Source organism: Variovorax sp. P4_B10, assembly GCF_056402375.1.
Genome location: NZ_JBFUHN010000051.1, coordinates 1 through 50,279 on the forward strand (window position 1 = coordinate 1; position 50,279 = coordinate 50,279).

Annotated in this window: 33 protein-coding genes; 8 read left to right on the plus strand and 25 right to left on the minus strand. The window is 65.9% G+C overall.

Going from position 1 to position 50,279, the window contains the following annotated elements; all coding sequences use genetic code 11:
• Nucleotides 1-43 precede the first annotated feature (43 nt).
• The gene (gene ilvB, locus AC1DXX_RS22010) at nucleotides 44-1,825 is read right to left on the minus strand and encodes a biosynthetic-type acetolactate synthase large subunit (protein ID WP_478136338.1); all 1,782 of its coding nucleotides are present in this window, start codon (nucleotides 1,823-1,825) and stop codon (nucleotides 44-46) included.
• A gap of 122 nt (nucleotides 1,826-1,947) precedes the next feature.
• On the opposite strand from ilvB, the gene AC1DXX_RS22015 reads away from it, so the two are divergent.
• Nucleotides 1,948-2,385 (plus strand): Lrp/AsnC family transcriptional regulator, encoded by a 438-nt coding sequence (locus tag AC1DXX_RS22015; protein ID WP_013542184.1) that lies wholly within the window; start codon nucleotides 1,948-1,950, stop codon nucleotides 2,383-2,385.
• Between the two features lie 38 nt (nucleotides 2,386-2,423).
• On the opposite strand, the gene AC1DXX_RS22020 is transcribed toward AC1DXX_RS22015, so the two are convergent.
• From AC1DXX_RS22020 to AC1DXX_RS22100, 17 genes are all read right to left on the minus strand, one after another.
• Nucleotides 2,424-2,960, minus strand: coding sequence for a nuclear transport factor 2 family protein (locus tag AC1DXX_RS22020; protein WP_478136339.1), 537 nt, complete (start codon nucleotides 2,958-2,960; stop codon nucleotides 2,424-2,426).
• A complete protein-coding gene (locus tag AC1DXX_RS22025; protein ID WP_478136340.1) occupies nucleotides 2,957-6,637 on the minus strand; it encodes a hydantoinase B/oxoprolinase family protein in 3,681 nt (1,226 codons plus the stop codon). The genes AC1DXX_RS22020 and AC1DXX_RS22025 overlap by 4 nt, the downstream gene beginning before the upstream one ends.
• Nucleotides 6,638-6,671: 34 nt before the next feature.
• Complete coding sequence (locus AC1DXX_RS22030) at nucleotides 6,672-7,964, minus strand: MFS transporter (RefSeq protein ID WP_478136341.1); 1,293 nt, start codon at nucleotides 7,962-7,964, stop codon at nucleotides 6,672-6,674.
• Nucleotides 7,965-8,004: 40 nt separating this feature from the next.
• Nucleotides 8,005-8,820, minus strand: coding sequence for a putative hydro-lyase (locus tag AC1DXX_RS22035; protein WP_478136342.1), 816 nt, complete (start codon nucleotides 8,818-8,820; stop codon nucleotides 8,005-8,007).
• A 91-nt stretch (nucleotides 8,821-8,911) separates the two neighbouring features.
• Nucleotides 8,912-9,817: a LysR family transcriptional regulator gene (locus tag AC1DXX_RS22040; protein ID WP_478136343.1), complete on the minus strand. Its 906-nt coding sequence runs from the start codon at nucleotides 9,815-9,817 to the stop codon at nucleotides 8,912-8,914.
• The gene (locus tag AC1DXX_RS22045; RefSeq protein ID WP_478136370.1) at nucleotides 9,798-9,995 is read right to left on the minus strand and encodes a hypothetical protein; all 198 of its coding nucleotides are present in this window, start codon (nucleotides 9,993-9,995) and stop codon (nucleotides 9,798-9,800) included. The genes AC1DXX_RS22040 and AC1DXX_RS22045 overlap by 20 nt, the downstream gene beginning before the upstream one ends.
• A gap of 20 nt (nucleotides 9,996-10,015) precedes the next feature.
• Entirely contained in the window at nucleotides 10,016-10,594 is a 579-nt protein-coding gene (locus AC1DXX_RS22050) for a hypothetical protein (protein ID WP_478136344.1), read from the minus strand.
• A gap of 184 nt (nucleotides 10,595-10,778) precedes the next feature.
• Entirely contained in the window at nucleotides 10,779-11,513 is a 735-nt protein-coding gene (locus AC1DXX_RS22055; RefSeq protein WP_478136345.1) for a Crp/Fnr family transcriptional regulator, read from the minus strand.
• Nucleotides 11,510-12,088: an OmpA family protein gene (locus AC1DXX_RS22060; RefSeq protein WP_478136346.1), complete on the minus strand. Its 579-nt coding sequence runs from the start codon at nucleotides 12,086-12,088 to the stop codon at nucleotides 11,510-11,512. The genes AC1DXX_RS22055 and AC1DXX_RS22060 overlap by 4 nt, the downstream gene beginning before the upstream one ends.
• 38 nt (nucleotides 12,089-12,126) lie before the next feature.
• Entirely contained in the window at nucleotides 12,127-16,470 is a 4,344-nt protein-coding gene (locus AC1DXX_RS22065; protein WP_478136347.1) for an autotransporter outer membrane beta-barrel domain-containing protein, read from the minus strand.
• A 219-nt stretch (nucleotides 16,471-16,689) separates the two neighbouring features.
• A complete protein-coding gene (locus tag AC1DXX_RS22070; RefSeq protein WP_478136348.1) occupies nucleotides 16,690-17,601 on the minus strand; it encodes a winged helix-turn-helix domain-containing protein in 912 nt (303 codons plus the stop codon).
• Between the two features lie 2 nt (nucleotides 17,602-17,603).
• Nucleotides 17,604-24,827 carry a prealbumin-like fold domain-containing protein gene (locus AC1DXX_RS22075; protein ID WP_478136349.1) on the minus strand — a complete coding sequence of 2,408 codons (7,224 nt, stop codon included), beginning with the start codon at nucleotides 24,825-24,827 and terminating at the stop codon, nucleotides 17,604-17,606.
• Between the two features lie 2 nt (nucleotides 24,828-24,829).
• Nucleotides 24,830-32,068 (minus strand): hypothetical protein, encoded by a 7,239-nt coding sequence (locus AC1DXX_RS22080; RefSeq protein WP_478136350.1) that lies wholly within the window; start codon nucleotides 32,066-32,068, stop codon nucleotides 24,830-24,832.
• Between the two features lie 203 nt (nucleotides 32,069-32,271).
• Nucleotides 32,272-35,178, minus strand: a complete 2,907-nt coding sequence (locus tag AC1DXX_RS22085) for a hypothetical protein (protein ID WP_478136352.1) — start codon at nucleotides 35,176-35,178, stop codon at nucleotides 32,272-32,274.
• A gap of 141 nt (nucleotides 35,179-35,319) precedes the next feature.
• A complete protein-coding gene (locus tag AC1DXX_RS22090; RefSeq protein WP_478136353.1) occupies nucleotides 35,320-35,904 on the minus strand; it encodes a hypothetical protein in 585 nt (194 codons plus the stop codon).
• 461 nt (nucleotides 35,905-36,365) lie between these two features.
• Complete coding sequence (locus AC1DXX_RS22095) at nucleotides 36,366-37,256, minus strand: LysR family transcriptional regulator (RefSeq protein WP_478136354.1); 891 nt, start codon at nucleotides 37,254-37,256, stop codon at nucleotides 36,366-36,368.
• Nucleotides 37,244-37,444: a hypothetical protein gene (locus AC1DXX_RS22100; protein ID WP_478136355.1), complete on the minus strand. Its 201-nt coding sequence runs from the start codon at nucleotides 37,442-37,444 to the stop codon at nucleotides 37,244-37,246. The genes AC1DXX_RS22095 and AC1DXX_RS22100 overlap by 13 nt, the downstream gene beginning before the upstream one ends.
• 995 nt (nucleotides 37,445-38,439) lie before the next feature.
• On the opposite strand from AC1DXX_RS22100, the gene AC1DXX_RS22105 reads away from it, so the two are divergent.
• Nucleotides 38,440-39,444: a LysR family transcriptional regulator gene (locus AC1DXX_RS22105; protein WP_478136356.1), complete on the plus strand. Its 1,005-nt coding sequence runs from the start codon at nucleotides 38,440-38,442 to the stop codon at nucleotides 39,442-39,444.
• Here the strand turns inward: AC1DXX_RS22105 and AC1DXX_RS22110 are convergent.
• Together AC1DXX_RS22110 and AC1DXX_RS22115 are read right to left on the minus strand one after the other, a co-directional pair.
• Nucleotides 39,416-40,393, minus strand: coding sequence for a Bug family tripartite tricarboxylate transporter substrate binding protein (locus AC1DXX_RS22110; protein WP_478136357.1), 978 nt, complete (start codon nucleotides 40,391-40,393; stop codon nucleotides 39,416-39,418). The two genes, AC1DXX_RS22105 and AC1DXX_RS22110, sit on opposite strands and share 29 nt — an antisense overlap.
• An 84-nt stretch (nucleotides 40,394-40,477) precedes the next feature.
• Nucleotides 40,478-41,431, minus strand: a complete 954-nt coding sequence (locus AC1DXX_RS22115) for a 2-hydroxyacid dehydrogenase (protein ID WP_478136358.1) — start codon at nucleotides 41,429-41,431, stop codon at nucleotides 40,478-40,480.
• Nucleotides 41,432-41,575: 144 nt separating this feature from the next.
• Here AC1DXX_RS22115 and AC1DXX_RS22120 point away from each other — a divergent pair, with 144 nt between their 5' ends.
• The 4 genes from AC1DXX_RS22120 (at nucleotide 41,576) to AC1DXX_RS22135 (ending at nucleotide 44,425) form a co-directional block, all read left to right on the plus strand.
• Nucleotides 41,576-42,736 carry a citrate synthase gene (locus AC1DXX_RS22120; protein WP_478136359.1) on the plus strand — a complete coding sequence of 387 codons (1,161 nt, stop codon included), beginning with the start codon at nucleotides 41,576-41,578 and terminating at the stop codon, nucleotides 42,734-42,736.
• A gap of 113 nt (nucleotides 42,737-42,849) precedes the next feature.
• A complete protein-coding gene (locus AC1DXX_RS22125; protein ID WP_478136360.1) occupies nucleotides 42,850-43,296 on the plus strand; it encodes an SRPBCC family protein in 447 nt (148 codons plus the stop codon).
• A 46-nt stretch (nucleotides 43,297-43,342) separates the two neighbouring features.
• Nucleotides 43,343-43,762 (plus strand): hypothetical protein, encoded by a 420-nt coding sequence (locus AC1DXX_RS22130; RefSeq protein ID WP_478136361.1) that lies wholly within the window; start codon nucleotides 43,343-43,345, stop codon nucleotides 43,760-43,762.
• Nucleotides 43,763-43,843: 81 nt separating this feature from the next.
• On the plus strand, nucleotides 43,844-44,425 hold the full coding sequence (locus AC1DXX_RS22135) for a dihydrofolate reductase family protein (RefSeq protein ID WP_478136362.1): 582 nt from the start codon (nucleotides 43,844-43,846) through the stop codon (nucleotides 44,423-44,425).
• Here the strand turns inward: AC1DXX_RS22135 and AC1DXX_RS22140 are convergent.
• A complete protein-coding gene (locus AC1DXX_RS22140; protein WP_478136363.1) occupies nucleotides 44,413-44,871 on the minus strand; it encodes a hypothetical protein in 459 nt (152 codons plus the stop codon). The genes AC1DXX_RS22135 and AC1DXX_RS22140 overlap by 13 nt on opposite strands.
• Nucleotides 44,872-45,639: 768 nt before the next feature.
• Here AC1DXX_RS22140 and tuf point away from each other — a divergent pair.
• Nucleotides 45,640-46,836, plus strand: a complete 1,197-nt coding sequence (gene tuf, locus AC1DXX_RS22145) for an elongation factor Tu (RefSeq protein ID WP_478136364.1) — start codon at nucleotides 45,640-45,642, stop codon at nucleotides 46,834-46,836.
• A gap of 291 nt (nucleotides 46,837-47,127) precedes the next feature.
• Entirely contained in the window at nucleotides 47,128-47,454 is a 327-nt protein-coding gene (locus tag AC1DXX_RS22150; RefSeq protein WP_478136365.1) for an NIPSNAP family protein, read from the plus strand.
• 103 nt (nucleotides 47,455-47,557) lie between these two features.
• On the opposite strand, the gene AC1DXX_RS22155 is transcribed toward AC1DXX_RS22150, so the two are convergent.
• From AC1DXX_RS22155 to argC, 4 genes are all read right to left on the minus strand, one after another.
• On the minus strand, nucleotides 47,558-47,992 hold the full coding sequence (locus AC1DXX_RS22155) for a VOC family protein (RefSeq protein WP_478136366.1): 435 nt from the start codon (nucleotides 47,990-47,992) through the stop codon (nucleotides 47,558-47,560).
• Between the two features lie 198 nt (nucleotides 47,993-48,190).
• A complete protein-coding gene (locus AC1DXX_RS22160) occupies nucleotides 48,191-48,943 on the minus strand; it encodes an immunity protein Imm33 domain-containing protein (protein ID WP_478136367.1) in 753 nt (250 codons plus the stop codon).
• Between the two features lie 141 nt (nucleotides 48,944-49,084).
• Nucleotides 49,085-49,357: a hypothetical protein gene (locus tag AC1DXX_RS22165; protein WP_478136368.1), complete on the minus strand. Its 273-nt coding sequence runs from the start codon at nucleotides 49,355-49,357 to the stop codon at nucleotides 49,085-49,087.
• 83 nt (nucleotides 49,358-49,440) lie between these two features.
• Nucleotides 49,441-50,279: N-acetyl-gamma-glutamyl-phosphate reductase (gene argC, locus AC1DXX_RS22170; protein WP_478136369.1), on the minus strand; the 839-nt coding region annotated here is incomplete at its 5' end.

Sequence of the window (50,279 nt, forward strand, 5' to 3'; positions counted from 1 at the left end):
GCCCTCACCCTAGCCCTCTCCCAGAGGGAGAGGGGACAACACCTCACGCTTCCTCGTACCACCGGTCCTTCGCCAGCATCACGCGGTGGTGCCCATGCCCCGACGGCATCATCGGAAAGCAGTTCTCCTGCGCCGCCACCTGCACGTCGAGAAAGAACGGCCCGTCGCTCGCCAGGCACTCGGCCAGTGCGGCTTCGAGTTCGGCGGGGTCCGACACGCGGCGCGCGCCCCAGCCGAAAGCCTTGGCCAGCGCCACGAAATCGGGCAGCGCCTCGTTCCAGCTGTGGCTCAGCCGGTTGCCGTGGTTGAGCTCCTGCCACTGCCGCACCATGCCCATGTAGCCGTTGTTGCACAGCACCAGCTTCACCGGCGTGCGGTGCTGCATGGCGGTGGAAAGCTCCTGGATGTTCATCAGCACCGAGGCATCCCCGCTCACGCAGACGGTGAGCGCATGGGGGTGCCCGATCTGCGCGCCGATGGCCGCCGGCAGGCCGTAGCCCATGGTGCCGGCGCCGCCCGAGGTGAGCCAGCGGCGCGGGCTGTCGAAGCGCAGGTACTGCGCGGCCCACATCTGGTGCTGCCCCACGTCGGTCGACACGATGGCATCGCGGCCCGCGATGGCCCGCTGCAGCGACGACATCAGCTGCTGCGGCAGGATCGCGTCGCCGCGCGGCTCGAAGCGGAGGCACTCTTCGGCGCGCCAGCGTTCGATGCGCTCCCACCACGGCGCGAGCCGCTCGGGTGCGAAGCCTTCAGCCGGCAGCAACGCCAGCACTGCAGCGAGGATCGCTGCGCAGTCCCCCACCATCGGCACATCCACCTGCACGATCTTGTTGATGCTCGCGGGGTCGATGTCGATGTGGATCTTGCGGGCGTGCGGGCAGAACTCGTCGAGCTTGCCGGTCACGCGGTCGTCGAAGCGCGCGCCGACGCACACCACCAGGTCGGCCTCGTGCATCGCGAGATTGGCTTCCAGCATGCCGTGCATGCCCAGCATGCCGACGAACTTCGGGTCCGATGCGGGGAAGGCGCCGAGCCCCATCAGCGTGAGCGTGCAAGGCGCGTGAAGCCGGTGCACCAGCTGCGTGAAGGCCTCGCAGGCAGCCGGCCCCGAGTTGATCAACCCGCCGCCGCCATAGAGCACGGGCCGGCGCGCCGTCGAGAGCAGATCGGCCGCGCGTTGCAGCATGGCCTTCGGCGGCAGCGCCGCCCTGCCCGTGCGCAATGCGCGCAGCGGCTTCGTCGGAGCACCGTGGCCCAGGCGCATGAGCTGGATGTCCTTCGGCACATCGAGCAGCACCGGCCCCGGCCGCCCCGACGCGGCGATCTCCAGCGCACGGCGCACCAGCGAGGGCACATCGTCCGCCGCGCGCACCTGCTGGTTCCACTTGGTCACCGGGCGCGACATGCCCAGCGCATCGCTCTCCTGGAAAGCCTGGGTGCCGATCACGGCCGTTGCAACCTGCCCGCTGATGCACAGCACCGGCACCGAATCGCTCATCGCGTCGAGCAGCCCGGTGATGGTGTTGCCCACGCCCGGCCCCGAGGTGACCAGCACCACGCCGACACGGCCCGTGCTGCGCGCATAGCCCTCGGCCGCATGCACCGCGGCCTGCTCGTGCCGCACCAGCACATGGCGCAGCCGCGGCTCGCCGTGCAGCGCGTCGTAGAGCGGCAGCGCGGCGCCGCCGGGGTAGCCGAAGATCGTGTCGACGCCGCACTCGACCAGCGTGTCGAGCAGGGCCTCCGCGCCGTTGCGCACACGGGGTGCGGCTTCGGGATGGAGGGACAGGGAAGACGTGAGGGGTAGGTCGAGCAATCGCATGCCGTCAATTCTTCCGGTTCTGATGCAGAATTTGCTTCTTTCTTTTGGCTCTTTTGACCTGATTCATGAAAACCCATCGGAAAACAGCAACAAATGAAGAAGGATCTTTCGACAAGACCGACATGGCGATCCTCCGCGTGCTGCTGCTCGACTCGCGCAAGACGCTGCAGGAGATCGGCAACGAGGTCGGCCTGTCGCCCACCAGCTGCTGGACACGCATCAAGAAGCTCGAAGCCCAGGGCGTGATCAAGCGCTACACCGTCGACGTCGACCCGGCCAAGCTCGGCTATCACGACTCGGTGATCGTTCAGGTGACGCTCGAGAGCCACACCGACGAAACGCTCTACGACTTCGGCCGCGTGCTCGCGACCATTCCGGAGATCCAGGAGGCCTACCTGGTGTCGGGCGACTACGACTACTACATCCGCATCGCGGTGCGCGACACGCGCGACTACGAGCGTCTGCTGCGCGAAAAGCTCTACAAGATTCCCGGCATCCGGCACAGCAAATCGCACTTCGTGCTGCGCGTGCTGAAGGAAACGAGCGTGCCCGTGATCTGACGGCGTCGGAATCTGGCCAGGTGTTTTATCGGTCGATATCAAGCAAAGTAGTCGATGACCGTTCGAAGCGCCTCGATAGCGGGTGCGCCGGCCATCAGTTCGGGCGCCGCGCACCAGGGAGCGGACAGGTTCGAAAACCAGGCCATCAAGGGCACGAGCTGTTCGGGCGCAAGGCTGTGCATCTGTTCGATGGTGATCGTGAGCTGCCTTGCCAACCGCGGGGGCGCGGACTCGAAGACCCAGTCGTAGCGGCCGCAGCCGATGCGCACGGCACGGCTGTCCTTCTCGGACATGCCGACCAACCATTGGCAGCTGTACTGCGACGCATCTTCCGAGGGAGGCGCGCCGATGCAGAGGGTGTGCACGTTCTCGAAGGACCGGGAGAACTGGCGCACCAGCACTTCCGTGATCGCTTCGATGCCGTGCGCCGACGGCGGGAACGAGATCGTCCCGGCCTTGACGACCATCTCCAGACGCGCATCGGACGCAAAAGCCTGCCGCATGAGATGCGGCCGGTTGTGGTCCTTCGCGTGAAGGTAGGCGGTGACGGTGTTCTGGATGCGAGACATGTTCATTCGACGGATGCCGTGGCGGGCGTTTCCGGCGCCGCGCCATAGCCCCCGCCTCCCGGCGTCTCGATCACGAAGACATCGCCCACGGCCATCTCGATCTGCGCGCTGTGGCTCAGTGCTTCAATGCGTCCGTCGGCGCGCTCGACGTGGTTGACACCGACCGCGCCCGGCTGGCCGCCGGCCATGCCGAAGGCGCCGTGGGTGCGTCCATTGCTCAGGATCGAGGCGGTCATCGGTTGCAGGAAGCGGATCTTGCGCACACCGCCATCGCCGCCGCGCCAGCGCCCGGCGCCGCCGGACTGCGTCCGGATCTCGTAGCTGTCCAGGCGCACCGGGTAGCGGAATTCCAGCACCTCGGGGTCGGTCAGGCGCGAGTTCGTCATGTGCGTCTGCACGACGCTGGTGCCATCGAAGCCGGGACCGGCACCGGAGCCGCCCGAAATGGTTTCGTAGTACTGGTACTGCGCGTTGCCGAAGGTGAAGTTGTTCATCGTGCACTGGCTGGCCGCCATCACGCCCAGCGCACCGTACAGCGCATTGGTCACGCAGCTCGACGTTTCCACGTTGCCGGCCACCACGGCGGCTGGCGGCGTGGGGTTGAGCATGCAGCCTTCGGGAACGACCACGCGAATGGGCTTCAGGCAGCCGGCATTGAGCGGAATGTCGTCGTCCACCAGGGTGCGGAATACATAGAGCACGGCAGCCATGGTGATCGACCTGGGTGCGTTGAAGTTGTTGAGCAACTGAGCGCTGGTGCCGGTGAAGTCGACGGTGGCACTGCGCGCGGCGGTGTCCACGCGCACCCGTACGCAGATGCGTGCGCCGTTGTCGAGCGGGAGCTGGAACTCGCCATCGGACAGCGCCGTGATCACGCGGCGCACCGACTCCTCGGCGTTGTCCTGGACATGCTGCATGTAGGCGGCCACGGTGGATCGGCCGTATTGCGCAACCATGGCCTTGAGCTCCTGTGCGCCCTTTTCGTTGGCGGCGATCTGCGCGCGCAGGTCGGCCAGGTTCTGCTCGATGTTGCGCGAGGGATATTCGCCACTGGCCAGCAACGCACGAAACTCGGTTTCGCGCAGCCGGCCGCGCTCGACCAATTTGAAGTTGTCGATCAGCACGCCTTCGTCGGTGATGGTGGTGGAAAACGGCGGCATCGAGCCTGGCGTGATTCCGCCGATGTCCGCATGGTGACCACGCGAGGCGACATAGAACGAGGGTCCGTCGTCGTCGCTTTCAAGGTAGACGGGCGTGACGACGGTGATGTCCGGCAGATGCGTGCCGCCGTGGTACGGATCGTTGAGCACGAAGACGTCGCCGGTGTTCATGTCCGGATTGCCTTCGACCACGGTCTTGATCGACTCGCTCATCGAGCCCAGGTGCACCGGCATGTGCGGCGCGTTGGCGATCAGGTTGCCGCTCGCATCGAACAAGGCGCACGAGAAGTCGAGCCGCTCCTTGATGTTGACCGAGTACGCGGTGTTCTGGAGCCGAAGGCCCATCTGTTCGGCGATGTTCATGAACAGGTTGTTGAAGACTTCCAGCATGACCGGGTCGGCCTCTGTCCCGACCGCATGCGCCGCCACCCGCGGCGCGACACGTTTCATTTCGACGCCGCTGGCCGTGATCCGCGCCTGCCAGCCCGGCTCGACCACGGTGGTTGCGTTCTTCTCGGCCAGGATCGCGGGGCCGTCGATGCGCGCGCCCGGCATCAGCGAGTCACCCACATGAAGTGCCGCCTGGCGCCAACCGGCCGGTTGTTCGTCGGCGGCGCAGTACATGGGAACATGGCTTGCCGGCGTGGGCCGATGGTCCTCGGCCGGCTCGGCGCTCTGGCCCGTCGCCGTGCGCTCGCCCGCACTCGCCGCCTCGACCGAGACAGCTTCGATGACCAGGGCGCGATCCGGCATCAGGAAGGCGAAGCGCTGGCGGTAGGCTTGCTCGAATTCGTCGCGGATCGCGGCAATCGCCACGTTGGCGCTGAGGCCCGGTGGCAGCAGGCAGGGCAACGCGGTGTCCGTTCCCGCGTAGCGGACCTGCAAGCGGGAGTGGCTTTCGATATCGGCGCCTTCGACGCCCTGAGCCATCAACTCGTCCCCCGCTTCGGCACATAAGCGTTCTGCGATCCGGGTTGCGGCCGCCAGCCCCGCAGCATCGAGTTCGCGCTCCACCGCCGCTTCGCGCATCGCGATCTGGTCGGCCAGCCCCATCCCGTAGGCAGACAGGACACCGGCAAAGGAATGCGCGTAGACCGTGCGCATGCCCAGCGCATCGGCCACCAGGCACGCATGCTGGCCGCCGGCGCCGCCGAAGCATTGCAGCGTGTACCGGGTGACGTCGTAGCCGCGTGCCACCGAGATGCGCTTGATGGCGTTGGCCATGCTCGCCACCGCAATCTGCAAGGCGCCGCCGGCCACGTCCTCGGCGCTCACGGCGCGACCTGTCGCATCGCTCATCTCCTGCGCCACGGCGCCAAAGCGCTGCTTCACCGCGTCACGGTCCAGCGCCTCGTCGGCGGCCGGCCCGAATACCTTGGGAAACCAGTCGGGCTGGATCTTGCCCAGCAGCACATTGGCATCGGTGGTGGTCAACGGTCCGCCGCGCCGGTAGCTGGCCGGCCCCGGATTGGCACCGGCCGACTCGGGGCCGACGCGCAGGCGCGCACCATCGAAACGAACCAGCGACCCACCGCCCGCCGCGACCGTGTGGATGCTCATCATCGGCGCCCGCATGCGCACGCCCGCGACCTGGGTTTCGAAGGCCCGCTCGAATTCCCCTGCGTAGTGCGACACATCGGTCGACGTACCGCCCATGTCGAACCCGATGACCTTGTCATGTCCGGCCTGCACCGCCGTACGCACCATCCCCACGATGCCGCCGGCCGGCCCGGAAAGAATGGCGTCCTTGCCGTGGAAGCGATGCGCTTGCGTGAGACCACCGGAGCTCTGCATGAAGAACAGGGAAACGCCCGGCATCTGGGCCGCCACCTGGTCGACGTAGCGGCGCAGGATGGGCGAGAGATAGGCATCGACCACCGTGGTGTCGCCGCGGGGTATCAGCTTCATCAGCGGGCTGGTCTTGTGGGACACCGAGACCTGGGTGAAGCCGATCGCTCTTGCCAATTGCTCGGCCGCGATCTCRTGTCCTGCATGACGGTAGCCGTGCATGAAGACGATCGCGCAGCCACGAATACCGTCGTTGAAGGCCGCCTTCAACGAAGCCCGAAGGGCTGTCTCGTCCAGCGGCCGCACGACCTCGCCTTGTGCGCCGACGCGCTCGTCGGCTTCGATCACGCGCTCGTAGAGCAACTCCGGGAGCACGATGCGGCGATCGAAAAGGCGTGGACGCGCCTGGGTGGCAATGCGCAGCGCGTCGCGGAAGCCCCGCGTGGTGACCAGCACCGTGCGATCGCCCTTTCGCTCTAGCAAGGCATTGGTCGCAACGGTGGTCCCCATCTTGACGCACTCGACCCGATCGGGGGTGATCAGCTCACCGGGCTTCAGCCCCAGCAGCCGGCGGATGCCTTCGACGGCTGCATCCTTGTAGTGCTCCGGGTTTTCCGACAGCAGCTTGAGCGTGTGCAAGCCGCCATCGGGCGCGCGGCCCACCAGGTCGGTGAAGGTACCTCCGCGGTCGATCCAGAATTGCCAGCGGGACGGGAGTGGGGAATGCGTGGTCATGAAAGAGAGAAAAGAAACAGGGATGGGAGTCGGGTCAGTTCTGGCGCAAATCGCGTCCGCGCGTCTCGGGCAGGCACAGGGCAACCAGCACCACCATGGCGTAGGCCACCGCCGCGCACACACCGATCGCGGTGCCGAGCGAAAGATGCAGCCGGTCGCTCAGCACGCCGACCAACGCAGGAAAGGTGGCGCCGATGCCGCGTCCGAAGTTGTAGCAAAAGCCCTGCCCCGAACCGCGCAGCTCATTGGGGAACAGCTCCGCCAGGAAGGCCCCCGCGCCGCTGAAGATGCCCGACATGAAGAAGCCGAGCGGGAAGCCGAGCACCAGCATCAGGCCATCGGTGATGGGCAGCAGCGTGTAGGCATAGACCAGCGAACCGGCACCGATCGCGAACAGGATGAAGGCACGGCGGCGGCCCAGACGGTCCGACAGGTAGGCGCCGCACAGGTAGCCGATGAAGGCCCCGACGATGAACATGAACTGGTAGCCACCCGAACCGAGCACGGTGAGGTGGCGCTCGTTCTTCAGGAAGGTCGGCAGCCACACGCCGATGGCGTAGTAGCCACCCTGCATGCCGGTGAACAGCAGGCTCGCGAGCACCGTGGTGCCCAGGATGCCGGGCTTGAAGATCGCGAGGAAGTTGCCGTTGCGTTCGCCACGCACCACCGCGGCGCGGCTCTGCACGTAGATTTCCGGATCGCGGATCGAGCGGCGGATGAAGACGATCAGCAGCGCCGGCAGCAGGCCCAGCAGGAACATGGCGCGCCACGAGATCTCCGGCGGCAGGAAGGAGAACAGTGCCAGCGACACCAGCACCGCCGCGCCCCATCCGACGGCCCAGCTGCTCTGCACCAGCCCCACCGCCTTGCCGCGGTAGGCCGGCCGGATCATCTCGGCAATGAGCACCGAGCCCACCGCCCATTCGCCACCGAAGCCCAGGCCCTGCAGCGTGCGGGCGATCAGCAGTTCCTCGGGCGTGCGCGAGAGGCCGCAGGCAAAGGTGAAGATCGCGAACACCAGGATCGTGAGCTGCAGGATGCGCACGCGGCCATAGATGTCGGCCAGGATGCCGGCCGCCCAGCCGCCGATGGCCGAGGCCACGAGCGTGGCGGTGCCGATCAGCCCCACCTCGGTCTTGCTCATGCCCCAGAGCGACAGGAGGATCGGCGTGACGAGCGGCAGCGTGTAGTAGTCGAAGGCATCGACCGCATAGCCGCTGAACGATGCGGCGAGCGTGCGCTTCTCGTTGGGGTTGAGGGTGCGCAGCCAGTTCTCGTCGGCGGGCGCAGCGCCGGCCGCATAGGTGGGGTCGGAGGTGTTTTTCATGAGAGACGTCTCCTGGAGGTGAGTCGGTGGGCAACAGCGGTCAGAACGCGGCAAGGCGGTGATGCAGCAGGTCTGTGACCAGCATTGCGCCCGGTGCGTGGGTGATGGCAAACGGCAGCTTCGCGGCAGCCAGCGCGGCCTGCGGCGTGACGCCGCAAGCCCAGAACACGGGCAGCTCATCGGGCATGACCTCGACGGCATCGCCGTAGTCGGGATCGGCCAACGAACGAATGCCGATCAGGGCCGGGTCGCCGATATGCACGGGTGCGCCGTGCACGGCAGGAAAGCGCGAAGAGATCTGCACCGCGCGGATGGCATCGGCCGCGCGCAGCGGTCGCATGCTCACCACCATCGGCCCGTGAAAGGCGCCGGCCGGCGTGGTTGCGATCGATGTGCGGAACATCGCGACGTTGCGCCCCTGCGTGACGTGGCGCAGCGCGATGCCCTCGGCCAGCAACGCATGCTCGAAGGTGAAGGAACAGCCGATCACGAAGCTCACCATGTCGTCGCGCCAGATGTCGCGCACGTCGGTGGGTTCGTCCGTCAGCTCGCCGTCGCGCCAGACGCGATAGCGCGGCAGATCGGTGCGGATGTCGAGGTCTGCGCCGAGCGCGGGTAAACCCGGATCACCCACTTCCGAAACGCCAAGCAGCGGACATGGCTTGGGGTTGGCCTGGCAAAAGCGCAGGAAGTCGCTGGCGTACGCCTGCGGCAGGACCACCAGGTTGCCCTGTGCATGGGCGCCGGCGAGGCCGCTGGTGTGGGTGTTCAGCGCGCCGCTGCGAGCGGCTCGGCGAACGCTCTGCGCACTGCTCGATTCATCGGGTTTTCCCTGGGTCGCATCAGGAGTCGGCATTTGACGTTGGTGATGCGCAATGCATCGCTGTGTTGTGAAGCGACGGATTGTGGGAATCCGTGCTCACGAGCGCCAACGCAAATTTTCTTTCTCAAGTCATCGATTTTTTCGATGAACCCGTGCGGTGCGAGGCATGCACCACGGCGGAGCTGAGCGCGGCCTCCGGCAGCGGAGTGGAAGGGTCGTCGCGGTAGCTCGCATAGATGGGCAGAGGCTCCAGCACTTCGTCGCAGGGCAGCACGCGCAGCGGCAGCCGCCGGGCCAGCGGTTCCACCACGGCGCGCGGCAGCGTGGCCACGCCGAAACCGGCCTCCACCAGCTGGGCCATGGCCGAGATCGACGAGATGGCGTGCACGCGCGGCGGGGGGCTGCCGGCCTCGCGGAACAGCTCGAGCAGCGCCACGTGCGGCTGCGAACCCCGCTGAAAGGTCAGCAGGTCGAGGCTGAGCAGGTCCGCCAGGCGGTAGCGCCTGCGCAAGTGCAGCTCCTTGTGGCCGACGAAGCACATGGGCATCGGCGTCACGGCCCGCGTGCGCACGCCGTCGCCGGCAGCGGGCAACGCGGCGAACACCAGGTCCTGCTTGCCGCGCTGCAGCTGGTCGACCAGCACCGGCGTGGTTTCGACCGTGAGTTCCAGTTCGAAGTCCGGGTAGGTGGCCTGCATGTGCTTGAGCCATCCCGTGAGCCAGCTGTGCACGACCGACTCGATGGCGCCGACGCGCAGCACCGTCTCGCGCGCCGCGCCCGAGCCCATCTCGGCCTTGATGTGCATCTGCATTTCCAGCAGCTTCTGCGCAAGGGCGTGGAAACGCTGCCCCGCCACCGTGAGACGAAACTGCTTGTCCCGGCGGTCGAGCAGCAGCACGCCGAGTTCGCGCTCGAGCGCGGCGATGCGGCTGGACAGGGCCGACTGGGTGACGTGCAGTTTCTCGGCGGCGCGCGTGACGCTCTTGAGCGCCACGGCCCAGTGAAAAGCCTCAACGAAGCGAAGATTCATGGCCGAATTCTGCCCCCTGGACAGAGTTCCTGATTTGAATCTCAACGGTTTCCGTCTTGACGATCCGGACCTCGGCCTGAACGATGCCCGATGTCGGAAAGCGCTGGATCGTCGAGCGCAGCTTTGCGTGGCTGGAGAAGAACAGGCGGTTATGGAAGAACTGCGAGCGATTGCTCAACTTGCGTTGTCGGCGCGCTATCAACGCTGGACGGCGTTCGGTAGCCGCGGTCGGCGAGGCTTAGCCACCCGATTGGATGGACCCGAAGTGGGCGCGGGCCAAAAAGGAACGACTTGGGCACGCAGGCATTCCTGCAGGGCCTCTTCACTGGAAAGCTCTCGCACCTGGGCGTTCTTCAAGAACTCGCGCTTCAACTGCTCCAGCGCCGCAGTGCCGTAAACGATCTGGCGGCACTCTTTAGTCCCCCCAACTTCGCTTTCGCGCCTGAACGGAAAACCCTTGCGGGCTTCTCTACTGGGGGAGCCTGCATTGGCAGCATGAGCGAGAGGTGCCCATGCGCCCAACAATTTGCTCCGGACTGATTGATGCGTGGTCATGAAGATTGGGACTGAAAAATGGTTAACAGGGTCCTGATGTTGCGAATGAACGATTTGTTCGCAAGGCGCGCAGACATCTTGGTGATCAATGTAGCGAGCGGCATCCTTCTTCAAAACCACCACATGACAGTTCTTGAGAATTGGTGTGAGCGATATGTGGAAAAGTGCGCAAGCTGGAGCGGCTGCGAGCGATTTCTCAACACCAGCCTGCAATTCATCCATCTCGCATTCATGGCTCTTTGCTTGGAAGATCGTAAACACGTTCCAGGAGCGTGTTTACGATCTCCGTTGCTGGCGAAAATGGCTGGGTGAAGAGAAAGAAATACGCCTGCGATTCACAACACCTGCCTGCAATTAATCCATCTCGCATTCATGGCTCTTTTGCTTGGGAGATCGTAAGCACGTTCTAAGGGCTGTCTGTCAGCCTTCTCAGCGCATCCAGATCGAGGACTGTGATCGCGTTGTAGTTCAAGCTGATCGCACCATGTGCCACCAGCACGCCGAGCGCCTGGTTGACTGTCTGCCTGGTGACCTGCAGGAGGGCCGCAAGATCCTTCTGTGTCAAGCGCAGGCGCAGGTTGATTCCCTTTCCGTCATTGCCTCCGTACAGCACCGCCAGACGTTCGATCGTCGCGACCAGCCGCTGCTGAAACGAGCCGACGCCCTGGCTGAGCAACGAATCGAGCACGACCCTGTGCTGTTTCATCAGCATTTTTGCCATTCCCTTCCAAAGGACAGGCTCGTCGTCGAGGATTTTTTGAACCAGCAGGGTTGGCATCCGGACGACCGTGACGTCGTTCAGCGCACAGAAGTCGTAGATGATGCGACTCTCCTCCTCTTCCTCACCCCCTTCCGGGTCAATGGTCCGGGTGAACCCGGCCACATAGCCGGGCCCGAGGAGTGCCACAGGGGTCCGACGTCCTCCAGGTGGAATGTGACCGACAAACAGATGTCCCGACACGATCACGAACGTCTCAGGCGTTCCCTGCTCGATCGACACCATCTCGCCTCTGGCGTACCTGCCGAGGCGCGCGTTGGCGAGAAGCTTGCTCATCGACGAGGCGGGCCACCGTGCGAAGCCCTGCGTGAGGCGCAGCGTGCCCTCCACCAACGCTGCGTCCTCAAAATTCGCTCTGATCACTTCCCCTCTGCCTGCCCCAGGATGTCCACCACCACGCGGCGGTCCGGCTGCAGACAGGCGACCAGGCGCGGCGTGCGCTGCGTGCCCTGGCAATCGCGCGTCACGGGCTCGCGCTCGCCCATCGAGCGCACTTCCATGGGCGCGCGTACGCCGGCTGCCCTCAGGTAGTCGCGCACGGTGTTGGCACGTTGCAGCGCCAGGCGGTCGTTGTAGGCGCCGTCTCCGAGCCGGTCCGTATGCCCCGTGATCGTCAGGCTTTGCACCTGCATCTCCTGGCTGCGCAATGCGCGGGCCAGCGCGTCGAGCTCGCCGCGGCCCTGGGGCAGCATGTCTGCCGCACTCGAGCGATCGAAGATGAAGAGCGTGTCGGCGCTGAGATTCACGCGCCGTGTCGTCGCTTGTGCGGATTCCGGAACGGGGGTGGGGGTTGGCGTCACGACGGGCGTGAGCGCGCAGTTCTGCCCCTGGCACCAGTTGTAGCGCTCGTCATGCAGGCTGCCGCAGCCTGCGAGCACGAGGGTGGCGAGGGCCGCGGCGCCGAGCGCGAGCGGCTTCGGTGTGTTCTTCGTTTGCATGTGTTGTTTCCTTGACGTTGCCATTGGTTGCGCTGCGCTCACCACGCCACCCGCACACCGAGTTGCCCCGAGACACCCTCGCGGTGGGTGCCGCTGAGCGAGCGCTGGTACTGCACGCCGCCATAGAGGTAGGCGGTCTTGCTCAGCGGCAGTTGCGCTCCCACGCCCAGTTCGGCCCAGGTCTGCTTGGCCCACGCCTCGCTCACTGCGGTGCTGCCGATGGTCACGGCCTTCGGATCCTTGAATTCGTGCAGCAGATTGGCCGTCACGTAGAAGGTGTTGGTGCGCGTGAGCGTGTCGCCGCGCTCGGCCTTGTCGTTCCAGGCCAGCCGCCCGCCCAGGCGACCGCGCAGGCTCTGGCTGGTAAAGGCGTCCACCGAGGACACGTTGTCCGCAAAGCCGCGATAGCGCGTGACCTGGTAGCTCAGCTGCGCCTGCGGCTCGATCAGCCACTGGCTGTCGCCGATCTGCCAGGGGCGCCCCACTTCGACGCTCAGCCCCGCGCCGGCGCCCTTTTGCGTGCCCTCGCCGCCGTATTTGTCGGTGTACTTGTTCTGCACCGCATGCAGCTGGCCGACCAGGTCGAGGTAGCTGCCGTTGTCGGCGTAGCGCGTGTGGTACGCGCCCAGGGTCGCCATCTGGCCCTTCATCTTTCCGGTGTCGTAGCCCATGCCCGCTTCGCCGCGGCGGCGGTCGCTGAAGTTGGTGCTGGTGCGCCCGTATCCCACGCTGATGCCGGTGTGGCTGCGCGACTTGTCGCCGGCGTCACCGCTGTAGGTGACCGCCAGATCCTTGCCGAGCTGGACATACTGCATTTCCTGCTCGAAGCCGAACTGGCGCTTGCCGTCCACATCGAGGCGTTGCGCGTGCAGGCGCATCCACACCTGGTCGCCGGGCGCCTTGGCGTCGCAGCCGCAGTAGTCCCACTTGAGCGTCTGCTGCTCGCCCACCCGCTTGTGCAGGCTGCCCAGCAGGCCCAGGCCCAGTTCGGTTGTGGCCATCTGGCCCATCACGTAGCCAGGGACCGCGGGGCGGAACACCTCGGGTGCTGGCACCGGCGTCGGCGCCGGGCTCGCCCCGGGGACCGCGGTCGGGATCGGCGTGGGGTTGTAGACGCTGCTCAGGTAGAAGCTGTTGGCATCCCCATCCGTGCGCCCGCCGCGGTGCAAACCGTATTCGTAGGCGCCGGCCTGCACCGGCGCGGCCAGCGTGAAGTTGCCCTCCGACGAGGTGCCGGTGACCTGGACCACCTGGATGCCGTTGACGGTGGCGGCGCCGGCGCCGCCGGCGTTGGCCACGAGCACGCGGGTGGTGCCGCTGGTGTTGCCGTTGACGACCAGCTTGTCGGTAGCGCTGGCGTCGCTGCCCAGGGCCGTGTTCAGCCGCACGAGGCCGTTGGTGCCGGCGTAGTTGCCGTTGACCGTGAGCACATTGCCGGGCACGCCCAAGGGACTGCGCAGGTCGATCAGGCCGGCGTTGTGCACATCGCCGGTGATGGCGAAAGTGCTCGCGCCCATCAGCACGCTGCTGGTCGGCTGGATGAACAGACCCATCGGGGCACCGCTGCCATCGACGCCGGCGCCGACGACCAGCGGGGCGCCAGCGAGGGTGAGGCGGGTGTTGTCGAGCGTGATGCTTTCCCAGTTGACCAGCTGGGCGCCGCCGGCCGTCGCGGTCACGCCCTGCAGGGTCAGCTTGTCGACCCATCCGTCGGCCGCCGAAACATCGTCGCCGCCGTCCAGGAGGGTGCTGCCGTTGTAGCTGGCGGCGGACACGAGTGCCGTGTCGGAGCCGTTCTGTCCGCGGAAGCCGCCCGACAGGGTACCGCCCGACCAGGTGAAGTTGTCGTTGCCGTCGCCAGCGCTGGCAACGCGGTCGTCGCCGTAGATGGTGCCGTTGAAGCTGCCGCCGGTGAGCGTCAGGCTGTCGTTGCCCAAGCCGAGGATCGCATCGCCAGTCACGGTGCCGGCGGTGGTGACGACGGCATTGCCGCCGAGCGTGTCGGTGCCGGTATTGGCGGCATCGCCGTCGCGGATGGCGATGCCCGAGGCGGACCCGTTCACCGTTGCCGCCGCGCCGATGTTGACGGTCCCGCCGGCCGCCGCCAGGGTGTGGATGGCTGCGCCAGCGCCGCTGCCGCCGGTCACGCTGCCGCCCGTGGCGTCGACCTGGTAGTTGCCCGCAGCCGCTTTAGCCTGCAAGCCGTCGGCATTCGCGCCCGTCGCCGTCACGGTGCCCGCATTCATCTGAACCGCAGCCAGGCCAAGGCCGGCGTTGGAGCTGACGATGCCCGAGGCAGAGGTGCCCGATGTGCTGACCGTTCCGCCGTTCATGATCGCCGTCGCCGTCGAGCTGCTGGCAACAGTTCCGACGCTCGCCGAAATACCAACCGCATCCTGGCCAACCGTTGTGACCGTCCCTGTGTTCAACGCCGTTGCATTGCCCACAGCGCCCTGATCGACTGCTGCCTGCATGCCTTGGGCTGCGATACCAGTGGTGGATATCGTTCCTTGATTCACGGCCGTGGCGTCACCTGCACCATAAAGCACGCGGGCTGCCGTGCCAGTCGCGAACTGCCCCTTGGTAGCGATGGCCCCCTGGTTGGTGGCCATCGCATCCCCATAGCCCATGACGTCCGCAAAAACGCCAATGCCATAGGGAGACCCATTCGTCGCGACGGTTCCTGCGGCCTGGAGCGTCGCAATCGCAGTGCCGTGCTTCGACGGATCACTGTTGTCGATGTGCGCGCCGATGYCGGTGGCGTAGGGGCCGTTCGTCGTGACGGCGCCGCTCGACGTGGCCGTCGCGGTGCCGCTGCCGGTGGTCAGCGCATAGACCCCGTAGCCAAACGTGCCGCCTGTCGTGATGGTTCCGGTGTTGCCCGCGGTGGCGTTGCCGCCCGCAGCCAATGCGTAAACGCCGAAGTTGCCATCGATACCCGAGGCACCGGTCGTCAGCACGGTTCCGTTGTTGATCGCCGTTGCATTGCCGGTTCCCATGGCATGGGCAAGGATCCCCTTGGCGCCATCGGTACCGCTGGTCTGGATGGTAGTGCCCGCCGAGGAACTGGCGACGGCATTGCCAGCCCCCGCTGTGCCGGCATAGAGCCCGTAGCCGTAGCTGCCCGCCGTGCTGATGCTGCCGTTCAGCAGCGTGGCAGTGGCCGTGCCATTGCCTTCGTTGCGTGCGTATATACCGGCTGCGCCAGTCTGCTGCGTGGTGACCGTCGAAGTTGCGGCATCCATGGTTGCCGTTGCCGCGGCCGTGCTGGCCGGGTTCAGGACGGCGGCCCAGATTCCGTAGCCGTTGCTGCCCTGTGTTGCGATACTGCCGCCCGTCATCGACGCGGTCGCGGCGCCCGTTCCGATGGCCAACGCGGCCAGTCCAACGCCGCCTGATCCGTTGGCAATCACCGTCCCTCCCGTCTGGCTGGCAATGGCGTCGCCGGACCCTGAGCCAACTGCGATGACGACCGAGCTGGCGCCGTTCGTCGTCGCAGTGCCACCAGAAATTTTGGCGTAGGCATCGCCGGAGCCCAGTGTCTGGGCCACAACGACCGAGTTATTCGCGGCCTGTGTGGTGGCAACACCACCCGTCATGGTTGCGACAGCATCGCCACTGCCATACGCCAAGGCGTAAGCCGCATGCGACCCGCCTGCCGCAGTGCCGGTACTGATCGAACCGCCGTTCACCGTGACCGTCGCCGTGCCTGTGCCGCGCGTGTCGGCATACAGACCGACAGAGGAACCTTGCTGTCCGGTGGTCGAGATGGAGCCGCTGTTGAGGATCGAGGTTGCATTGCCGTCGCCGTAGGCGACCGAGGTGACGCCAGGTGCGAATTCGCCGACGCTGGTGATCTGCGCACCATTGATGACGGCGCTCGCATTGGCCGTACTGGCCGCAGGACCGCTACCGACTCTCGCTTCGGCCAGCACGGCGTAAAAAGGACTGGCCCCGGTATTGCCCGCAGGAGCGGTCACGTTGATCGTGACAGGGCCATTGACTTCAATCTGTTGATTGCCTGCGCCGCTACCGGTCGAATAAACACCATGGTTGTTGACCGGCGCGATGGTGACGGGCGCTGCGGTGCCGTCAACGATGACTTTGATGTTGTCGGTGCCATACGCAATGCCGGTGGTGTTCGGGTTGGCGTCCCCCACTGGCGTTCCATCGCCCTGGCAAGTCACAGTGCCGCCTGAAACGACAGCACCGCATTCGTTGGCCGCCCAGGCGGACGACGCGCCGCCGAGGGCCGCCGTGGCCAAGACAACCGCGCCGAGCGTGGCGCTTGAAGACTTCTTGCCGCGCGCGGTGCATACCTCGCTGGCCGCAACCCAGGCGCCGAGCGCCTCGTTCCAGATGCTGCGAAATGACTTGTTCACATTTACTCCCTCGTGCCAGATAGAAATAAATCGCCGACTACGTGGTGCTGGGTGAGTTGCTCCAAGGACTGAAGCACTGCACTTCGCATCGCCGGCCGATCGCGTTTTCCGAGGCAGAGCGACCGTGCAAGACCTCGAAGTGGGCGGAATCTATCGCTGTGAAACGTCGAGGTGCAAAGCGATTGCACGCCTATGTCGGCTATCCGACATTGGCGATATTCATCTGTTTGCAATTGTGAAAAATGTCCGAGGCCCAGGGGGCGCTGCGGCGATCGATGCGTCCTTCGCCGAAGCACCTTCCGCCTCGCGCGAGGCGACGCCACGACTTTCCCCGGCAGGACCGTCCAACCGATATCCCATGCCGTGGACGGCCCGGAGGTCCCAGCCATTGGCCTTGAGATCCAGGACGCGCCGCAAACGAGAAATGCTGACGTCGAGGGTCCGTGACTGCGTGTCTTCGTATTTGTCCCAGACGGTCGAGTACAACCACTCGCGCGTGAGCGTCTGGCCTGCATGAGAGAACAGTTCGAACGCAACGTCGAAGTCGATCGCACGAAGGTGAACCCTCTCACCCGAAACCTCCACGGCATCGCTCATCAGAGAAAAGCGATAGCAATCCCACGTCGGATCGGATTCGTACACATTCACACCGAAGCGCCGCATGAACATGCGCGCGACACAGCAGAATTCGACGAATGAAGTCGGGCTCACGATCACTTCATTCGTCGCATTCCAATGCAGATCCGACAGCACCGGCACTTGATCTCGCGAAGCCAGGCACAGCACCGGCGTCCAATGCCCGACCAGCGCCTTGACCTCTTCCAGCTGCATGAGGGACGACTCGGCATCGCCCTCTACAGCCAGGAAGACCATGTCGAATTTCGGCGCAGGCGCGGCGCCGCAGCGAGCAATCTCGGCAGTGCTCCCGAATACCTCGGGCTGATGCCCGAGTCTTCGAACGGCTCGGCGTCCGTATTCGCGCGTACGCATCGCCTGGTCGAGCACCGCGATGCGCGCGCCTTCGGATCTCACGAACCTCATCGGTTGCACCGCCCTTCGATTCCACGCTGGCGTGGACCGTGCATCCGATTCGCTGCCGTCGTCGACGGCTCTTGGCAGGAGGTTGCTCATGCTCAGTTCACCTTGACAGTGAAGAGGACCGTGCCCGACGCGCCAGGGTCCAGCGGCCCCGTGAACTTCCAGCTCAGCGCACCCGTTCCACCCTCCGTTTGCGCGGCAGTGCAATCCACGGCCGGAGCCGGGGCCGGGTTGGCGGGCGTGATCTTCTGGCAGCTCGCGAGCGTGGCCGGCGTCGTGTCCGCCTGTGCCGCAATGAACGCCGTGTATTGCGGCGTCGTGTCGTTGACCGTCAAGCCGCTGATCGGGGTCGTTCCGTTGTTGGTATAGGCGATGCGGTACTCCAGCGTGTCGCCGGGCTTGGCCTGGTTGTTGATGCCGAAGCTGCCGCCGCGTGTCACGTTTCGTACTTCCTTCTTGAGGTCCAGCGCACTGGTCGACACGGTGGTGATGTCGGTCACCGTGTAGGTGGCGTTCAGGCCGGGGCTGGCGTTGGTGAAGACGAAACTGGCCTGCACGGTGCTGGTGTTGTTGTTGCCGTTCATCGCATTGGCGGGGATGAACTCCTGCATCACGACGCAGACGTTTTGTCCGGTGATCACCGTCACCGGCACGGCCGGCGGATAGAGCAGCGCCGCGCCGGCCTGCAGTGCGCCGGTGCAGCCGGTGTCGGCAAAGATCTTGCCGCTCCAGCCGCTGAGGGTCGGTGTATCGACGGAGGTCGGGATGTCGAAGCTCACGGCCCCGCCGGTTCGCGCGGTGAAGGTGTGCGGATAGCTCACGGTGCTGCCGGGAAGGCCGTTCTTGGCGCCGTCTGTCGCGAGCGTGTTGCGGTCGACGTCGCCGAAGTTCAGGCCCGTGTGGCCGCTGCTGTTCCAGGTGAAGGCGATGCGGTCCGGCGTGCCGTCGCGGGTGTAGGTGTAGCCGGTGCCTGCGCTCGCCACGGTCTGGCCGGAGGGCAACTGGACGCTGCTCAGCGAAGCGCCGGTGGAGATGCGCGAAACGGTGTTGGTCTCTTCCACGCACAGCGCGTCGCCCGTGCCGATGGTGAAAGGCACGGCCAACGCGTACTTGCCGGTGCCATCGGTAACGGCGGTCGACAGCGTGGTTGCCGCGCAATCGGTCAGCCGCACGCTGATACCGTCGAGACCGGTCTCGCCGCCGTTGATCAGGCCGTCGTTCGCGGTGCCGCCCGCCACGCCGTTGTCCAGGAACACCCGGCCGGTCACGTTCTTGGGATAGCCGTTCACGAAGGTACAGGTGATGGCCGCGCCGGCGACCATGTTGGCCGCGGGGATGCTCAGCTGATTGCCCGTCAGCGTGCCGAAGGGCGCGGCCGGCGTGGCGCTGTTCGCGTCCACGCAGCTCGCGCTGATCGGGTTGGCCGGCCAGCCCGCCGGAGAGCTTTCCCTGATCGCGACCCCGACGCCGGCCCTGCCGGTGATGTTGGCGGCACCTTCGATGCTGTCGTCGCCGACGACGGTGATGCTGTCGCTCGCCACCGAAAGACCGCTGAGCGCGAAGCTGAACAGGTTGCTGCCGATACCGCCGATGGTGGTCTTGACGATCTGCACCCGTGGATACGGCGGCGTATAGGTATTGGTGAAGGTGCACGCAATGTTGCTGCCCGCCGTCGTGGCGGCCGCATCGAGCGTCACCTTGCGGTTCGGCAGATCGGGCGTGGCGGTGCCGCCGGCGCCCAGGCCGGTACAGCTGACGCCGGTCAGCGCGTAGTCGGCGGGCAGCGGATCTTCGGTGATGGTCGTCACCGTGCTCGGCACCGCAAGGGTCTGGATCGTGCCCACGGCTGGCGTGCCGACTGCGGTGGTGACGAGGCTCTGCGCCGTCAGGCCGTTGTCTCCGGTAAAGCCGTAGGTACCCGTGGCGCCCATGGAGACCTTGCGAATGGTCACCGTGGCCGATGCGGAATTCGTGAACACGCACTGCAGCGTCTTGCCCAGCTGCACGCTGCCCGTGGGAATGGTGTAGGTCCGCCCGCTCGCGCCGGTGCCGAGGCCGCCGACCGGCGTTCCGGCGTCGGTACAGCTCGCACCCACCAGATGCCAGCCGGGCACCGCGGGCTCGGTGATGCTGATGACCGTGTTGCTCACCTTGGCGCTGAAGGCCTGCACGCCCGCCGCCGACGTGTCGCCGTCCACCTGCGTCGGCGTACCGACGGCGGCAGTGCTGACCGTACCGCTTGCCTGCGTGGTGTTGCTCAGGTTGAAGCCGAAGGGACCGCCGGCGCCTCCGGTGGTGGTCTTCTGCAGGTTGACTGCCGCCGGCGCACAGACCGCACTGGTGGTGGCCTGGGCCAGGAAGCCCTCGGCTGGCGCACCGCTCTTGATGTGGACGACCACCGTGTTCGAACCGGTTTGCCAGTTGCTGGTCAGGTTGGTGGTGGCTTGGGCACCTGCAACGAAGCCGGAGTTGCCGGCCTGCGGCACGCCCGGAACGCTCTGCAGCACCCCGTTGATGTAGATGGCCGCGACCGAGTTGTCGGAGTAGAAGTCCAGCTTCAGCGCAAAGTTCGCCGGATTGACCGACGGCGCCATGTTGAAGGTGAAGCGATGGTAGATGTCGACATTGCCCGCATGGTTGGTCGCGTATTGCGAGATCCAGTTGGCATTGCCGAACGGCGAGGCGATCCAGGCGCCCGGCGCCTTGTTCCCGACGTACGAGCGCGCCCAGGTGGCCACGCTGGCCGGGCCGCCGGCCGCCGTGCCGATGCCCGACTCCCACACCGGATCGCGGCCGGTGGTCAGCGGCGGCCCCACGGGACCGTCGAAACCGGTATTGAACACCGCGGCATTTGTCGAGCACATCACCGTCGGCGGAACGGGCGGCGGTGGTACGCCCGTGTCGAGGGAATTCGTGAAGGTACAGACGATGTTGCTGCCCGGCGCGGTGGCTGCCGCATCGAGGGTGAGCACACGCCCGTTGCGCGAGGCCGATCCGCCGGCGCCCAGGCCGGTACAGGAGGCGTCGATCAGCGCATAGCCGGCCGGCGGCACGCCTTCGGTGATGGTCGTGGCCGCATTGGCGGCCGTGAGCGTCTGGGCCGCCGTAGCGACCGGCGTACCGGCCACGGTGGTCGTGATGTTCCGCGCGACCAGGCCGTTGGTTCCGGTGAAGCTGAACGTACCCACCCCGCCGAGCGAGGTCTTGCGGATGGTCACCGTCGGCCGGGTGCCGAACCGGTAGGGCTGCGGGCTCGGCAGGTAGCTGTCTGCGCCGACGCTGAAGTTGCCGCTCAGGACCGCGCCGCCCACCGTGACCTGCGTCGTGCTGTAGACCGCGGCCACGGTGCTGGTCGCGGTCACCTGGCAGATGCCCGCCGCCGTGGTGGTGCAGCTTCCGGCCGCACCGACCGCGCCGCCGTTGAAGGCGACGCTCGGCGTGGCGCCGAAGCTCACCACCGTGCCAGCCTGGACCGCGTTGCCGGAGGCATCGCGGATGAAGACTTCGAGCACGTCCTGCGCGGTGCCGTTGGCAAGCTGGTTGTCGGTGACGATGCGCAGGCCCGATTCGCTGCCGGCCGCGGGGCCGACGACGATGGTGGTCTGGGCGTTGTCGCAGCTCACCGTGCTGCTGGAGACGCAGCCGGCACCTGCGGCCGTGACCGGCGCGCCCGCGCCGCTCGCGTTGGTGCTGGCGTAGTTGGTCAGCACGGTGCCGGTCGCCACGATCGGCGCGGTCGCGTTGAGGGTGAAGCTGCGCACGCCCGTGGTGGCCGGAATGCCGCCGGCGGGCAGCGTCATGGTGCAGTTGAGCAGTGCACCGGGAGCGCTCGGAAGCGCGCCGCAATTCGCCGACGTCACGCCGGCGCCGACCACCACGGAGTTGGCCACCACGCCCGGTGGCAATTGCTCGCTCACGACCAGCGAAGTGCCGGTGGCCACCGGACCCGTGTTGGCCAGGCTCAGGCCGTAGGCAATGGGGCCGCCGGCCCCGCCGGTCGCAGGCGCGGTCTTGTCCACCGCGACACGCGCGGTGGCCGTGTTGGTGAAGGTACAGGTGATGGCCGCCGCGGGCCGCATCACGCCGGCCGGCAGGGTGGCGGTGTTGCCGGTGAATGTCGCCAGCTCGGTGGCCGGGTTGCCGCTGGCCGCAGTCGCGGAGTCCAGGCAGGACACCGAAACGGGGTTGGCCGGCCAGCCGGCGGGCACGCTCGACTCCTGCACCGTTGCCGCGGTGCCGGGGGCGCCCACGTGCACCGTGCCGGAGGCCTGCGGCGTGGCCAGCGCGGTAACCGCGATGCTGTCCGTCGGGTTGGTGACACCCGTCAGCGTGAAGCCGAAGGTGTGGGTGCCGGTGATGTTGGTCTTGGTCTTGCGCAAGGTGATGCGGGGCTCCCCCAGCACCGGCGTGGTCACGCTGCTCGTGCAATTGCCCGTCGCGTTGCAGGACGGGTCGCCACCGCCGGTGGCCGTCGCGGTGTTGGCCACGCTCGGCGACGCGCCCGGCAACGGGGTCACCGGAATGACGAAGGCCGTGGTGCCGGTGGTGGCCGCGAGCCCCGCGGGCACCGTACAGCTCACGACCTGCCCGCTCGCGCTGCAGCCGGCGGGCATGGCGCCGAGCGTCAGCGTTGCCGGCACGGTGTCGCTGATGGTGGCGGCGGCGGTGGTGGCGACCGGGCCGGTGTTGGTCAGCGTGAGCGTGTAGCTCGATGGCACGCCGACCGCGAAGCTCGAGGCGCCGGCGGTCTTGGCCAGCTTGAGCTGCGGCTGGACCGTGTTGGTGAAGGTACAGGTGATGTTGCTGCCCGGCGCGCCGGCCGCGGCGTTCAGCGCGATCGTGCGCGTGGCGAGGTTCGGCGTGGCGGTACCTCCCGCGCCCATGCCCGTGCAGCTGATGCCGGTCAGTGCATAGGGCGCCGGCGGCAGGCCTTCGGTGATGCTGGTCGCGGTGTTCGCGGCCGCGAGCACCTGTTCGGTTGCGGCAATGGCAACGCCGTCGTCCTCCGTCGTCACGTTCGTAGCAACGAAGCCGTTGGTGCCGGTGAAGGCAAAGCTGTCGGTGCCGCCGATGGAAATCTTGCTGACCGTCATCGTCGGCAGCTTGGTGTTGGTGAAGGTACAGGCGATGTTGCTGCCCGCTGCCGTGGCCGCCGCATTCAGGGTGACGGCACGCGCTGCAAGGTTCACCGTGGCAGTGCCGCCCGCGCCCATGCCCGTGCAGGCGACACCCTTGAGCTGCCAGCCGGCGGGCGGCACGCCTTCGGTGATGGTGGTGGCCGCGCCCACGGTGGTCAGACCCGATGGATCGCCTTCTTCCGGCGTACTGGCCGCGGAGGTGGTGATGCTCTGCGCGGCAAAGCCGTTGGAGCCGGTAAAGGAGAAGCTGCCCGTTCCACCTTCGGTCAGCTTGCTGACGGTGACGACCACACGGGTGTTCGTGAAGGTACAGGCGATGTTGGCCCCGTAGTTGGTGGCCGCCGCATTGAAGGTCACCTGGCGCAGCGCCAGGTTGTAGGTCGCGGTACCGGCCGGGGACATGCCGGTACAGGCGATGCTGCTCAGCGCGAAGCCGGCGGGCGGTGCGGACTGCTGCAGGATCGTCGTGGTGCTGGCGGTCGCCAGTTCCATGGTGGGCCCCGCCTGCCCTTGCCCGGGTACCGTCGTGACGATCGGGCTGGTCGGCGCCGCGCTATTGGTTCCTGTGAAGGCGAAGGAACCCACGCCGCCGTTCGACACCACGGTGGTCGTGACCTGGGGCGGCATCTGGGGCGGCGTGAGGTAGGCGAGAACGACGGTGTCGGTTTCATTCACCGCAATGCCGTCGTCGTTGTTCGCAGTCGCATCGTTGGGCACCGTGCAGTAGTGCATGTTGCCCGGCGCTGCCGCCTGCACGCACACCTTGGCGCCATTGACAACGGGGTAGCTGCCGGCCACGACAGTGGGCTGCGGAAACACCGGGATGTCGAAGCTGACTTCGCCGCCGTCCGCCATGTTCGGTCCGGTGGAGCCCGCCAGCAGCGTGGGGTTGACCTGGCAGGTCACCACCACCGGCGAGCCGGCCTTGGCGCAGTTGGCGGGCAGCGTGCCCGCGTCCCATCCGGCGGGAAGGCTCAGCACCGCGGTCGAGTTGTCGGTGGCCGTGGTGCGCCCCGGGCCGAAGTTCTTGGCCGTGAGCGTGACGTTGCGCTGCTGGCCATGGCTGGTCCAGGCATCCGGCGGCACGACAACGCGCACCTGCAGGTCGGGCCGGCCGGTGATGATGTTCGTGCAGGTGTAGTCCTCCTGGGTCGCGAGCGTGTGCGCGGTGGCGCAGGTGCCGGTCTTGACGAAGTTGTAGGTGCTGACACCGCTCGGTGCCAGCGCGGTGCCGCTGTAGCTGCTGCCTCCCGACACGTAGGTCTCGTAGTTGTCCTGGTAGCGCGCCGTGTTGTTGGCAATGGTCGGCGGGTAGAAGGGCAAGCGGCCGGCCGTCGGGCGCCAGGTGGCCGTGTTCGTGCTGGGGCCGAGCGCCTGGCTCCAGGCGTAGTTGACGAAGCTGATGCGCTGCGAAACGCGTGCGTCGGGAAACTCGCTCCGCATACCGGCGACGCCGTCGATCAGTTCACCGCCGCCCAGGTCGACCAGGCCGTTGCAGGAGGTCGTTGCCGAATACGCGCAGACGGTCCGCGGGGCGCGCAGGGGCCCCGGCACCGCCGAGCCGGCGCCGGTGCCGCCGTCGTTGGCTGTGATGCCCAGCGTGTAGCTTGCGCCTCCGGTCGCCGCCAGGCGAAACCAGTCGCCCGCCACCACCGTGACCGGACGGCAGGTGAAGGTGAGCTGCGTTGGATAGATGGCGCCCGACCCGCCGTTGAACATGCGGTCGACGCCGCCCGTCACCGCAATCACCGTGCCGGCCGGGCAAGCCTGGGGACCGCGCAGCGTCATGCCGTTGATGGGGCGGCCCCAGACGCCTCCCTGGGTCGCCGCGCCGAAGGTGATGGTCGCAGCGGTCGCCCCTTCGGTCACCGTGAACGGAGAGCAGCGGAGTTGGTACGCGCGCAACCCGCCGGTCAGATTGGCAAAAGTGCCACTGACCGGCGCGCTGTTCAGCCGCTCCCACATCGTCAAACCGGTTGGAAAACCGTTGAAGCACTGAATCCTGGCATCCCCGCCGCGATCGGTGCCCAACACCGTGCCGTTGACCGGCGTCGCCCCCTGCGGCGTGAGCACCTGTTGCGCATGCCCGGAAAGCGGCATGGCCAGCAGCCACAGCGCGCACAGGAGCCACCACCTTGCCGTGCCCGCAGTGGAGCGCAGCGTGTTCTTGAGTCTTTGCATGTTCATTTTTCTGAACTGGTTTTTTCTTCTGGGGACGGGGGCGCCGACGCAGGCGGAGCAACGGCACCGGCCGATGGAAAGCCCAGCCCCGTCTCGTCGAACTTGAAGCGCAGCCGGATGTAGGCACCCTTGCTGGTGTATTCGTTGGCCGTCAGGTCGCGGTCGCGCAGGCCGACGAAGTTGTAGCCCGCGGAAATCCACAGGTCCTTCGCCACCTGGTAGCCGAACTCGATGCCCACGGTCTTCTGCAGCGCGCCGCCCTTGCCGTAGAGCAGGCCGGCCTGGACGCCGAAGTCCCAGTCCTTGTTGATGTCGTGGGTGTAGCGCGCGTGCAGCAGGTGGGCCCAGTAGCTGCTGGCCAGGAAGCCGTCGTCGGCGCGCGAGAGCTTGCCCGCATAGCGCGCGCTCAGCACGCTGCCGCGCTGCGGGTTGTAGTTCAGGTGCGCCGAGACGATGTCGGCGCTGGTGCTGCCCGGCAAGCTGGCGTTGCCGGAATCGCTGCCGAAGGCGCTGCCGCCGGTCAATGYGCCGGCGGCGTTGCCGTGGCCCGCGATGCGCTCCGAGCGGCGCTCGTAGCGTATCAAGGCGTTCCAGGTGTCGTCGTCGACCGGGCGGTACGCCATGCCGATCTGGTGGCGCTGCAGGTGGCGCTCGTTGCCTGCGTTGATGCCCTGCCCTTCGCTGTCGCTCATCACGCTGCGCGCCAGCAGGCTCCAGGCCGGCGTGATCTTGTAGCCGAAGCCGGCGCTGAAGAGGCGGGTATCCGCGTCGTCGCCCTTGCGCCCTTCGAGGATGCCGCTGAGCTTGTAGGTGTCGGTGAGGTACTCGACGCCCGCCGTGATGGCGGTGGATTCGCCCAGTCCGCCCGCGTAGCCGGTGCCGCTGTTGGCGCTGTTGGTGTAGCCGCCCATCCGGCGGGTGTGCTCGAGGCCGCCGGTCAGGCTGAAGTGGTCGGTGAGCTTGAAGGTGTTGCGCACGCCGGTGGCTGCCTGCCCGGTCCTGCCGTCCGTGCTGTCGGCGAGCCGGTACTCGTTGTACAGGCGCCCGCCGTCCATGTAGTTGCTCTCGATGCCCAGGATGCCGACGTTGTTGGATTGCGTGGCGTCCAGCTGGGCATTGCCATACAGGCTGGAGATGAGCTCGTAGCGTGCATAGACGCGCGTCTTGTCCGTGATCGCATAGTTGCCGCCGACGGCCAGCGTGTGGCGGTCGGATTGCTTCAGGTCCTGCTCGCCCTCGACGAAGACCTGGGCCAGCGGCACGCCGGGCACCTGGGCCGACAGGCGCGCGCGCAAGGTGGTCAGGCTCTCGGTCTCGGTTTTGGCGTTCGCAGTCGCCGCCGCGCCGAGCGCCGTCACGTTGCCGGCACCGACGCGGCTGCCGAGATTGCCGTTGTAGGTGGAGATCTCGCCGTAGTCGAAACCGGAACCCGAGGCGAGGCCGCTGCTGCTCTGGCCGTGGCGCAGGCCGACCTCCGCGACGATGTTGTCGTCCAGCTTCTTGCGCAGGCTCGCGCTGGCGCTCTTGCGGTCGCCCTCCAGCAGCGCGTCCTTGCTGTAGAGCGCTTCGGCGCGCACCGCGGTGCTTTCGTCGATCTTGTATTCGGCGCGGCCGGAGACCTCGGTGCGGCCCGCCGAAAAACTGGCGCCCGGGTTGTCGAAGCCGGTGCTGGTCTTGCTGGCCAGCGCCACCGCCGCGAGCTTCTCGTCCTGGTGACGCACCTCGACGCGGGCGCCTTCGCCCTTGCCCTTCGCGTCGGAATCGGTGCGCACCAGTTCGGCTGCGGCCGTGGTGTTTTCGCCGAGGCGGGCCACGGCCGTCAGCGCGCGCAGCTTGCGGTGGTTTTCCGGGTTCTGGTCGGTGCTGGCGACCACGCCCAGTTGCAGGCGCTCCCCCACCTTGACCTGCACGTCGGTGCCGGCCACGGTGAACTTCGGGCCGCCGCTGTCGACTTCGTAGGTGACGCGGATCGACTGCGGGTTGAGGTTGGCGTCGGCCGACGCAACGGCATGCGTGAACAGGATGCGGCGCGTGAGCGGCTCGACCGTGTAGTCCACGAAGCGCGTGGCCGGCGTGCGCTGCAGCACGATGTCGGGCTGGTTGCGGTCGCGCACCACGACTTCGATCTGCTCGCTGTTGTCGACGAACTCGCCGCCGGTCGCGCTCAGGTAGTAGGGTCCGGACGTGCCGACGGCGCGGAACTCTTCGACCTGCTGCGTCTGCGCGGTGCGGGAGACGTAGCTGGTGGCGCGCACGTTGCTGGTCTCGTACACCTGCTTGAGACCGGTGAGCGCGCGATTGCTCTGGCTCAGGTTGCGCACCTCGGTGCTGCTGCTGGTGGTGAAGTCGCCATACAGCAGGTAGGAGCGGTTCTTGTCGATGCGCACATACAGCTTCTGCGTGCTCTGCGCGTCGAAGCCCTTGACGGACGAGTCGCCGTACACCGGATAGAACTCGTCGGGCCGGATGTCGCGGAACAGCCGGTCCTTGCGTGTCTTGTCGGAATCGAAGGCGGCTGTGAGCAGGTACTCGCCCTTGACGGTGCCCTTGAAGAAGAAGGCGGCGCGAGCGGCGGCGCGCCGGTTCTCGCGCTCCTCGGTGAGCCCCGTCAGTTCGGCCTCGAACGCCGCGCCCGCCGGCATGGCGCCGAGCGGCACGCTGCCGCRCTGGGTGAAGTCGAGCACGCCTTCGACGATGCCCACGCCGATCATCGGGCGCATCTCGGGCAGCAGCGCGAGCCGCACTTCCTTGACGAAGCTGCCGGCCGTCACGCGCAGGCGCGCATCGCCCGCCTCGCCCGGCGGCAGCAGGCGGAACTCGGCCACGCCGCCGTCCATGAAGACCTGGGTGCCCGGCTCGGCCGGGTTCAGGTCCTCGTCGAGCCAGCGGCCGCGGTCAGCCTCCAGCGTGAGCTGGGTGCGCGCGGTCACGGGCACGCCGGCTGCGTCGGTCAGGCGCACCTTCACGATCACGGGTGTGCGCAGATCGGCGTACGCCGTCTCGGGCAGATCGATCTGGATGGCGCCGAGCTTGTCCGGCGCAACGATGCCGATCTGTTCGCTGCCGCGCACATTGCCGAAATCGTCCACCGCATCGAGCTGCAGGCGATTGGTTCCGGGTTGCAGCACCACGCCGATGTATTCCCAGGCACCGATCTTCTTCGACGGCAGCTGCGTCTTCTTGCCGACGCGCCGCTCGTCGATGGCCTGGCCATTGACGCGAAGGCGCAGCGCCATGCCGGCCTCGCCCTTGACGCGCACGTTGATCGACTGGCCGGGAACGGTGTCGCCATCCTTCAGGCCGAGGAAGCCGAGAGCGTTGCTCTCGATCCGGGGCAGCAGCACTTCCAGCTCGATGGGGCTGGGCGCGGCTTCCGGCAGCAGCGGTGCGCTGCGCGGCTCCAGCATGGCGCCGGACGTGTTGACCGGCCGGCTGGCGAAAGCGCCGACGCCGGCCGCCGCGCCGCCCGCGGCCGACACGCCTTGCGCGGCGGCCGGCAAGCCGTTCAGCGCGGCAAACAGGCTGCCGGCCGGGGTCGGCGCGGCCGAGGCCGTGGCACCCAGCGTGCCGCTCATGCTGCCCGATCCGGCACCGACGAAACTGCTGGCGTTGGCCGGTGCATCGGGCATCGCGATCAGCGGCGCGGACGAGGTGGTGGTGGAGCCGGTGCTGCCGCTGGCGAGCGCCTGGCCGCTGGCGGGCAGCGAGCGCAGGTCGCCCACCGCGACGATCTGGCCCTCCGCATTCAGGCGCATGCGCACCTGGGCTTCGGCTTCGGTGTCCGGAATCGCGGCAATGGCCGCGCGGCGCGCGATCACATCGGCCAGCGTCGCCTTGCTGTCGCAGTTGCCGATGATGAAGTTGGCCTTGTGGAACTCGCCCTTCTTCAGATCGACGAAGCGGCTCTCGGGGCTGCCCGCGTTGCGGTTGTCCAGCACATCCAGCCGCGCGCCGGCGGGCAGCGTGGTCTGGTCGACGCGCAGCACGTGGGTGAGCGGCTTGAGCCCGTAGAGGCTCCACTTGCCCTCCACGTCGGTGACGACGTTGGTGCCGTCTTCCATGAACAGGCGCACGCCGGGCACGCCGATCTCGTCGCTGCCCTCCTGCTTGCCGTCGGGCTTGCAGTCCATGTAGACCTTGCCGAACATGAAGGCCTCGTCCGAAAACACGCCCCCCGTGACACGCACGGTCCAGTTCGCGAGGTTCGACTGCAGCGGACCCGAATAGGCGCGCGCACGGTTGATGGCGTCTCCGTTGGTGGGAGCGCCCACGCCGACGCGCACGCGATAGCGCACCATGGCCATCTGGTCGACACCGAGCGTCAGCGTGGGGTAGTTGAACACCAGCTTCGGTCCCGCGCCGCCGACCGGATTGCCGGTCGCCGCGCCGTTCAGGCGGGCGCTGTTGCTCACATAGGCGAAGCCTGGCGGCAAGCTGTCGCTGAGCGAGATTCCCTTCACCGGGGTACCGGTCCTGTTCGTCACCGTCAGCGCGTAGTCCATGAAGTCGCCGAACTCGACCTGCCGCTTGCTGCCTTCCTTGCGCAACACCAGCCCGAGCACGTTGCCCGGATCGAGCGGAATGTGGTTGTGCAGCACGTCGCACGCTTCGTTCGACGCGTTGAAGCCGGCGGTGAGCGAGAAATAGTGGGTCGTGGGCTCCGCGCCCTTGGGCGGCAAGGCACCGGGCACGACCGGACCGCAGCTGCCGAAGGTGCCGGCCGTCACGGGAATCAGTTGGGACGGATAGACATAGCCGCTGCCCGCCGGGGGCGCCACATGCAGCGCGTACGTGCACAGGCCCGTGACCGGCGGCGACTGCAGGTAGAACTGGTAGCTGCCGTCGGCGCCGGTCGTCATGGAGACGCTGCCGTCGGCATTGAACGTGTAGGTGCCCGAGGAGCCGCCGTAGATTTCGGCCTCGGTCATCGGTGTCACCGACCCGCTGCTGCACGACTGCCGCGTGAACGTGACCACCGCGCCGGGAACAGGATCGCGCGTGACGGCGTTGTAGACCGTGCCGGCCGGGTCGGCCAGCAGCGACTGCACCGAACTCGCGGTGGCTGCAACCAGCATCGCGGGCGTGACGTTGACGGTGTTCTGGTCGAAGGCCGCGGCCCATGCCTTGTTGTTGATCGCCACGCGGCGGTCCCCTGCCCCCGGCTTCTGGGTGATGCGAACGGTGAAGCTGATTTCCTCGCTCTGGCCGGGCTCCAGCCCGCGGCTGCCGTCGGTCAGGCTGAGCACCACCTCGGTCGGCAGCTTGAATGCGTCGGTGCTGGCAAGCGCCTCGCGGTCGCAAGCGGCGCGCCCGGTGAAGCTTCCCGCAGCAATGAGCAACCCGCTGCGGACCTTGGGCGCGACAGCCAGTTCCCAGGACGCGATCAGGCCTTCCGGCTTGTCCATGTCGAAGGTGCAGTTCAGGTTGTCGATCACGCGCACGTGCGGCGCGGGGGCAACGCCGGTGTTCGTGACGAGCAGCCGGTAGTCGATCTCGTAGACGCCCTGTGCCACGCGCCGGGGCAGCGAGGCGCTCTTGGCGAGCGAAAGCGACGGAAGCTCCATCGACACGGGCGTCGGTGCGCTGTTGTTGTTCGGGTTGCCGTCGCTGTCCGGGTCCGGGTTGGCGCCGTCGACCGAATCGTCGAAGGCCACGGGCGCGCCGCCGGGCGTCAGCGCGCCCTGCGCACGCACGCTGTTGAGGAGCGTGCCGGTGCGCCCGTTGACGTTGATGCGAACGTCGAACTGCACGATGACCTGCGCGCCGACCGGCAGCACGGCCCCGGGCGCGAGCAGGCTCTGCGCGCCGGCGGTGCCGGTGAAGGCGTTGTTCGCGGCGGCCACGGTGCCGCCCACGGTGTTGCCCTGGTTGCCCGCGATCGCGATCGAGCCCGGCACCACCGTGTACTGGTTGGGGCCCGGCACCGCCGCGCTCGTGTAGCTGCCGAACTGGGTGGCGCCGCTGCCTTCGAGCAGGTCGGTCGCCTGCACGCCGTAGAGCCACACGGCGCCGTAGTTGCGCACGTCGACACTGAAGCGCACGGTAGCGGTTCCGTCGAGCAGGCCATCGGCGCCGCGGTTCGCGCGCGGCGTCGAGGCGGTCTTGGCGACGCCGATGCGGCTCTGGCTCGTGGTGATGAGCACGGTGTTGGACGGCGACACCACCGGTGCGGTGCCGTCGTTGTAGTAGCTCTGCGCGGTGTTGCGGATGTCGCCGGTCTGGTCCGTCCGCACCAGCACCGCGAACTGCATCGCGATCGAGGCATTGCGCGACACGGCAGTGGGCACGCCGATCGCCACTTCGATCGCGGCGGCATCGTCCGCCGTGCGGTAGCTGAAGGCCGGATCGCCCGGCAGGCGGAACAGGCGCACTGCACCCGCGGCCGTGCTCTGCAGCGTGCCGGCGATGTACTGCGTGCCGGCGGGCACCAGGTCGCGCACCAGCACCAGGCTGGTGGGCGCGCCGTTCACCAGCACCGGCGTGCCTGCCGGCGCGGCGACGTTGCCGGGCTGCGCATCGCGGGCGCCGATGTTGGTGCCCGAGACCGAAAAGTCGATGCGGGTCTGCCCCGGAACGATGACGCCCGGATAGCTCGCGCTCTTGGTGATGGCGATCACCGCCATGTCGCCAACGGTCACGGTGTCGCGGTTGGTGGCGCTCAGGTTCTGCAACGCAGTGGTCGCCGTCAGCGCGACGCAGGCAATGCCGCCCGCAGTGGCCGGGATCGTCCCCCGTACCAGCAGCGAAGCCGTTTCGCCGGGCCGCAGCGCCAGCGCGCCGGGGGCGCCGAGCGGCACCACGGGATCCCCGGGATCCGCCACGCCGTTGTTGTTGATGTCGCGCACGACGCTCAAGGCCGAGAGATCGAGCGTGTCGGCCGCGCAGCCGTTGCCATTGTTGGCAAAGCCCAGCGCATAGCTCGAGGGCACGTTGCCGGTGTTGGTGAGCAGGTGGCTCAGCGTGACCACGGTGGCCGGTGGCCGGGTGACCGCCTGGTCCTGCGTGAGCACCAGCGCCTCGACCGGCAGCACGTTCGCCACCACGCTGTTGGAGCTGGAAGTTTCGGTCTGCGCAAAGCCCGCTGGCACATAGCTGGCCCTGGCCACGTTGCGGATGACGCTGCCGCCGGGCGCAGGTGCGGCCTGCCCCGCAACGGACGCCAGGAGCAACGCCAGTCCGATCGCCAGCGTGGCGCCGGCCTGGCGCCATCGATGCGAGCCGCAGCTCAATGAGTCAGACAAGAATTGCACTCCGCGTCACCTTCCGTCGGCGCCTGTTGGGGCCGTCAAATACCTGGGTCTTTTTCCTCTGCCGCTGCCATGCGCGCTTGCGGGAACGCACGCGTCGGAAGCAGCAGGGGAAAAAGGCGAAGCGCACCCGGCAGGGCAACGCCTCGCGTAAAGCCGGCAGACCCCGCGAGGTCTGCCAGCGACTCAATCGCGCGTTACGGGTTGATGCGTACCGCGAAGGTCAAGGTGGCCGTACCGGCCGGGGCCACGGTGTTGGCCGCGCTGCCGCAGCTCACCGCCGTCGCGGTCTGGGCGTAGGCCAGGGCCGTTCCGGTCACGCCGGTGGAGACGCACTGCGTGGGCGCAGGCGGCTGCGTGGGGCTCATCGCGGTGTACGCGGGCACCGCGTCATTGATCGCGATGTTGGTGATCGGCGCAGTGCCTTCGTTGGTCGCGACGATCTGGTACACGATGCACTGGCCGGGCTTCAGCGACAGGGGCGTCGCTGCGAAAGCGGCGTCCGCCGTGCCGTCGCAGGCGATGTCGGCGGCCTGCGTCTTGAGGACGCGGATCTGGCCGGTGATCACGGTGCTGACGTCGGTGGCCGAAGGCGTGCCGCAGTTCGGCGCCGGATCGGTGAACGTCGCCGTCACGGTGGCCGTATCGGTGGCGCCGGCGCTGGCGCCGCCCGGTGCGAACACGCGCACCAGCAGCTTCTGCGTCTTGCCTGCCCCGAGCGGACCGGCGATCGGGCCGGTAACCAGGGTGTCCAGCGCATCGATCTGGCCGTCGCCGTTGACGTCGAGGTAGATCGCGGTGGTCCAGCCCAGCGTCGCATCGCCTGCCGGCACGGTGGCCGTGAGCGTGTAAGCGCCGCAGCTCAAGGAGCCGGTGTTGGTCAGCGTGTGCGCATAGACGACGGTGCCGCCGGGAGCGACCTGGCCAACGTTGTTCGGCGTGAGCGTGGCGCCCAGCGTCTGTGCAGCGGTCACTATCACGGCGTCGGTCTTGACGTCGGAAACGATCGCCAGTGTCGAGGCCACAGCCACGGACTTCACCTGGAAGTAGATCAACTGCTCGGCGATTGGCGACTGCGTGGCAGGCGGCGTCACGCAGGCACCAGCCTCCTGCTGCTCACCCGCAAGGACGGCCAGGCTGCCGGCGAGGGCGGGAGAGGTGCAGTCGCCGCCTGCGGCCACGAATTTCACGGTCCAGCCGGCCGGCAGGGTGCCGGGGAAGCTGTTCGACTGGCTGGCTGCGAAGTTGTAGCTGTTGGGCTTCGAGTCATTGTTCTTGACGAACAGCTTGAAGGTCGTGCCCGTGCCGGCAGGCGTGCTGTAGGTCGTGGTCGGCCTCGGACTCGGGCCCGGGCCCAAGTCACCGTTCGCCACCGAACCCGAGCCGGTACCGGGCTTGGTATTGGTCAGGTCGACGAGCGAACCGACAACGATGTCGACCTGGTCGAGCGTGGCGTCGATCTTGGTCGCGTCGCCTGCCGAGCGGCCGGTCAGGATCGCGTTGAACGGACCCGAGCCCACCGTCGCGCTGGCCGGAACGTTGGCCTGCACCACGATGTTGGCGCTGCCGCCGACCGGAATCGGACCGGTGTCGGGCACGCCGTCGCCGGTGGTGTCGAGCAGCGGCGTCACGCCGTCTGCCGCGAACAGCAGGAAGGTCGTGCCCGCCGGGAACGTCCCGTTGGCGATGCTCAGGTTGATGCTGTCGACACCGCTGCCGGTGTTGAACACGGTCTGCGGAAACTTGACGCTGCCGCCGGCAGCCACCGAAGGCTGCGTGGTCGTGTCCGCCGCCGTGCCATTGGGCGTGCCCGCCACCGCGTCGGCCGCCGTTGCCGCAGTCGAGGGGTTGGTACCCACGACGAGGCTGTAGCTGGCGACGACGGTGTAGGCCGCCGGGTTGGTGCTCGAACCCAGCGGGCCGATCGCCGTGACGTCGGCGGCCGGGGAATGTGTCGGGTTGTACTGGGCCACGTTGGTCGTGGTCGAGGTACCGACCACAGCCGTGTTGTTCACCAGCACGACGAAGCTGATCGTCTGCGTCACGTTCTGGCCGAGCGAGTCCACGACGACGTTCAGCGTGCTGCCCGCCACCTGGAAGTTGATACCGGCCGGATCGCCGCCGGCACCGTCACCCAGCGCAACGCCGGGGGCGCTGCTCCAGACGGCAGAACCCGCGACATAGGTGAAGCCCGATGGCAACGTGTCCGACAGGGCGAACTTGCCGGGCGCTCCGCCGGTGTTGTTGAAGGTCAGCGTGTAGACCGTGTACTGGCAGGTCGCGCTGGAAGCCAGGCCTGCAGCCCAGGTCGTCGAGCAGGAGGCTGCCGACGAACGCGGACCACCGGTGCTGGCGAGCGGCCAGGCCGCGAAGCCGGGGCCGGCCACTGCCGGGACACCGATCGACTTGGTGGCGCCGAAGGCGGCCACGGTGGTCAGGTTGATCTGGTCCTTGTCTGCCGCCGAGGTGTTCGGCGCCGTGTACAGCGCCGGCGTACCCGGGGTGGCCGTGATGGTGGCCGTGTCAAACGGGGTGGTCGGCGTGGTGGCCGTGCCAGGGATCGTGTAGGCCACGACGAACTGGAACGTGCCGTTGTTGCCGGGCACGGTCTGCGCGGGCACGCTGCAGACTGCAGCGGGCGTGGCCGTACACAGCGGGGTGGTGCCGTCGGGCACGCCGTCGCCGTTCGCGTCCGGATAGACCTCGACCTTCGAGAAGGCATCGTTGTCGGCATCCACCGTGATGGTGAAGGTGTCCGAGCCGTTGCCGGTGTTGGTCAAGATGTGCGGTGCGTACACCACCGAGCCTGCAGCGCCCAGCTTGGTGTTGACGACCGTCGTCGTGACCTGGTTGACCGTGTCCAGCGTGAAGGAGCCGACCTGCTGAACCGTGGTCTGAACCAGGTTGGAGGTCGCCAGCTGGGTGGTGCCGGACGAATCCGAATAAGTGGCCGAAGCCTGGTTACCAATGACGGTGTTGGCGGGCGGCGGTGCGGCAGATGCGCTCGAGCTTCCAAACAGGAAGCCCAGCGACAGAACTGCGGCGCCCGCCCATGTGGCTCTCGGCCTCGAGCCGATGCGCCGGGTTGGCAAGGTGGGACTCACGTGGTTTCTCCTCGGTTGTCAAAAAAAGGAACAAAAAAAGCCCGACTCATGGATTCCGCGGGCGGAAGACATTGGCCGGGTTGCGCGCAATAGCAAAGGAAATCAAGGAAACGGAAGCCAGGAGGCGAAACCACCACGACCTCAGCGCGAGGCAGCGCCTGCAGCGGACTGCACCGTCACGGGCGGCGCCTGCGGCGCGGCGGCGGAGGTCTTCGGCTCTGGCGGAACGACGATCTCGACCTTGGCGCGTGCAGTCACGGCGGTTTCGCCGCCGGCGGGCAGCTGGCCGAGCGTCCAGCGCAATGCGCGGTAGTCGCTGTAGGGCACTGGCTCCGTCTTGTTGTTCGCGGCCTTCCGCGTCAGCGGCTCGGCGCCGTAAACGCCGTCCTTGGTGGCCGCCTTGACCAATGCGGCACCGGGCTTGGCGCTGCGCGGCAGGTACTCGAGCCCCTCGGGGATCGGCAGATCGGCGACCAGACCGGAAACCGCCTTGCCGGTTTTGTTGATGTAGGTTGCCCGGTATTCCAGGATGTCGCCCGGCTTGACGGAGGACGCATCCAGCAGCTGCTCCTTGCCGTCCGCAGCCTTCACCACCTTGAATTGCGTCAGGGCGACCGCGACAGTTTTCTCGGCAGCGAGCGCGGACGGGGTTGCAACAGGCTGTGCCGAGGCCGGCGCAGCCAGGCTGGCCACGGCGATCATGCCGGCGCCAAAGCTTGCGGCCAAAGCAGGCAGCCTGCCTGCCGTGCGGAAAAAAGATTGAGTCAGTTTTTGTATAAGCATGATTGCTCCAGTTCAAAGATCACGGCAATTCGGCACGAATCGCCAGCGGGGTCACAAATACCTGGAAATAAGTCACAATGCAGCGAAACTTTTTTTCCGAGGACAACTCACAACAGACGTGAGCCTCTTAATTCGCGGAAATGTACGTTCGCTTGCACTTGTAAACAACGTCGATTTTGCCTGTGGCGTCTACAGAAAACAGGGTTCCAATTTTGAAAGTGGAGGTTTCAATCTTGGAACCTCTTTTCAATTTGCYCGCAAAGACCGTGCACCGTCCTGCCAATGCGTGGAACTGCCTGCGGCAACGCAGGGGCGTGCAGAAACCCGGCTGCATCGCCGTTAAAAAATGGAACGTGGAAGAACCGCCGGAGCCGCGCAGGCCTCCGGTGCGGCGAGGGCGCAATTCAGGCTTGCTCTAGCGCCTTGAAGATGAAATCGACGAAGGCTCTGATTTTTCGGGTATTGCGCCGCGCGGGCAAATACGTCAGATTCAATTCTTCCGGCATCAATTCGAACGACGGAAGGACTGCGACCAAAGAACCGCCCTGGATCGCGGCTTTGGCACAAAGAAGAGGGACCAGGGCGATTCCGCCGGCCGARCAGGCCAGCCTCAGCAGCAACTCCGGATCGTTGGCCCGGAATACGCCCGCGGCCCTGACGACGTACTCCCGGTCAAGGCCCGGAACGACCATTTCCATGGCCTGTCGCTCCGGACCGCTGGTCAAGAAGTAGTGTCCCGCGAGATCGTCGATCCCCTCGATCACCKGATGGCGCTCGAGATACCAGGGTGCGGCGCACAGGACAAGGACCTGCCTCTTGATGCGTCTGGCGACGAGGTCTTCGCAGCCCTCGAGCCCCACCCGGATGGCCACGTCGGCATCTTCGCGAAACAGATCCACGCGATCGGAGTTCACGTCGACGGTGAGTTTGAGCAGGGGATGCGCGGCCATGAAGCCCGACAGGTGCGAGGAGAGCAGTTCGCGGCCGAGATAGCCGGGAACCGAGATCCGCAGTTGGCCTGTCAGGGCTTCGTTGGTGTCGGAGAGCCGCGAGAGCGCCTGGTTCACTGCCTCCAGAACTTCCTTCGCCGTGGAAAGGAACTCGCGCCCTTCCCCGGTGAGACCGAAACGGCCTGCCCCCCGGTGCAGGAGCGTGTGGCCGACCAAGGTCTCCAGCCTCTTGAGCTGCCGGGACGCGGATGCCTTGGGCACGCTCAACGCGTCAGCCGCTTGCGTCAACCCTCCCACCTCGACGGCTTTCACGAAAAGCCGGACATCCGACATCAATAAATCCATGTTTCCTCGAACTTGAGTGCAACACGTGCCCCTTTCGAACCTTTCTTCCGGGAGGGGGCATTGTTCAGCTCAACAAAAAAAGCTTCCACGAACGGCGCACTATTTCCGGCCTGCATCCATTCAAAATCAATCAAGCAGCCAGCTTGATTTGCCTCCAATACCAAAACACTTCGATATCCGTTCGGCACTTAATTCAATTCATGGAATCTATTTATTATTTGACTCACTCTTCATCAAAACACAGCCGCGCAAACAGTTAATTTGTTTTATCTGCAATGAGATATCTCAGCGAATTCATCTATCGGCAAACACAGTGACGCCGCCAAATGCAATCCTCCATATTTTCATCTCGCACCAAAATGGTGTTCACCATTAAATCGAAGCATATTCAAATCTTAACAAATGCAACAACGCGGCATCGTGCGAATTTTGAGGAATTTTTGGCAATCCGGCGACATAAAGATTGTGAGTTGCAACATTGTCACTAGACAGTCACATGGCTCGGCGATATGAATGTCGGGTACCCGACGTTTTCAGAAATCATCTGCAGGGAGAAAAGCTCTCCGGGAAGAGCGATCCAATTCAGACACTGCATGAGTGAATTGCGAGTCTGGCTGACCGGTGGCCAACGCCGGTTTCATGATTCATGCCGATGCTCGCGTACGGAGTTGGGGGAGTTGTTCATCGCCGGCATCGAGCCGCCATCGCGGCGGTGGAGTTGAGGAGAGATATGAACTCTAGGCAGCCACTCCCCTGAGGCGGTAGGACGATTGCGAACCCGTGTGGTACTTTTTCCCAGCCCGGACGCCAACGCGACAGGGCTGCATCCAGGCCACGAACGCGTTCGGTGGGCCATCGCACATTCCTTTTCGGTGCCCGGAATGACGCAAGCACGCAACGTTCGGATCGAACTGGTGGACGGCACCGCAGCAGCACGGAACTCCGGCATCAACCGGTTTGCTTCGATGTCCTGCGCACTGCCCCGGCCGGAGGTGACGACCTTCGCCTCCTGCGGGTGAGGCCTTTAGCTTGCGCTGCGCGACGAGTGCGCGCATCCTCGCGGCGGACATTTCGCGGATCTCGGACCTCGGAGGACGGGGAAACTTCTTCATGCTGCAAATGATTGATGCGCGGCCGCATCGGGGTCCAATACTGTTTTCCTGACAAGGCATACGACCAACGTATGGCAGAACCAGACTTCAGAACGCTCCGCTACTTCGTCGCCGTCGCCGAGGAACGCAGCGTCGGAAAAGCGGCACGCCGGCTCAACATGGCCCAACCGCCGCTGTCGGTTCACATCAGGAATCTGGAAGCGGCGGTGGGCACGCCCCTGTTTCGCAGGGCGGCGCGCGGCATGGAAATCACCGACGCCGGGAACGCGCTCTTCCAGCGTGCGAAGGAAGCGCTGCTCCTTGCCCATGAAGGATTCGACGCCGCACGGGCCATCGGGTCGGGCCGAAGGGGCCGGCTCACGGTCGGAACCATGGTCGTCCTGTCCTACCTGGTGCTCCCTCGCCTGGAAAACATGCTTCGAACGACGTTGCCGGACGTGGAGATCCAGTATGTGGAGCTGAACGCCATCAACAACGTCTCGGCCGTCACCGACTCGGACGTGTCCGTGGCGATCTGTATTCCACCCATCGCCCATGCAGGCATTGCGGTCGAATGCATCGGAACCCAGCCGTTGATGCTGGCCGTGCGTGCGGATTCGCCCTTGGCCCGGACGTCCAGCATTCCGCTGGAGCGGCTTTCTGCCATGCCCCTCATCGGGCTCCCTGCCCCCGGGGGGGACGTCGACAAATCCGTCATCGCCTCGATGCTTCGGCGGCACGATGTCAGCATGCCGATTGCGCAACGGGTCGGGACCACGGTGTCGGCGCTGGCGCTCGTCCTGGCGGGCAAGGGCGTGGCCATCCTGCCTGCATGCGCCCGGATCGGCCGGCCTCCGGGCGTGGTGTTCAGGCCCTTGCGGAACGCCGATGCAAAGATGGACGTCGCCGCCTGTTGGCGCAGCGATTGGGACAGCCCTCTCATCGAGCCGTTCCTGGCGTGCGCGCGCGCGCGTCCCTGCGACAGGCGGCTTAGCAGGCTGCTGAAATACCTCACGCCAAAGGCTGGGCCGGTTGGCAGCGCTGCCGGCGCCACCCCCACTTCCGGACTCACTCTGCCTGGATCCCCGCCTCCTTGACCACCCTGCCCCACTTGGCGAGGTCGGACTTGATCAGCGCGGCGTACTCCTGTGGCGTTCCGCCCTGTACCTCTATGCCGGCAGCCTCCAGCTTCGCCCGCACATCGGGCAGCTTCAGTGCCGCGTTGATCTCGGCATTCAGCTTGGCGACGATCGCCTTGGGCGTGCCGGCCGGCGCCAGGAACCCGCCATTCGTATTGGCGTCGTAGCCCTTGAATCCTTGTTCGTCCGCGGTCGGCACGTCGGGCAGCAACTTTGTCCGCTTGCGCGTCGACACAGCAACGGCCCGCGCATTGCCGGCCTTCACCTGCGGCAGGATGGCACTGATGGTGTCGATGAAGAGCGCGGTACGTCCGGCCAACAGATCCGGGTGCGCGGCGGATGAGCCCTTGTAGGGAACCAGCAGCATCTGCGCACCGCTCGCCATGCGGAACATCTCGGCCGCCATTTCCTGCGCACTGCCGCGGCCGGAGGTGGCGACCTTGGCCTCGTCCGGATGGGCCTTCATCCAGGCCACGAACTCGGGCAGCGTCCTGGCGGGAAGCTGCGGGTAGATGGCGAACACCAGCGGAACCTCGTGCGTGTAGACGATGGGCTCGAAGCTTTTTTCCGGATCCCAGCCGAGGTTCTTGAACAGGAACTTGTTGGTGTTGTGGCTGCCGCCCACGATGCCGATCGTGTAGCCGTCGGGCACCGACTTCGCGAGGACGTCCGTGCCGAGGTTGTTGGATGCGCCGGGCCGGTTGTCGACGATCACCGGTTGCCCCATCGACACCGCGATCTTGTCTCCGACGACACGGGCGATCGTGTCGATCGCGCCGCCCGGCGGGGCGGGCACGATGATCTTGATGGCGCGGGCCGGGTAAGCCGCCTCGGCCGATGCGAGGGTCGCCGCCGCGGCGAGCGACGCCGAGACTGCAAGGAACTTGATCAGGGATGTGAGCTGCATGGTTGTCTCCTCTTCAGGGTGGTTCTGCTGTCTTGAAAGCCGGCTTGTCGATGCCGGCGGCAACTGCGCCGCGAACGCAGGGGCTCAGGTGGTCAGGCTCATCGCCGGACGCTCGCCTGCCAGGGCCTGTGCAATGCTGGCCAGCACCATCTCGGCCATGGCGGTGCGGGTCTCCCAGGTGGCGCTGGCGCGGTGGGCCTGCAGGGTCACGTTGTCGGACTGGCGCAGCGTCAGCGGCACATGTGGTTCGTCGACGAACACGTCCAGGCCCGCACCCGCGATCCGGCCAGCGGCCAGCGCTTGTGTCAGGTCGGCTTCGTTGACGAGCCGGCCGCGGGCGACGTTGACCAGGAAGCCGCGCGGTCCGAGTGCGTCGAGCACGGCCGCGCCGACGATTCCTTCGGCCTGGTCCGCGGCCGCGCACAGCACCAGCGCGTCCGACTCGCGCGCCAGGTCCACCAGGCTCGGTATGAAGCGGTGCGCGACGTCGTCCATGGCGCGCAAGTCGGTGTAGCGGATGGGGCAACCGAAGGCGGCCGCTCGCACGGCGACGGCGCGGCCCACCCGGCCCATTCCGACAATGCCGACGCGCATGCCGCTGAACCGCCGGGCGAGCGGAATGGCGCTGGGCTGGGGATGAAGCTCCCACTGGCCGTCTCGCACGAAACGGTCGCCGGCACACAGGTTTCGGCAAGCCGCAATCAACAAGCCGATGGCCAGATCGGCCACGTCTTCCGTCAGCGCGCCCAGTGTGGCGGTGACGGGCAGGCCGCGGCCCCGGCAGTACGCCAGGTCCACGGCGTCGGTGCCGACGCCATTGACGGCCACCACCTTCAGGCTGGGCAACTGATCCAGCATCGCCCGCGAAATGCCGGTGTGCCCGCCGGTGATCACGGCGTCGATCGACGCGCCATGTTCACGCAGCCAGGCCTGCGGATCGGCCAGTTCGAAGTGCTTGTGCACGACGTAGAGCGACGCGAGCTTGTCGTTGATCGCCGGGATCAGGATCGGATTGAGTTGGAGGACTTGGGGTTTCATATCGCTGTTCGTTCACACGGTGGCCGGGAGGCCGAGCTGTTCGAGGGGAGCTCTCCACGAACTGGGTGCATGCTATTAATAGATTGACATATTGGTCAATATTGATATATTTAATCAATGTAAATAGACCCGACCGATGCGACCATGGCTTCCTGGATTTCAATGAACGAGGCATGCAAGCTTCTGGGCGTGCAGGCTCAGACGATCTACGCGTACGTGAGCCGCGGCAAGCTGGAAGTCATGACCGACCCGGCCGACACGCGTCGCAGGCTGTACCGCGCCGAGGACGTTGCCGGCCTGGCCAAACGCAAACAGGCCGGCCGCAAGCACGAGACGCTGGCCACGAACACCCTGTTCGGGTCGGAGCCCAGCATTCCGACGGCCCTTTGCGCGTTCTCTCGCGGGCGGCCGTACTACCGGGGGCGGGATGCCGTGCACATGGCCCGAACGGCCACGCTGGAAGATGCGGCGCAACTGTTGTGGGGCGCCGAGCGCGCCGTCGATTTCTCTTGCTCGACGCCCATGCGCCCCGGCAAGCCCGGGCGAGACGCGGCCTTCGCCGCCTTGGCCAGCCTGGCGGCCGCCGGGCATTCCACCGGCGGACGCCTGACCCGCGTGCTGCATGCCGAGGGCCAGGGCCTGGTGGGTCAGGTGGCCAACGCGTTCGGCGCCTCGCCAGGACACGAACCGCTGCATCTGCGCTTTGCGAAAGGATGGAAGCAAACTTCCAAGGTCGCTGATCTGCTGCGAACGGCCTTGGTGCTGCTGGCCGATCACGAGCTGACCAGCTCGGCCTTTGTCGCGCGCATTGCCGCTTCGACAGGCGCCTCGTTGCCGGCCTGCCTGCTGGCCGGATTGACCACCCTCTCCGGCCCCTTGCATGGCGATGCCTCAGGCCGCGTCCGGGCGCTGTTCAGCGAGGTGGAGCGGCTGGGTGAGGACCAGGTGCTGGCCCATTACCTGTCGAACGGCTTGTCGCCGGCAGGATTCGGCCACCATCTCTATCCCGACGGCGATCCGCGGGCGGCCGCATTGCTGGCCTTGTTCGAGCCTCCCAAGGTGATCGCGCGCTTCATCGGAAAGGTGACGAAGCTGACCGGCTTGCAGCCCAACATCGACGTTGCCCTGGCCGCCCTGGTCGCCCACCATCGGCTTCCTGCCGATGCGGCCTTTGGCCTGTTCGCAACGGCGCGCAGCGTCGGGCTGTTGGCGCACAGCCTGGAGCAACTGGGCGTGGCGCAAGTCATCCGCCCGCGCGGGCGCTATGTGGGCCCGATGCCCGAACCGCACGACCAGGGCCCCTGAATACGCTGCGGCGTCCTTTTTCCGCAGGGCCGAAAATGCGGCTGACGGCCATGTCCCGTCATCGAGGTCGTGTCAGTCGAGGGTCATCCTCTGCACTCAAGGAGAACACATCCATGGCTACCAACACCGTCCGTCTGCACCGCGTGCTGCGCGCTCCACCGGAGCGGATCTACCGCTCCTTCGTCGAGCCCGGCGCTTTCGAGCGCTGGCTGCCACCCTTCGGGTTTACCGGCAAAGTGCATGGCATGGAGCCCGTGGTCGGCGGCGCCTGGCGCATGTCCTTCACCAACTTTGGCAGCGGCCAGAGCCACTCGTTCGGCGGGAAGTACCTGGAACTTGTGCCCGGCCAGCGCATTGCGTACGACGCGACGTTCGACGACCCGAACCTGCCGGGCACCATGAAGACCACCGTGACGCTGACCCCGGTGTCCTGCGGCACCGACATGTCCATCGTGCAGGAAGGCATCCCCGATGTGATTCCTGTCGAGATGTGCTACCTGGGCTGGCAGGAGTCGCTTGTCGCGTTGGCCCAGTTGGTCGAGCCGGATATTCCGGGTTGAGGAGTCCGCTTTCAGGAACTGGGCGTCTTTGCAGGCCAGGGTTCAGATGCTTTCCATCGTCATTGCGCTCATAGCGACGGTCGTCCTGCTCGTCTGGATGGGGTTTTTCATGATGGGCTCGCTGCCACTGCTGGTGCTCAAGCACGACACCCCGCTGGACTCGCGCTTTATCCGGGGCCTGTTCAACGTCTATTACGTTGCCGTGGCACTGACGGCGAGCGCTGCAGCACTCAGCTTTGCCTGGTCCGGCAAGCCTGCATTCGCCTTTGGCATGGCCTTCATCGCAACCTTGGCGTACGCGCTGCGCCGCTGGATCATCATCCCGCGCATGGACGTCTTGCGTCACACGATTCCGGCCACTGACGCTTCGATTTTCCAGTTCCGCCGGCTTCACATCGCGGGGATGATGCTCAACGTGGCGCAGCTGGGTACTGTGGCCTGGGCCTTAACGCAGTTAGCCCTGTAACTCGCACAGAATGCTCAGACCGCGACTCCCTCGCCCAAGGCAATAGAGCTGCAACCTCCAAACCCAAGCAAGGAGACCCGCATGAGAAAGCTCAAAATCATGGAACACATCTCGCTGGACGGCGTGATTCAAACCTCTGGCGAAGACGGATTCCCCTGCGCGGACTGGACCGTGCCCTATCGGACCCCCGCCGGCCGGGATGAACTGCTCGCCGCGCATGGCGGGCGCTTCGATCTGCTGCTCGGCCGTCGCACCTACGACATGTGGTCGGACTTCTGGCCAAAGGCACCGAGCAGCCCGATGGCGGACAGCTTGAATGCGGCGACCAAATATGTCGTGACCCGCCGTCCGGAAAGTCTCGAATGGGGTCCGTTCGAGGGCCTGGGACCGGGCATCGTCGAGGGCGTTCGCCGCATCAAGTCGCAGGCTGGCCCGAACTTGATCCTCTGGGGTAGCTCCACGCTGACATCGACGCTGCTCGAACATGGGCTTGCGGATGAAGTCCTGCTGGTCGTCTATCCGGTCCTGCTGGGCACCGGGAAGCGCTTCTTCGCGGAGGGAACCCCACCACGCTCCTTCGATCTCGTCACCACGAAAGCAATGCCGTCCGGCATCATCCTCAGTGCATACAAGGTCGCCGGGCCGCCTGTTCATTCCAAGTAGTCAATGAACTGCGGGATCACCTCTCGCAGGAAGCGGATTTCCTCTGTGGGAATGCTGCGCGACTCCAAGTCGAAATGGATGAAGGTGCCATAGGGCGTACCGCATCCTCGCGTCAGCAGCCGGCCGTAGTACGACTCGACCATGCCGGCATAAGGTCGGTTCGTCAGGCGCTGATCCTCGGAGGCATGGCTGGTCACGAACTCACCGTGCTCGAGCGCGTACTGGCAGAAGCTCTTGCCCAGGGGCACCACCTTCAGCCAGGTGCGGTATTCAGAGTCGCGGTCGAAGGCATGCGCCGCGCGCATCACGTCGCCGTTCAATTTGTAGATCGCCGTGAACCGATAGGACGTCCTGTCGTTGAGCAAGGCCAGCGCCGGAACGATCCCGCGGCTGGCAAGAAGGCTGCGAACGGCCGCAGCGGGCGCTGGCAAGTCGACGTCGAGCATGGGTACCTTGGTTGGGGCGTGGGCGCGAATCTTACGCAATTCTTACCGTGCTCCGGAACGGGGTTTGACCCTCATCTTGTCAACGCAAACCCTTAGAGTGCCCCGCGCGTCTCGCGGCTCTGCACCTTCGACCGGCCGGACGCTTCGGAAGGGCGCGCAGGGCCGGAGGAACCGACGTGCTTGCGTGCGTGCAACGCTCTTGTTGCCGGGTCGCTGTAGTGGTGTTAGTCTCCGGCCCCCAAAGATTAACCTTCGCGCTGCGGCCAACGGCCAATCGCACGAGAGACCCATGAAGCAGTTCCTGACCACGCAAGACGCATTGATGACCCGCACCGTTGCGGCGATTTCGCTGCGCCCTTTTTGCGCCGAATTGCTTTCCTAGAGCCTTTTTCATACCTGGAGGCTCGGCCTCCTGAGTTTCACAAGACCCGGTAGGCCTCGAGCCACCGGGTTTTTTGTTTTTTGCTTGTTCAGTTGGAGATTTGGACATGAGCCCCGAACGAGAACCTCTTTTTTCCGCCGCACGCGCTGCCAGCGCAGTGCTGTGCGTCAACTCCGTGGAGTGGTTCGTGTAGAGCCTCCAGGCCCTCGTGCGCCTGGAGGTCCATCCTTCAGGCAAGAAAGCCTGTCGGGTGGTCCATCCCCGCAGGCTTTTTTTTCGCCCGCATGGCGGGCACCGCGAGTTTGGCGCGCGCGCCGACAACCCGCCGACTCTTTCGCCTGGCCAGCGAATCGAGCCGGTTTTTTACTCTCAAACTGGAGAAAACCATGATGAACAACAAGGTTCATGTGAACGTCGGAACCATCGGTCACGTCGACCACGGCAAGACGACGCTGACGGCTGCTCTTACCTTCGTGCAGGCCGCGCGTTTTGGCGGCGATGCGCTGTCCTATGGGCAGATCGACAACGCGAAGGAAGAGCGCGAGCGCGGCATCACGATCAATACCTCGCACGTCGAGTACGAGTCGGACTGCCGCCACTACGCACACATCGACTGCCCGGGACATGCCGACTACATCAAGAACATGATCACCGGCGCCTCGCAGATGGACGGCGCGATCCTGCTGGTGGACGGCACCGAAGGCGCCGCACGGCAGACCATCGAGCATGTGCTGCTGGCGCGCCAGGTGAATGTCGGCCACATGGTGGTGTTCGTGAACAAGATGGACCTCGTTGCCGGGAGCGACCGTGCGGAGATCGAGCAGCTGATCGAAATGGAGATCGGCGCGCTGCTGGCTGCGCACGGATACCACGATGCCCGCTTCGTTTTCGGCAGCGCGCTGAAGGCCTTGGCCGCCGCCGAACGCGGCGACCTCGAAGGGCCCGACGTGCAATGCATCGTCGAGCTCGTGAACGCGTTGGACTCGCGCATTCCTGATCCGGTGCGCGACTACGACGCGCCGTTCATGATGCCTGTCGAGGGCGTGCACACCATCGCGGGCCGCGGCACCGTGGTCAGCGGCCGTGTCGAGCGCGGTGTGATCCGCGTCGGTGACAGCCTGGAGATCGTCGGGCTCAGCTCGGACGGCGACGAGAAGGTGGTCGTCACCGGCGTGCAGTCCTTCCACAAGGACGTCGCCGAGGCACGGGCCGGCATGAACGTCGGCCTGCTGCTGCGCGGGGTCAAGCGCGATGCTGTCGTGCGAGGCCAGGTTGTCGTGAAGCCCGGTGCGCTGAAGCCGTACCGGACGGGGCGTGCACAGATCTTCGTCCTCAGCAAGGACGAAGGTGGTCGCCATACCCCGTTCGGTTCCGGCTACCAGCCGCAGTTCTTCTTCGGCACGACCGACGTGACGGGTGTCATTCGCGTCGACACCGAGACCGGTGTGGTCGAGCCCGGCGCGCAGGCGCAGATCAGCTTCGAGCTGAACAAGCCTGTGGCCATCGAGAACGGCATGCGGTTCGCAATGCGCGAAGGCGGCAAGACCGTCGGCGCAGGCATCGTGACCGAGGTGCTCGGCTGAAGGGCTGATGCCGCACTTGCCCCTGTCGTCTGCTTGTCAGGCGGCAGGGGCTTTTTTTGACCCAAACGCAACCCCGCGGCAGGCGGCCAGCCACGTCGACGAACTACGTCCTCATCGCTGGCGGGGCAGCTGGCTCAATCGGTCTTGTTCTTAACCGGCCCCGAGAGCGACTTTTCGTATGGGCAGATCATCTCCTTTGACGGCGGATGGACCTCTGGCAGCACAATGTGAGCCTGGCGGTCACGCCCGCCACCCCGTCAACTTGCAACAATCTTTTCAGGACTGATGTCGATGATCTACGAACTACGCGTCTATACCGCAATGCCTGGCCGGCTACCCGACGTTCTTGCCAGATTTCGCGATCACACCGCGGGCATCTGGAACCGGCTGGAAATTCGTCAACTCGGATATTGGACGACTGCAGTCGGACCTGACAGCAACGCGCTTACCTACATGCTTGTCTGGGAGAGCCTGGCCGATCGCGAGGTCAAGTGGGGCAAGTTTGTCGTCGATCCCGAATGGGTCGAGGTCAGAAAGGCGAGCGAGGCAGCCGGACCGATTGTTGCGAAGATGGACAACTCGTTCTTGGCGCCAACCTCTTTCTCGCCTGCGAAATAGTCTCTTCCGCGGCGGACGACGCGTTGGCTCAAGCTTCGGGGCACGCGAGGTGATCCAAGCCAAGCGATGTGCCGCCCCTAGGAGCGGCGCGCAGTGCCTTCCCTTAGCCGAGTTGCTCGGCAAGCCCGACGATGATGCCCTCGGGCCCGCGAATATAGGCAAGCCGGTACGACTCCCCGTACTGCATCTGGCCAATGAGTTCTGCGCCATGGGCCTGCATCCGCGCAACGACAGCATCGATGCCATCGACGGCAAACATGATGCGACGAAGACCCAAAGCGTTCACCGGCGCATCCACGGGCCCGAACCGGACTGCATTCGGCGTGTGGAATTTGTCCAGTTCAATTCCCTGCCCATCGGGAGTCCGCAGCATCGCGAGGGTGGCTCGGACGTCTCCAAGCCCTATGAGGCTCCCGACAGAAGGCCCTTCAACCGTGGTTTGGCCCTCAAGCTCGAGGCCCAACTCGACAAAGAACGCCTTCACCGCTTCGAGATCGTCGACAACTATCAGGACGTTGTCCATTCGCTTGACTGTCATGTCCTTCGGTCCCTCTTTCAACGGTGTCGCGTATCTGGGGGAATTAGCGTCCAGGTCGAGCCGGGCGGATGCCTTTACCGAGGAAACAGCCTGCCCGAGAGCAGCCCTTGGCGACTGGCTGCTTCTGGCCGCATTCTGCCTATGGCCACTGCGCCGCTGCTGCGTAATGCCCGTACGGTGTAGCGCCCCAACTGAGAATCAAACTTGCCGCGCACGCTCCAGCCGTGCCCGATTCAACTCGCTCAGGTAGGAGCCCGGCGCCTGCTCCAGCTCTCCACCAGGTCCCAGTACGCCGATGAGTGGGCCTTCCACGACAACTTGCAGGCCGGCTGGCAGGGCAAAGAACTTCACTAAGTCCGGACGGTCAATGCCGAGTTGGTAGAGCGATGTCTTCGTGAATCGGCCGGGATCATGTGCACCTTGCGAGTCAGCAAGGTCAGTGAACCACCAACCCGAATCCTCTTCCAGAGGATGCGTGCGGGTCAGAAGTACCCGCGTAGCATTTTTGTAGTCCACATGTACAACGACGCTTTGCCGCAGAGACGGGAAATCCGGCTCGACCCGAGGCAGCAAGCTCTGGACAACATCCTTCTGGTTGCGCATGTGCATCAGGGTGCGGTCTACGGAATCAATGAACCGCACCGGGACAACAGTCATATCGGGCTCCATCACCCGTAGGAATCCGTCGTTTGTCTCTTCAAGAGTTGTGTACATCCAGCCGACCTGCAGACTCTCACCGGGTTGAAACTTCTCACCTGCAGCCACGCGTTCCTCAAAGAACTGCAAGAACCACGCGATGTCCTGATCGGGGATGGCCATGCTCGATACGCGAATCTGGAATTCAGGATGTCCGAAACGGCGACAGGCCGTCGTTGCGTGAACCTCTTCACGCGCGACTTCAGGCGATGCCTTCTTCGTGATGAATGCGGAGAACAATGAGCGCAGCGACATCGGTGTTGAGGTAGTGGTGGTATGTGGCTTATGCCGATGATGGACGCATCATTTCAGATGCCAACTCGGTTTGCTCGCGTGACGTACGAGGAAAAATTGAGAGTGCTGAATGTCTGCAACTGGCCGGGTGCTGCCGACTATTCACTGAGCGTCCTCAAGGGCTTCGATGTATGGCAAGACTGTCGGATGGGCCCGAACCCACTGCTCGCCCAAGTACGCCGATACCGAGCTTGAGCCGATGACGCTCTCGAGAGACCCGAACTTCGATGCGGCCTGCAGAAGGCCGTGCGCTGCATGCATCACGTTCTCGCTTGTGGCCGACTCCGGCTCACCGGCCTCGAAGCCCCACTCCTTTTGAATTGCCGCGATGAGCTTGCCGGCGGCGGCCTCGAGAGGTGATCGTGAGCGTGTCATAGGCGCAAATCTAACCTACCGGCGAAGGTGGTCTCGGCCGACTGCAGCCGTCGCCGAAAGGGAGTTCGGAGCTCAAACGTGAGCTACGAAGCCCTCGCCATCAATCGCAGATTCTGCACGGCCGCGCCCGCGGCACCTTTGCCCAGATTGTCGAGAACCGCGCCCAAGACGATCTGGCCTGTGCGTTCATTGCATGCAACGGCCAGACTCATGTCGTTGGAGCCGTTGTGGACTTGCGGGTCCAGTTCGGTCATCGGCACGGCAGACGACATCGGCAGCACGCGCACATGCGCCGCATCGCGGTATCGTTCCGCAAGGCATTCGTGGATGCGCACGCCCGAAACATCAGAGGGAAGCATTCGCGCGTGCAATCCGATGGTGAGCACGATGCCCTGCCGATAGCTGCCATAGGCCGGCACGAAGATGGGCCGCTCCGCCAAGCCGGCGTAGGCCTCGATTTCCGGCACGTGCTTGTGCTCGAGTGCAAGGCCATAGACCTTCAGCGAATGCGCCCCTGCGCCCCCAGCTCCGGCCTCGTATGCTTCCGCCCCCGCCCTGCCCTGACCCGAATAGCCTGAGACGGCATGGATGACAAGCGGATAGTCGGCGGGCAACAGGCCCGCATCCGTCAACGGTCGCAGCAGGGCGACCGCGGCGGTGGGATAGCAGCCCGGATTCGTGACCCGCGGTGCCGAGGCGATACGTTCGCCTTGCCGTGCATCGAGCTCCGGCAAACCGTAGACCCAACCCGAGCTGGTGCGGTGGGCCGAGCTGGCATCGATGACACGCACGGCAGGGTTATCGATCATCGCCACCGCATCGCGCGCCGCGGCATCGGGCAGGCAAAGGATTGCGATGTCGCATTCGTTGAGAGCGGCCCGGCGGGCAGCCGCATCCTTGCGCAGGCTTGTCGGCAATGTGC

Excerpts from the sequence above, each read along its gene's own strand:
- ilvB (WP_478136338.1), bottom strand. The coding sequence starts at position 1,825 with ATGCGATTGCTCGACCTACCCCTCACGTCTTCCCTGTCCCTCCATCCC.
- AC1DXX_RS22015 (WP_013542184.1), top strand. The coding sequence starts at position 1,948 with ATGGCGATCCTCCGCGTGCTGCTGCTCGACTCGCGCAAGACGCTGCAG.
- AC1DXX_RS22020 (WP_478136339.1), bottom strand. The coding sequence starts at position 2,960 with ATGAACATGTCTCGCATCCAGAACACCGTCACCGCCTACCTTCACGCG.
- AC1DXX_RS22030 (WP_478136341.1), bottom strand. The coding sequence starts at position 7,964 with ATGAAAAACACCTCCGACCCCACCTATGCGGCCGGCGCTGCGCCCGCC.
- AC1DXX_RS22035 (WP_478136342.1), bottom strand. The coding sequence starts at position 8,820 with ATGCCGACTCCTGATGCGACCCAGGGAAAACCCGATGAATCGAGCAGT.
- AC1DXX_RS22040 (WP_478136343.1), bottom strand. The coding sequence starts at position 9,817 with ATGAATCTTCGCTTCGTTGAGGCTTTTCACTGGGCCGTGGCGCTCAAG.
- AC1DXX_RS22050 (WP_478136344.1), bottom strand. The coding sequence starts at position 10,594 with ATGGATGAATTGCAGGCTGGTGTTGAGAAATCGCTCGCAGCCGCTCCA.
- AC1DXX_RS22060 (WP_478136346.1), bottom strand. The coding sequence starts at position 12,088 with ATGCAAACGAAGAACACACCGAAGCCGCTCGCGCTCGGCGCCGCGGCC.
- AC1DXX_RS22070 (WP_478136348.1), bottom strand. The coding sequence starts at position 17,601 with ATGAGCAACCTCCTGCCAAGAGCCGTCGACGACGGCAGCGAATCGGAT.
- AC1DXX_RS22075 (WP_478136349.1), bottom strand. The coding sequence starts at position 24,827 with ATGCAAAGACTCAAGAACACGCTGCGCTCCACTGCGGGCACGGCAAGG.
- AC1DXX_RS22105 (WP_478136356.1), top strand. The coding sequence starts at position 38,440 with ATGGCAGAACCAGACTTCAGAACGCTCCGCTACTTCGTCGCCGTCGCC.
- AC1DXX_RS22110 (WP_478136357.1), bottom strand. The coding sequence starts at position 40,393 with ATGCAGCTCACATCCCTGATCAAGTTCCTTGCAGTCTCGGCGTCGCTC.
- AC1DXX_RS22115 (WP_478136358.1), bottom strand. The coding sequence starts at position 41,431 with ATGAAACCCCAAGTCCTCCAACTCAATCCGATCCTGATCCCGGCGATC.
- AC1DXX_RS22120 (WP_478136359.1), top strand. The coding sequence starts at position 41,576 with ATGGCTTCCTGGATTTCAATGAACGAGGCATGCAAGCTTCTGGGCGTG.
- AC1DXX_RS22125 (WP_478136360.1), top strand. The coding sequence starts at position 42,850 with ATGGCTACCAACACCGTCCGTCTGCACCGCGTGCTGCGCGCTCCACCG.
- AC1DXX_RS22130 (WP_478136361.1), top strand. The coding sequence starts at position 43,343 with ATGCTTTCCATCGTCATTGCGCTCATAGCGACGGTCGTCCTGCTCGTC.
- AC1DXX_RS22135 (WP_478136362.1), top strand. The coding sequence starts at position 43,844 with ATGAGAAAGCTCAAAATCATGGAACACATCTCGCTGGACGGCGTGATT.
- AC1DXX_RS22140 (WP_478136363.1), bottom strand. The coding sequence starts at position 44,871 with ATGCTCGACGTCGACTTGCCAGCGCCCGCTGCGGCCGTTCGCAGCCTT.
- tuf (WP_478136364.1), top strand. The coding sequence starts at position 45,640 with ATGATGAACAACAAGGTTCATGTGAACGTCGGAACCATCGGTCACGTC.
- AC1DXX_RS22150 (WP_478136365.1), top strand. The coding sequence starts at position 47,128 with ATGATCTACGAACTACGCGTCTATACCGCAATGCCTGGCCGGCTACCC.
- AC1DXX_RS22155 (WP_478136366.1), bottom strand. The coding sequence starts at position 47,992 with ATGACAGTCAAGCGAATGGACAACGTCCTGATAGTTGTCGACGATCTC.
- AC1DXX_RS22160 (WP_478136367.1), bottom strand. The coding sequence starts at position 48,943 with ATGTCGCTGCGCTCATTGTTCTCCGCATTCATCACGAAGAAGGCATCG.
- AC1DXX_RS22165 (WP_478136368.1), bottom strand. The coding sequence starts at position 49,357 with ATGACACGCTCACGATCACCTCTCGAGGCCGCCGCCGGCAAGCTCATC.